Genomic DNA, 53,631 nt, shown 5'->3' with positions numbered 1-53,631 from the left:
GCTGCGCACGCGGGCGAACAGCATGACGTCGTCTATGGGTTTCGTGAGGAAGTCGGCGGCGCCCGCCTCCAGGCCCTGGATGCGGTCGGCGCGGCCATCGAGGGCCGTGACCAGCACCACCGGGATATGGCGGGTGGCGGCGTCTTCCTTGAGCTTGCGGCAGACGGTGAAGCCGTCCATGCCGGGCATCATCACGTCCAGCAGGATGATGTCGGGCAGTTCCTCGGCCGCCTTCGCCAGGGCCGTCGGGCCGTCATAGGCGTAGGAGACCTGATAATACTCGGCCGAAAGCTTGGCCTCGAGCAGGCGCACATTGGCCTCGATGTCGTCGACGACGAGGATTCGCGCGCTCACGGCCTGTTACCTCTCCAGCAGTCGGCGGATGGTGTCGAGGAAGTGCGACACCGAGATAGGCTTCGAGATATAGGCCTCGCAGCCGCCCTCGCGAATACGCTCCTCGTCGCCCTTCATCGCAAATGCCGTAACAGCGACCACGGGTATATGTGACAGATCGTCGTCCTCTTTCAGCCACTTGGTCACTTCCAGGCCCGAGATCTCGGGCAGCTGGATGTCCATGAGGATCAAGTTAGGGCGATGTTCACGGGCGATCGACAGCGCCTGCAGCCCTTCACGGGTCTGCAGGGTCTCGTAGCCCTGGGCCTCGAGCAGATCATGAAAGAGCTTCATGTTCAGCTCGTTATCCTCGACGATGAGGACCTTCTTCGTCATCCTGACCCCGACCATACGGTCCGTGGCGACACGTGAGGGATTCGCGCCGCTTCTTCATCCTCAGATCGCACGAATATCCTTAAGCCCGCGCTAATCGCGTTTCCAACGACCGATCGCACACAAATGGACGCCCGCTCTCTAGACCTCAAGACCTGCACGCTGGATGCGCACCGTCCGCTCGTCATCGTGGACGTCGACGAAGTGCTGGCCCAGTTCATGGCCGGCTTCGGCGCTTTCATCGGCCGGCACGGCTTCGAGCTGCGCGTCGACCGCTTCGCCCTGTTCCAGAACATCTACCGTCCGGGCGAGGCCGAGCACCTGGACCTGATCGCCGGCCGGGCCCTGTTCAACGACTTCTTCCGCGATGGCGGCGACGACCTCCTGCCCGCCGAAGGCGCGGCCGACGCCCTGGCCGACCTGTCGCTGGACGCCAACGTGGTGATCCTGACCAACGCGCCGGAGCACGGCCGCCAGACTCGCGCCCGCTGGCTGAAGACTCACGGCTTCGACTATCCGCTGATCATCAATTCCGGCCCCAAGGGCCCGTCGGCGGCCGACCTGGCCGGACGGGTCGAGAAGCCCGCCGTGTTCATCGACGACCTGCTGCCGCAACTCGAATCGGTGGCCGAGTACGCCCCTGGCGTAAGTCGCTTCCAGATGGTGGCCGACCAGCGCCTGCGCCCCCTGGCTCCCAGCGCGCCCGACCGGCACAAGCGCATCGACCTGTGGCCCGACCTCAAGGTCGCCCTCCGCGAGGCGCTGGCGCTCGACGGGCGATGAAGGCCCCCAGATGAAAGCCCTCTGCCGCGACTGCCTCTGGACCGGCGAGCGCAAGGCGCCGCGCTGCCCGTCGTGCGGCTCGCCGCGCACGGTCTTCCACGAGGAACTGGGGGCGCTTTCGATGGCGCACCTGGACTGCGACGCCTTCTACGCCTCGGTCGAGAAGCGCGACGATCCGACCTTGCGCGACAAGCCGGTAATCGTCGGCGGCGGCAAGCGCGGCGTGGTCACCACGGCCTGCTACATCGCCCGGATGAGCGGCGCGCGCTCGGCCATGCCGATGTTCAAGGCATTGCAGCTGTGTCCCGACGCCGTCGTCGTGAAGCCCAACTTCGCCAAGTACAAGCACGAGAGCGCCCTCATCATGGCCCGCCTCTCGAACCTGACGCCGCTTGTGCAGCCGCTGTCGCTGGACGAGGCCTGGATCGACCTGGCCGGCACCGAGCGCCTGCACGGCGCGCCGCCGGCGGTGATGCTGGCCAAGGTGCAGAGAGAGATCGAGGCCGAGCAGAACCTGACCGTCTCGATCGGCCTGGCCCCCAACAAGTTCCTGGCCAAGATCGCCTCGGAACTGGACAAGCCGCGCGGCTTCTCGGCCATCGGCGCGGCTGAGGCTGTGGCGTTCCTGGCGACCAAGCCGGTGTCGATCCTGCCGGGCGTGGGGCCCGCGACGGTCTCGACCCTGGCGGGCCTTGGCCTGCGCACCGTCGGCGACATCGCCAATGCCGACCTCAAGACCCTGGCCCAGGCGCTGGGAACCGGCGGACTGCGCCTGCATCGGCTGGCCCACGGCCAGGACGCCCGCGCCGTGGATCCCGACAGCGTGCGCAAGACCATCAGCGCCGAGACCACCTTCAACGACGACCTCTTCCGCCGCGAGGACCTGGAAGACCAGCTGTGGCCCCTGTGCGAGAAGGTGGCCCGGCAGGTGCGCCGCGAAGAGGTGGCCGGCCGGGTGGCGACGCTGAAGCTGCGCACCCCCGACTTCAAGATCCACACCCGCCGCCGCACCCTGCCCGTCCCCACCCAGACGGCCCAGACCCTGTTCCAGGTGGCGCGCGAACTGCTGGCCGCCGAGCCGCCGGGTCGCTCCTACCGTCTGATCGGCGCGGGCCTGACCGAGTTCGTCCCCGCCGCCGGCGCGGCCGACGACTTCTTCGCCGGCGACGAGCGCCGGGCGCTGAAGAGCGAGACGGCCATCGACGCCCTGCGCGGCAAGTACGGCCTGGGCGCCGTCGTCACCGGCCGGGCGCTGAAGAGCAAGTAAGATCAAATAGCCATTCTTCCCCGCGAAGGCGGGGACCCAAGCTGACATCCAGAATGGGGCGCGGCGGCGGATTACCCGCAGGCTCGGCTTGGATCCCCGCCTTCGCGGGGAGGCTCGGTGTAAGGGGCGCTCAGGTTGGTGAGTGTCTTTCCACTGGAACGTCGACCAGCGCCTCCCCCGCCGTCGTCCGCACCGCCGCCGTCAGGCGATCCAGCAGGCGCGCCGACAATCGCGAGCGCTGCCAGTAAAGCGTGACCGCGATGGCATGGCCCGGCGGCAGTTCGACCAGTCGTCCGGAGGCCAGATGCGGCGCGGCCAGCGTGCGCGGCGTCATCGCCCAGCCGAGGCCCGCCAGGTTCATGTCGAGCATCCCCTGCGTCGCCGGCGTCCAGTGCACGGGCCCCTCCGGGCGCGCGCCCAGCGCCTCCTGGGCCCAGCGGGCCTGCAGGCCGTCGCGGCGGTCGAAGCGCAGCAGCGGCGCATGGCGCAGGCGCTCGGCGTCGAAGCCGTCCGGAAAGACCCTGGCCATGAAGGCCGGGCTGGCCGTGGCCAGGTACTCGATCGCGCCCAGCGGATAGGTCTTGCAGCCGACCACCGGCGCCGGATCGGCGGTGACGGCGGCCAGCACCTCGCCGTCGCGCAGCCGCTCGGCGGTGTGGGCCTCGTCGTCCATGACGATGTCGAGCATGGCCCCGGTCTCCTCGGCGAAGCGCGCCGCGGCGAGCGGGAACCAGGTGCTGACGCTGTCGGCGTTGACAGCGATGCGGACCACGGCCGGCCCCTCGGCCAGGTCGGCCAGGCGCGGCAGATCGGCGACCAGGTCGCCCTCCAGCAGCCGCACCTGCTCCACATGGGCGCACAGGCGCGCGCCGATGGCGGTGGGGCGGCAGGGCTGGCCACGGGTCAGCAGCACCGCGCCCAGGCGCTCCTCCAGGGCCTTGACCCGCTGGGAGACGGCCGAAGGGGTGACGCCCAGCACGGCGGCCGCCTTGTCGAAGGCGCCCTCGCGGGCGACCGCCGCCACGGCCGCCAAGGAGGCATAGTCCAACATTAGCCAGCCTAACTTCGATTTAGCATCCTTAGTTAGACTACATAGGCCGCTCCCGTCATCAAGACGGCCATGAGCACCGCCCTCCTCCCCGCCCTCGCAAAAGGCTTCGCTCTCTCCGCCGGCCTGATCGTCGCCATCGGCGCGCAGAACATGTTCGTCCTGCGCCAGGGGCTGAAGCGCGAGCACGTGGCGCCGATCGTGCTGTTCTGCGCCCTGGCCGACGCCACCCTGATCATCGCCGGGGTCAACGGCCTGGGCGCGGTGCTGACGCTGGTTCCGGGACTGTCGGTGGCGCTGAGCCTGGGCGGCGCGGCCTTCCTGGCCTGGTACGGCGTCGGCGCGCTGCGGCGAGCCGCCAATCCCGAGGCGCTGGCCCTGGCCGATCAGCCAAGCATCACCCTGGGCGCAGCCCTAGCCGGTACGGCCGCCTTCACCTTCCTGAACCCGCACGTCTATATCGATACGGTGATGCTGATGGGCGCGGTCGGCGCCAGCCTGCCCGCCGCCGAGCGGCCTCTGTTCATGGCCGGCGCGGCTCTGGCCAGCGTCTGCTGGTTCTCGGCCCTGGGCTTCGGGGCCCGCTTCCTCGTCCCGCTGTTTTCCCGCCCCGCCGCCTGGCGCGTGCTCGACCTCGTCATCGGCGCGGTGATGCTGCTGCTGGCGGCCAGCCTGCTGGTCGGGGCCCTGGGGCGTTGACGAAAATCCCAGAGAACTCTGCTTGACAGAGTATCTCCATACAATCACTCTGCACCACAGAGAACTTTGAGCTCCATGGAGGACGTGATGGTGCTGAGCAAGACCGAGGCCGCCGCCGCGCTGGCCGACATACAGGAAACCACCCGCCGGGGCGCCACCCTGCGCGGCTACCGCATCGGCGGGCCGATCATGATGCTGTGGAGCGTGATCTGGATGCTGGGCTATCTCAGCATGGGCCTCTTGCCTTCGCACCAGTGGGGCTGGGTCTGGCTGGTGCTCGACACGATCGGCGCCGTCGGCTCCATCGTGCTGGCTCGGCCCGCGGACAGGGCGACCAAGGCTTCGGTCGGCAGGAGCGGCGGCCAATCGCTCAAGATGATCGGCGGCATGGCCGTGGCCATCGTCTTCGTGATGTCGACCTTCTATGTGCTGCGCCCTACCGATCCCAACGCCTACCTGGCCTTTCCAGGCCTGATGGTAGGGGCGATCTACGCCGCGGCCGGCGTGTTCGTGGCCGGGCGCTATCTGGGGATCGGCGCGGTGATGTTCGCCCTGACCCTGGTCGGGTTCTACGCCTTCCCCGAAACCCTCGCCTTCTGGATGGCCAGCGCCAGCGTGGCGATGTTCGTCAGCGGCGTCTGGCTGGCGAGGGCTTGAGCATGGCGCAGGCCGACGACCTGATCCACCAACCCCTGCGCCTGAAGATCATGGCCGCCCTCTATGCCGAGCGCGAGGGCGAGCCGCCGGAGTTCTCGCGCCTGAAGGCGATCACCCAGGCCACCGACGGCAACCTGGGCAGCCACCTCACCGCCCTGGAGAAGGCCGGCTATGTCGAGATCCTGAAGGATCACGTGGGCAAGCGCCCCCGCACCCGCGCGGCCGTTACGGCGACCGGCGCCAAGGCCTTCCGCGGCCACGTCGCCTATCTGCGGGAACTGGTCGAGGGCATCGACTGACGAAGGCCCGGTGGGCGGGATTACGATCCCGCCCCAGCCCGTTCGGCCCGCGCCTTGCGCACCATCTCCATGCTCCTGGCCACGCGCTCGGCCTTGCAGACCTCGTTGCTCTGGCCCTTGGCCTCCAGGTCCACGCACTGGTGGGCGGCGACCATCGGCGGGACCATGTCGATCGGCTCGGACGAAGCGTCGCCCCGGTTCACGACGTCGCGCAGCTTGGCCAGGTAACTCAGCACGCCCCTCTGGTCGGCGACCGCCTCGGGCTCCTGCGCGCCGTCCTTGGGCGGAGCCGGCAGCGCTGCGACAAGCTTATCGATCTCCAGCCTGGCCAGATCGGCCTTGGCGGCGTCGAACTCGCCAAGCTCGCGACGGGCGTTGGCGGCACGGCCCAGCTTGCCCATCCAGCCGGTGTCGCCAGGCTTGGCCGGCTCGGCCTCGACCGCTTGCGCGAACTCACGCTGATAGCGGGCCTTGCGGACGGGATCCCCGTCCACCTGCCAACTGGCCTGCAGGACCAGCCAAAGCGTATCGTCGCCGCCCTTCAGCGAGCGTTCCAGCCAGGCGGCGCGATAGTAGGAGGAATCCTCGGCCAAGGCCTTGTAGGCGTCGGAGGCCAGCAGCGCCGAAAGCTGCTTGAGCTCGGGCTTGGTGAAGTCGCGATACATGACCAGGCGGTTGCCCGGGCACTCCGGCAGCGGCATCGGAAACTCCCAACTGCCATAGGGCTTGCCGTCGGGCCGCGCGCCCCAGGTGCTGTAGGAGGCCGTTCCGGTGTGGGTGAAGCTCTCGCCGCCGACGGCGCACTTCATCTTGATCGGATAAGGCGTGCCCGCCTGAGCGGTGCCGGCCAGACCCGTCGCCACAGCCGCCGTCGCGGCCAGGATCAACCAAGGCTTCATGTGTCCCCTCCCCTGCAAGGAAGAGGAGACTGGCATTCAAATTGACGTGCGTAAATAGGAAGTCCGCGCGCCCGGACCGACTACATCAGCGAGCCCTTGCCGCTGGTGACTTCGGTGTAGCGGTGCACCCGCACGGCCAGCACCAGGCCAAAGCCGATCATCACCGTCATCATCACGGTGCCGCCGTAGGACAGCATCGGCATGGGCACGCCCACCACCGGCGCCAGGCCCATGACCATGGCCCCGTTGATCAGCACGTAAAGGGCGAAGGTCGCCGTCACGCCCGAGGCCGCCAGGCGGCCGAAGTGGCTATGGCTGATCGAGGCGATGCGCAGGGCCATGAAGATGACGATGCCGTACAGCGACAGCACCCACAGGCAGCCGACGAAGCCGAACTCCTCGGCCAGGGTGGCGAAGATGAAGTCGGTCTGCTTTTCCGGCAGGAAGTTGAGCTGGCTCTGCGAGCCGAGGCCAAAGCCCTTGCCCAAGAGCCCGCCCGAGCCCAGCGCGATCTTCGACTGGTAGATGTGATAGCCCGAGCCGGACTGGTCGGCTTCTGGGTTGAGGAAGGTCAGCACCCGCTTGCGCTGGTAGTCGTGCAGCACGAACAGCACGAAGGGCGGGATGGCCACCAGGGCGCCGATGACGCCGGTGGCGATCACCCGCCACGACAGGCCGGCCAGCACGACGATGGCCAGGCCCGTCATGGCGATCAGCATGGCGGTGCCCAGGTCGGGCTGGTGGGCCACCAGCAGCACCGGCGCGCCGATCATCGCCGCCGGGACCAGCAACCGCCAGGAGAACCGGGCGCTGTCGGCCGACAGGCCGTGATAGTAGCGGGCCAGGGCCAGCACCACGCCGATCTTCATGATCTCGGACGGCTGGAAGCGGAAGCCGCCGATCGACAGCCAGCGCTGGGCGCCCAGCGACACGTCGCCGACCACCTCCACAGCCACCAGCAACAGGAGGCCCACCCCGTAGACGGGATAGGCCAGGGTGAACCAGACCCGCAGATCGACCATCGCCAGGATGATCATCATGATGAAGTAGAGGCCGAAACGCAGCAGGTGCTTGTCGGCCCAGGGCTCCCACGAGGCGCCCGCGATCGAGAACAGCATCAGCGCCCCGGAGCCCGCGATCAGGCACAGGAGCAGGCAGAAGGTCCAGTCGATCTCCATGAACTTGATGATCGGCCGGTCGCGTTCGCCGGGCCGGGAGAGGCCGCCGCTGAGGGTCATATGTGGCCTCCTGGCGTTCCGGCGGGCGGGGTCGTCACCTCGGGCGGCGGCGGAGCGCCCTCCTCCGGCTCGTCCGGCGCGGCGCCTTCGACGACGCCGTCGGCGGTCTCTACCGGGGCCTCGGGCAGAGGCATGGGCTTTTCGATGCGGGCGCGGATCTCCGGATCCTTCAGCAGGGCCACGCGCATCACCTCGCGGGCGCGCGGGGCGCCGGCGGTGGCGCCGCCCAGGCCGCCGTGCTCGACCAGCACCGCCACGGCGTAGCGCGGGTCGTCATACGGCGCGAAGGCCACGAACAGGTTGTGGTCCTTGAGCTTCCATTGCACCGAGGCGCTGTTGCGGCTCTTGGCCTTGTCGTAGCTGCGGACCTGAGCCGTACCGGTCTTGCCGGCCATCTGCACGTCACCCAGGCCCAGCTGGCTCTGGCGATAGGCCGTGCCGCGCACGTCATTGGCCACGGCCGCCATGCCGCCGCGCACGTAGTCGAGGTGCTCCTTGGAGAACGGCATGTCGGGCACGTCCGCGCCGCTGGGTTGCTCGACGCCGCCGACCGACTTGATCAGGCGCGGGTTCAGGGCCTTGCGGCCGTTGGCCAGGCGCGCAGTCATCACCGCCAGCTGCAGCGCGTTGACGCTCAGCGCGCCCTGGCCGATGCCGTAGCTGGGGGTCTCGCCCGGAAACCAGATCTGGTTGGCCGGATTGCGCTTGAAGGCCCGCTTCTTCCATTCGCGGTCGGGGACGATGCCCTTCTTCTGGCCGGGAATGCCGATGTCGAAGATCTCGCCGAAGCCGACGCCGCGCGCGGCCGTGGCGATGGCGTCGGGGCCGATCTTCAGCGCCGTCTGGTAGAAGTAGATGTCGCACGAGTTCTTGATGGCGTCGTGCATGTTCTGGGGGCCGTGGCCGCCCTTCTGCCAGCAGCGCCAGGTGCGGCCGCCGTAGTACCAGCTGCCCGGGCAGTTGATGCGGATGTTCGGATCGATGCCCGCCGCCAGCGCCGCCAGGCCCACCGTCGGCTTGAAGGTCGAGCCCGGCGGATAGGTGCCGGTCATCGCCTTGTCGAGCAGCGGCTTGCGCTCGTACTCCGACAGCGCCCGGTACTCGGCGCCCGACAGGCCCTTCACAAAGCGGTTGGCGTCGAAGCTGGGAGCCGAGACCATCGCCAGCAAGTCGCCGTTGCGCACGTCCATAACGACGATCGCGCCGCTTTCCTCGCCCATCACTTCGAGGGCGCGGTTCTGGATGTCGGCGTCGAGGGTGAGACGCACCTCCTTGCCGGGCGTGGCCGGAATGTCGCCGGCAGGGTCCAGGCTGACCACGCGCCCCTGCGCGTCGACCTCGGCCTTGATGGCCCCCGCCCTGCCCCGCAGGTCGAGGTCGAAGGCCTTCTCCACGCCCTGGCGACCGATGCGGAAGCCCGGGTTGTGCAGCAGTTCCTGGTCCTGGGTCGGATCCTTCTTGGCTGCCTCAACGTCGCGATCGGAAACCTTGGCGACATAGCCGATGACGTGGGCGAAGGCGCCGCCGAACGGATAGACCCGCACCTCGCCCATGTCGGCGCTGATGTTGGGCAGCTCGGGCGCGCGGATGTTGATCCGGGAGAACTCCTCCCAGGTCATGTCCTCCATCACCACGACCGGCGCCTTGCGCGGGGCGTTGTTGATGTCCTTGAGCAGGCGGGCGCGGCGCGTGCCGTCGATCGGCACCAGGGTCGCCAGGTCGTCGAGGGTGGCCTCGACGTCCATGCCCTTCTCCTTGATCACCATCAGGCGGAAGTTGGGGCGGTTCGAGGCCAGGGCCACGCCGTTGCGGTCGAGGATCAGGCCGCGCGGCGGCGGCACCAGGCGGTAGTTGAACTGGTTGCCGGCCGAAAGCTTCTGGTAGCGCTGGGCTTCGACCAGCTGCAGTTGGGCGAGGCGCCCGGTCAGGGTCAGCAGGCCAGCGCCGGCCAGGCCGCCGAGCAGGAACGCGCGGCGGTGGAAGACCCCCTGCCGCTCGTTGACCTCGAAGAAGAAGATCGACGGTTCGCTCATCGCCTCACCGGAACCGGACGTCGGCGTCTTCGAAGCGATCGATCAGCCGGTGCGCGAACGGGAACAGCAGCGCCGTGGCCAGGAACTGCCAGAACACCGCCACCAGGCTGGGCATGGCCAGGCTGTCCATCATCGTGAACAGGAAGCCGGCGGTCATGGAAAGCGCGCAGGCGCCGGCGTACCAGGCCCACAGCATCGGCCGGCTCTGACCGGTCAGCATGTTGCGCCCCGCCAGCACGCAGGCGTAGGCGACCAGCAGCGACAGGCCCCACAGGCCGGTCGGACCGCCCCAGAAGGTGTCGAGGAACAGGCCCAGGATCAGCAGGGCGAACGGGGCCAGGATCGAGGGCCGGATCACCGCCCAGGCGAAGGCGGGGACCATGGCGAAGATGGGCTCGGGCAGTTGCAGCCCCCACATGCGGATCGGGGCTGCGAACAGGATCGTCGCCAGGATCACGAACAGCATGGGGACGCCCAGCCAGCGCCCCGGATTGAGGGGCCGGGCGCCGGTCATTGCGGCGTCCTGGCCGGCGTGGTCGCCGGGCTGGTGGTCGAGGGCCTCGTCGTCACGGGCGGACGCGTGGCGGCCGGCGCGGGAGCGGACGTGGTCGGCCGGGCTGCGGCCGGAGCGGCCGTGGCGGGGGCGGCGCCCGTCGTCGGCGGAGCGGCGGGCGGCGGGGTAGCCGGACGGGCCGGACCCAGGATCGACTGCTCGGGGTTCTCGGTGATCACCGGCGGCAGCACCTTGGCGGCCAGGGCCTGCTGGTCGGCCAGTTGGGCGAAGTCCTTGAACAGCAGGATGCGGATGTAGTCGATCGAGGTGCTGTCGGCGAACAGCACCACGCGCCAGCGGCCGTCCAGGCCCTTGACGGCCGCGCCCACCGGCAGGCCGCGCGGCACCACGCCGCCGTCGCCCGAGGTCACGACCCGATCGCCGGCCTGGATCGGCTCGGAACCACGCAGGTAGTCGAGCTTGGGATTGGGGCCGCCGTCGCCGGTCAGGATGGCGCGCGAGTTGGTGCGGTCGATCATCACCGGCGTGCGCGAGGCGATGTCCGTCAGCAGCAGCACGCGGCTGGCGCCGGGCGCGACGCCGACGATGCGGCCGACAAGACCACGCTCGTTCATCACCGGATTGCCGACGACCACGCCCTTTTCCTTGCCGGCGTCGGCCAGGCGGGTGTTGGCGAAGGGGCCGCGGCTGTCGGCCACGACGCGGGCGGCGACCATCGGGATCGGCGGATCGGTCTTCAGGCCCAGCAGCGACTTGTAGCGCTCGTTCTCGTCGACGAGGGCCAGGTACTTGTCGCGGTAGGTCCGCATCTCCTTGAGCTCGGCCTTCAGGCGCGCGTTCTCGGAGCCGGCGAAGAAGTAGTTGCGCACCGCGTCGACGCCGACCCCGGTCCAGCGGCCAGGCGCGGCGATGACGCCGCTGACCGGCTTGGACACCGTGTCGACCGTCTGGCGGGTGACGCCGTACGCCTGCTGCTGCAGCGTCTCGCGCCGGTCGGCCAGGAGGAAGGCCACCGCGATCACGACCGCGACGATGAGCGCCACGGCCGCGGTCCAGGTGAGCGGCACTTTCAGGTCGCCGAGCGGACCTTCGCGAAAGGGCACGAACTATTCTCCTGGCGCCCCCCGGACGCCGATACGGATTGTACTGAAGCTTAGGCCAGGGTCGATTCCAGGACGCCCTTCATCCACTTGGGATGCTCGAGCACCTTGCCGCAGCCCAGCGCGACGCACGACAGCGGATCGTCGGCCACGGTCACCGGCAGGCCGGTGTGGTCGCGGATCTCGGCGTCCAGGCCGCGCAGCAGCGCGCCGCCGCCGGTCAGCATGATGCCCTTGTCGGCGATGTCGCTGGCCAGTTCCGGCGGGGTGGCTTCCAGGGCCACCTTCACGGCTTCGACGATCTGCCCGACCGGTTCGGCCAGGGCGTCGGCGGCCTGCTTTTCCGAGATGCGGACTTCGCGCGGCACGCCCTGCATCAGGTCGCGGCCCTTGACGTCGATCGACAGGCCTTCGCCGTCGGCCGGAGCGCGGGCGGTGCCGATTTCCTTCTTGATGCGCTCGGCGGTCGTTTCGCCGATCAGCAGGTTATGGTGGCGACGCATGTAGCTGATGATCGCCTCGTCCATCTTGTCGCCGCCGACGCGGACGCTGCGCGAATAGACGATGCCCGACAGCGACAGCACGGCCACCTCGGTGGTGCCGCCGCCGATGTCGACGACCATAGAGCCGGTCGGCTCGTGGATCGGCAGGCCCGCGCCGATGGCGGCGGCCATCGGCTCGTCGATCAGGCCAACGCGGCGAGCGCCGGCGTTCAGACAGCTGTCGTTGATGGCGCGGCGTTCCACGGCGGTGGCGCCCGACGGCACGCACACGATCACCTTCGGGTTCACGAAGCCCTTGCGGTTGTGAACCTTGCGGATGAAGTACTTGATCATCTCTTCGGCGACTTCGAAGTCGGCGATGACGCCGTCGCGCATCGGGCGGATGGCTTCCATGTGGCCCGGGGTGCGGCCCAGCATCTGCTTGGCCTCGATGCCCACGGCGTGGACGACCTTGCGGCCGCCGACGTTGCGCAGCGCCACGACGGACGGCTCGTTCAGCACGATGCCCTTGCCCTTCTGATAGATCAGGGTGTTGGCGGTGCCCAGGTCGATGGCGATGTCGTTCGAGATGACGCCGAAGAGGGAAGAGAACATCGAAAACCCTGACTGAGGGGTAGAAGGGGCGAGACGTCAAAAACCACGGGGTAGCCCGCGGTGCAGGAGCCCTTTCCGCCGAATGACCGGAGGAGCAGGCGAGAAAAAGGCTCCTACTGCAAATCAGGAAGAGGACAACATGATTCCCCGCGTACGCGGATCATCGTCCCTTCCCGCCTTGCGCCTTCTTGTGGCGACGGGAGCGCCGCCGCCGGGCCGCGCCGTCGTCCAACCACCGGAAGAGTGAGGGAGACGCCGCCCGTTTGCACCGCGAAAGCGTTGATTTCAAGGTCTATTCGCCAAGCCTTCTCACCTGTTTCAAACTCGTGTGCGAGGCGGCAGGGGGAACGCACAAAAGTGTCTATTTCTAGCCGAGCGCGGCCATGACCACTCCGACGGCCGTGACAGCGCCGGCGAGGATCTGAAACAGCGTCAACCGTTCGGCGAAGAGACGCCGCCCGGCCAGTGCCGCCATCGGCATCTCGACGACGCCCACCGCCCTCACCGGCCCCACCGGCGACAGCGCCATGGCGGTGAACCACAGGCCCGAGGCGGCCGCGCCACAGAAGCCCGCGCCCAGCGACTTGCGCCAGGCGGCCAGCACGGCGACCACCGCGTCCGGATTGCGCACCAGGAGGATCGAGGTCAGCACGACCGACTGGATGGCCTGGACGACCATGACCGTGACGAAGGCCGAATAGGCCAGGTGCGAGGGATCGAAGGTCAGCGAGGCCTGGCGGAAGCAGTTGGCGCTGAGCGCGAACATCGCGCCCGAGCCCAGGCCCGCCAACACCGCGCCGCGCTTGAGGGTGACCGCGCCCCGCGGCCACGAGAGGGCCGCCAGGCCGGCGGTGGCGACCAGGCCCCCGCCCCACTGCATGGCGGTGATCCGATCACCGAACAGCAGCGCGCCCCAAACGAGGGCGAACGGCAGGCCGCTCTGCTGCATGGCCGTGCCCAGCGCGAAGGAAGAACGCTGCATGGCCACCAGCAGCGCCGCGGTGGCCGCCATCTGCAGGCCCGCGCCCGCGAAGGCGCCGAGCCAGAAGCGGCCGGTCAGGTTGGCCTGCGGGTCCTTGGTGACCAGGAACGCGATCCCGGCGAAGACGATCGCGAACGGCAGGCCGAACAGAAACCGTACGAGGGTGGCGCCCCAGGGGCCCGCCCCGCCCATCACCGAGCGCTGCGCCGCGTTGCGGGCGACCTGCAGGGCCGCGGCGGCGATGGTGATGGGGATCCAGATCATGCCGCTCTCTTGGCCGCCACCAGCACGCCCGAGGCCCAGTCCATGCCGACGATCGCGAAGCGCGGATCGCCAGCCAGGCGCAGCACCAGGTCGTCGACCCGGGCCTGATGGCCCTCGGGCCAGTTCGGCTGGGGCGACATGTCGTCGACCACGTAGACGCCACCCACCTGCAGTAGGCGCAGGGCGTCTTCCAGGCCCTCGTACTTGCCCGGCATGGCGTCGGCGAAGATCAGGTCGAAGCCGCCGTCGTTCTGGCCGGCCAGATAGGCCGCGCCGTCCTCGGTGATGAAGTCGACGCGCGGATCCTCGCCCAGCACTTCGCGGGCCACGGCCTGGACCTTGGGGTCGTTGTCGACGGTGGCCAGGCGCGCGTCCTCATCCATGCCGTCCAGCAGCCAGGCGGTGGCCGAGCCGGTGCCCGTACCCATCTCCAGCAGCGCCTTGCGGCCGACGGCGAGCGTGCGGAGCATTTCGCCGATGCGGGCTTCCGACGACATGTCGAAACCGGCCTCGATGGTGCGCCTGGCGATCTCGTGCCAGCGGGGCGGCGAGGCAACGCTGTTTTCCAAGGTCGAACCCATCGATCGGCTCCTTATGCCGCCCTTACGCCGGCGGCGGGTTTACGAATGGCGCCCTGACGCGGGGCGGCGTCAGAACAGCGGGGTTGGCGCACATAAGCTGCGTTTCCTAACAAGGCGTTCACCATGTCTCTCCATCCGCTCCGTCAAGCCGCTCAGTTTCTGCTGGGCGTCCCGACCGACGGGATCGATCCGACGCTCGACCGTATGCTGGAACTGGCCCAGGCCACGCCGCTGTGCTTCGTGGCGGTGACCGGACCGGACGCCCCCGAGGCCATGGGACAGCTGTGGCGGCGCGGTTACCAGCGCGTGGAAATCGCCCGCCGGGCCACCTGCGCGGCCGCCGACGAACGCAGCGACGTGCTGCTGGTCGTGGGCTGCCCCACGGCCGACGACGTGCGTGCGACCGCGGCCTCGACCATCGGCCTTCTGCGCCCGGGCGGGGTGATGGTGATCGACGTCGGCGCCGTCATCGACGCCGAGCAGCGCCAGTCGCTGTGCGAGGGCCTGGCCCGGCTGGGTCTCGATGTGCAGCCGCAGGCGCATTTGGCCGCCGAAATCCTGGCCACGCGTCGCTGGGGCTGGCGCAAGGCGGCTTGAGACCGCCTCCCCGACCACCGCTCCGTCCGCAACGCATCGCCCGGTTCGCCCGGGCGATGTCGTTTCAGGACCGGATCAGAAGCCGCTGGCGATGGCCGCCGGCGCGCTCTTTTCCTTGCGCGCGAAAAGGTTGTTGAGGGCGTTCACATACGCCTTGGCCGAGGCGGTCAGGGTGTCGGTGTCGGCGGCCGCGCCGGTGGCGATGCGGCCGTCCTCTTCCAGACGCACCGAGACCTGAGCCTGGGCGTCGGTGCCTTCGGTGACCGCGTGCACCTGGAACAGGCGCAGGGCGGCGCTGTGCGGCACGATCTTGTGGATGGCGTTGAACACCGCGTCCACCGGACCATCGCCCGAGGCCTCGGCGCTCTTGGCCTGGCCGTCGACGTCCAGGGTCAGCTCGGCCGACTGGCCTTCCGTGCCGGCCACCACCCGCAGGTGCGAGACGCGGATCTTTTCCGAGCCGCGCGCCAGGGCGTCGTCGACCAGGGCGATGATGTCGTCGTCGTAGACGTGCTTCTTGCGGTCGGCCAGGTCCTTGAAGCGGCCGAAGGCCTCCTTCAGGGCGTTCTGGCCCAGCTCGTAGCCCAGGTCCTTCAGCTTGGCGCGGAAGGCGTGGCTGCCCGAGTGCTTGCCCATGACCAGGCTGGACGGCGCCTGGCCGACCGACTCCGGGGTCATGATCTCGTAGGTCTCGCGGTTCTTGAGCATGCCGTCCTGGTGGATGCCGCTCTCGTGCGCGAAGGCGTTCTTGCCGACGATGGCCTTGTTGTACTGCACCGGGAAGCCGGTGATGGCCGATACATAGCGGCTGGCGCGGGTGATGTGGGTGGTGTCGATGCCGGTCTGGAAGGGCAGCTTGTCGCCGCGCACCTTCAGGGCCATCACCACCTCTTCCAGCGCGGCGTTGCCGGCGCGCTCGCCCAGGCCATTGATGGCGCACTCGATCTGGCGGGCGCCGCCCTGCACGCCGGCCAGGCTGTTGGCCACGGCCAGGCCCAGGTCGTTGTGGCAGTGGGTCGAGAAGATCACCTTGTCGGCGCCCTCGACGTTCTTAGTCATCCAATCAAACAGGTCGGCGTATTCCGACGGATAGGTGTAGCCGACCGTGTCGGGCAGGTTGATCGTCGTGGCGCCGGCCTTGATGGCGGTCTCGATGGCGCGGCGCAGGAACTGGCGGTCGCTGCGGGTGGCGTCCTCGGCCGACCACTCGACGTCGTCGCGCAGATTGCGGGCGTGGGTCACCGAGCGGGCGATGACGTCGATGACGGCGTCCGGCTCCATCTGCAGCTTGTGCTTCATGTGCAGGTCGGAGGTGGCGATCACCACGTGGATGCGGCCGCGCTGGGTGGGCTTCAGGGCCTCGGCGCAGCGGTCGATATCGACCTGGTGGGCGCGGCACAGGCCGGCGATCGTGCTGTTCTTGACGATCTTGGCGATCTCGTTGACCGACTGGAAGTCGCCGTTCGAGGCGATCGGGAAGCCTGCCTCGATGATGTCGACCCCCATCTCCTCGAGGATCTTGGCCAGCTCCAGCTTTTCTTCCAGCGACATCGAGGCGCCGGGCGACTGCTCGCCGTCGCGCATGGTGGTGTCGAAGATGACGACGTTGTCGCGGCCCGACCCGATCTTGGAGTCAGCGGCGACGGGCGAAATGGGGGCGGTCATGGGGGTGTCTTTCGCGAGGTCCGGAGGGCTGAAGGGCGGTTGTCCCCTGAGCGACCGGCCGCGACGATACGTACGCGCGGCTAGACGGACGCCCAGGGGCGGCTAAGCCCCAGCGCAAGGAGAAGAAGGTTGTCGCGTTCGCGGCACATGCGGTTGTATTACCCAACCACGCCAAATCCAGCAAGCCGTTTGCTCACAACGCGGTCAATTCGCCGCGAGAAGGGCAATAAATGCCCCAAAGCCGATTATTGGTCGGCTTGTTCTTCCTTGGCCTTCAGCCAATTGCGGGCGACCCAACCCGCACCGATCCAGATCGCGGCCGCCACGACCAGCAGGACGATGTGCTGCACGCCCCCGCCCCGCATCGCCTGGACGATGGTGTTGCCGGCGAAGGCGGTCAGGGCGATCTTCGGGATGATGCCGATGGCCGTGCCGGCGATGAAGTCGCGCACCTTCATGGGCGTGACGCCGGCGGCCATGTTGACGACGATGAACGGCGCGGACGGCACTAGGCGCACGATCAGGCTGGCCATGAAGCCGTTCTTGCCGATCAGTTTCATGAACTTGTGCACGCCGTCGCTGGGCAGGCTGGCCAGCATTTTGCCGCCGAACGCCCGGCCGACCCAGAAACCGACCATCGACGACACCAGGGTGCCGATCCAGCTGTAGGCGAATCCGGTCCATGGGCCAAAGGCGACCACCGCCGCGGCGATCAGCACGAACTGCGGAACGCCCACGAAGGCCAGGGCCGCGAAGGCGCCGACCGCCACCGGCAAGGCCCAGGGACCGTGCGCGGCGCTCAGCCAGTGCTCGACCGTGGTCTCGCCGTCGAGGCCCAGAAGCTGGGCGCCGAACAGGAAGACGATCCCCACCCCGCCGAACAGCACGAAGGAGACGGCCACCGCGCGCCAGGCGCGGGCGTCCATGTTGGTGAAGAAATCGATGAGACGGCGGATGATCACGGCCCCTGCCTCGCGCATGGCTATCGCCGGGTCAAGCGCCCCGATGGCGTCAAAAGCGTGACCGTTGCGCATTCGGCGCCAAAGTTCGCCGTTCAGGCGGGCGCCGGCGGCCGGTTTCACCCGCCACGTTATTTACGTTGCGATAACGTCGTAGAGCGACGCTAGTTATCCACAGGCCTGCAGGGGGACGCGGGCGCTTGGTGAGGAAACGTACGTGAAGACCTTGGCCGTCATCTCGCGCAAGGGGGGCGCGGGCAAAACCACTCTATCCGTCAACCTGTCGATCGCCGCCCATCTGGCCGGTTGCCGCACGATCCTGGCCGACATCGATCCGCAGCGCTCGGCGTCGGACGTGCTGCGCGGCCGCGAGGCCGACGGCCCGGCCCTGCTGGAAAGCAGCGCGGGCAAGCTGTTCCAGGCCCGCTACCACGCCGAGCACGAGCGCGTGGACCTGATGCTGATCGACACGCCCGCCTCGCCCGAGGCCGACGTCGTCACCGCCATCAACACCGCCGACCTGTGCCTGCTGGTCTGCCGGCCGACCTTTCTCGACATCGCCGCCGTCGCCCGCTCGGCCGAGGCCGTGCGACGCCTGGGCAAGAGCGGCCTGATCGTCATCAATCAGGCGCCGGCCAGGCGCGGCGGGCAGGAACCGGCCAGCGTGGTGAAGGCGGCCGAGGCCTTGCGCTTCTGCGGCCTGCCGCTGGCCACGGTGGGCCTGCGCGCCCGCGCGGCCTTCCAGCAGTCGATCGCCCAAGGCCGCTCGGTGCTGGAATGGGAACCCGCCGGCCCGGCGGCGCAGGAGATCGGCCGCCTGTGGGGACAGGTCGCCGGCCTGCTGGCCCTGCCCGTCGCCGCCCCGGCCGCCCGCGCCAGCTGAACCTTGTCCGCCCCGCCCGACGGCGGGCATGGTCGCGGCTCTTTAGTGTTCCGGAGTCGCGCATGAACATCCTCGCCGTATCGGGCAGCCTGCGGGCCGGCTCGTTCAACACCGCCCTCCTCCGCGCCGCGCAGGAGCTGGCGCCCGACGGCGTGTCGATCACCCTGTTTTCGCTGCGCGACCTGCCGTTCTTCGACCAGGACCTGGAGGCCGAGGGCGACCCCGCCGCCGCCGTCGCCTGGAAAGAGGCCGTGCGCGCCGCCGACGGCCTGCTGATCGCCTGCCCGGAATACAACGGCGGCATCACCGGCGTGCTGAAGAACGCCGTCGACTGGGCCTCGCGCGGCAAGCCCGCGCCGCTGGCCGGCAAGCTGTGCTGCCTGGTCGGCGCCTCGCCCGGGATCACCGGGACCGTCCGCGCCCAGGACGCCCTGCGCCTGTCGCTGCGCCGCGCCGGCGCCCGCACCGAACCGCAGGGCGACGTGCTGGTCGGCCAGGCCCACACCAAGATCGAGGACGGCGTCCTGACCGACGAGCGCACGATCGAGGCCCTGCGCCGGCATCTGAAGGAGTTCGTGGAGATCGTGCGGTCGTAAGCTAAATCCTCCCCCCGAAGGGGGAGGTGGCCCAGAGGGCCGGAGGGGTAAGCGGCTGCTGACGCGCCGCTGTCACTTCCCCCTCAGTCGCGGAGTTTATCCTCGGGCCAGCCTTTGGCTGGACCCGGGGGCGACAGCTCCCCCTTCAGGGGGAGCATTCCCCCGAATTACTTCACCTGCGACGGGTCGTAATTCGCCCCGAAGTCCAGCACGAACAACGGGCCCAGCACCACGGTCTGCTTGGCCGAGCCCAGGTGCAGCGACACCGCCGCCCCGCCCTTGTCGGCGTCCATCGCAGCCCGGCCGCTGACGCTGTAGATCTTCCACTCGGCGCCTTCGACCTTCACGGCCCCGCCCTCTACGACGCCGCCCCACGGCTCGGCCGACTGCTGGACGCGGACATTGGTCACGACGGCGGCCGGCGCGCCGCCGTCCACCGGCTCGGCCTTGGCCCAGAAGGCCACAGTGATGACATCGCCCTTGGCGATCTTGCCGTTCACCGCCTGGCTGCCCGAGATCCTCCAAGCCGCCGCCGGATCGGGCGTAGCTACAGCCACCCGCACCCCGCCGCCGCCGACCACGGCCTTGTCCCTGACGTAGGCGTTGGTCTGGCCGGGGCCGTAGACGTTCCAGGCCGTCGACGGCTTGTTGATGGCGTACTTCATGATTCCCTCGTCGGCCGCCGTGGCGACCGACGCGGACAACGACAGGGCCAGCGCCGCGACGGCGGCTCCCAGAATCGTCCTGCTCATTTGGCTTCCCCTTCCGAAAGGCATGATCTTGCTCGCCCGCGCGATGCGGACGAACGGCCGTCTCCTTCCCTGGAGGATCGTCGAAAATGCTCCGACCACGTCCCCCGACGCGGGGTTCCGTCGTGCGCGCGACGGAACCTTGTTCTTTAATGGTAGCGGTAGCGCGGGCGACACAACCTGACAAGAAGCCGCGCTTTAAGCCCCCTCCCGCGTTGCGCCGCGAGGGGGTCGGGCGTAAAGACCGCCGCAATCCTGAAACCGGTCCTTTCCAGGGGAGTCCAAGACCATGTCGCTCGAGTCCGCCGCCCTGCGGCGCATCGCACCGTCGGCCACCATCGCCATCAGCGCCAAGGCGCGCGCGCTGAAAGCCGCCGGTCGTGACGTGATCGCCCTCTCGGCCGGCGAACCGGACTTCGACACCCCGGACAATATCAAGGACGCGGCCATCGCCGCCATCAAGGCCGGCAAGACCAAGTACACCGACCCGGACGGCATGCCCGAGCTGAAGGCCGCCATCTGCGCCAAGTTCAAGCGCGAGAACGGCCTGGAGTACAAGCCGAGCCAGGTGCACGTCGCCCCGGGCGGCAAGCCGGTGATCTACAACGCCTTCGTCGCCACCCTGAACCCGGGCGACGAGGTCATCATCCCCGCGCCGTACTGGGTGTCGTACCCCGACATGACCCTGCTGGCCGGCGGCACGCCGGTGTCGGTGGAGACCACCGCCGAGAGCGGCTTCAAGATCACGCCGCAAGCCCTGGAAGCGGCGATCACGCCCAAGTCCAAGTGGCTGATCATCAACAGCCCGTCAAACCCCTCGGGCGGCGCCTATACCCGCGCCGAGCTGCAGGCGATCGCCGACGTGCTGCTCAAGCACCCGCACGTCTGGGTGCTGACCGACGACATGTACGAGCACTTGGTGTTCGACGACTTCGAGTTCACCACCATCGCCCAGGTCGAGCCCAAGCTCTATGACCGCACCCTGACGATGAACGGCGTCTCGAAGGGCTATTCGATGACCGGCTGGCGCATCGGCTACGCCGCGGGTCCCGAAGCGCTGATCAAGGCCATGGGCAAGATGATCAGCCAGACGACCTCGAACCCCTGCTCGATCAGCCAATGGGCGGCCCTGGAGGCACTCAACGGCCCGCAGGACTTCATCAAGCCGAACGCCAAGCTGTTCCAGGAACGCCGCGACCTCGTGGTGTCGATGCTGAACCAGGCCACCGGCCTGCACTGCCCGACTCCGGAAGGCGCCTTCTACGTCTATCCCTCGTGCGCCGGCCTGATCGGCAAGACCGCTCCGTCGGGCAAGGTCATCGAGAGCGACGAGGACTTCGCCGTCGAACTGCTGGAGACCGAGGGCGTGGCCGTGGTGCACGGCGCGGCCTTCGGCCTGTCGCCGTTCTTCCGCATCAGCTACGCGACCAGCAACGAAGTGCTGGAAGACGCCTGCGGCCGTATTCAGCGCTTCTGCGCCAACGTGAAGTAAGGCGTTGGATTGAGCGCCAGATTGTGGATCTAGCGGTCTGAACAAAGGGGATCGGCTTTCGCCGGTCCCCTTTTTCATTGGCGCTGCAACCTGCGCCGATCTTCCCCGCGAAGGCGGGGACCCAAGCTGACTTTCAGGGTTCGGCGCCGCTACAGGTCATAGTCAAACTCGGCTTGGATCCCCGCCTTCGCGGGGATGCTCGGAGAGAAAAGAAAGGTCAGTGCTTCTCGCGCCAGCGGGCCTTGGCGTCTTCCTGGGTCAGGCTGAGGTGCACCACCTCCTCGTCGACGTACTCCACCCACGACAGCGGGATCATGTGGTGCTTGAGGCCGGAGCCCAGGTCTAGCTTGGCCAGCTCGATCTCGGTGCCGACCACGTGGTCGACCCGGCCGACATGCTTGCCGTCGGAACCGACCACCTCGAGATGTTCGCGGATCAGAGATGCATCCATCATCGGACATGTCCTCCCGTCGGCGCCGTCTCCACGGCGGCGCCATGGCCATTGAAACGGCTGTGGGCGACCATTGGTTTCCCGATTGCCGAGCCCATGCGTTCGCCTTACGTTCGCCGGCAAGACCGCAAGGCCAGACGGTTCAAGGAGACGCGCCATGCTCACCCTCTTCCACGCCCCGCGATCGCGATCGACGCGCTTCCTCTGGCTGCTGGAGGAGCTGGGCGCGCCCTACCGCATCGAGAAGGTCGACATCTTCCGCAGCATGAGCGGCACGGGCGCGCGCGACCCGCGCAATCCCCACCCGCATGGCCAGGTGCCCGCCCTGCTCGACGACGGCGTGCTGATCACTGAAAGCGCCGCCATCGCCCTCTACCTGACCGACAAGTTCCCCACCGCCGGCCTTGGCCCAATGATCAGCGATCCGCACCGCGGCCCCTACCTGTCGTGGCTGGCCTATTACGCCGGGGTGCTGGAACCGGCGGTGACCAATCTGTGGAAGCAGCGGCAGGACGACCAGGACAAGGCCCAGTACGCGGCCCTCGACGAGCGCCTGCGCACTACGCTGGAAAAGCAGCCCTGGCTGCTGGGCGAGCAGTTCTCGGCGGCCGACATCCTGTTCGTCAGCCTGCTGCAGTTCGCACGCCAGATGCTGCCGGCCCATGCCGTCTATGACGACTGGCTGGCCCGCGCCAACGCCCGCCCCGCCCTCGCCCGCGCCCTGGCCAAGGACGATCTGTCTTGAGAAAAGCCGCCCTCGCCGCTGTCCTCTTCCTTAGCGCCTCCACGCCGGCCCTGGCCGGCCGCATCGACGCCGTGCTCAGCGACGACGCCCTGACGATCACCGAGGACGGCAAGACCGTGCTGGTCTACCGCACCAAGCCGCTGGATCCGGCCAAGGAGCCCGGCCGCTCCAACTACGTCCATCCGCTGTACGCGCCGGACGGTACGGTGCTGACCGAGGACCGGCCCGCCGATCACCTGCACCAGCGGGGCGCCTTCTGGAGCTGGCACCAGGTGCTGGTCGACGGCAAGAGCATCGGCGACGGCTGGTTCATGCAGGGCCTCTCGTTCAACATCCACGACCGCAGCTTCGAGGCCGACGCCGCCGGGCGCGGCAAGGTGACGGTCAAGGCCGACTGGCTGGTCAGTTCGGGGCCGGAGGTGGTCTATGCCGCCACCGAGACGACCTCGGTGATCGTCCACCCGCTGAAGGGCGGCGCGCGGCGGATCGAGTTCGACACCACCATCACCGCCCGTACCGACAGCCTGGCCCTGGGCGGCAGCAACGACGTCAAGGGCTATGGCGGCTTCTCGATCCGCCTGATCCGCCCCGACGCCCTGGTGTTCGGCTCGGACGGCAAGCAGGTCAAAGCCCAGAACGAACCGGTCGAGGCCGGCAAGGCCATGGGCTTCGCCTGGCCCGCGGCGCCGGGCGTCCCGGCCTGGACCGTGGGACTGAGCTGCAAGGCCAACGGCAAGCCGGTCACCCGCTGGATCCTGCGCAACGAACTGTCGATGCAGAACTGCGTCTTCCCCGGCCGCGCGCCCTATGTGATCAAGAAGGGTGAAAGCCTGCGCCTGCAGGAAACCCTGATCATCCGCCCGGCCAGCAAGCGCACGCCCGCCCCGGCCGCCAAGCCCAAGACTTAAAGACCCGACCATGGCCGAGATCCTCAACCTCAACCACGCCCGCAAGGCCAAGGCCAAGAGCGACGCCAAGCAGACCGCCGCCGAGAACCGCGCCCGCTTTGGCCGCACCAAGGCGGAGAAGACGCTCGACGCGGCGCGAGCCGAAAAGCTGCAGAACGCCCTCGACGGCGCAAAGCGCGAGGACTGATTGCCCCGCTCTCCCTGGCCGTTCCAGGCCCTGGCGTTCCGCTTCGCGCCGGTGCTGGTCGCCGTCATCGCCTGGAACGCGATCTGGGATTGGGCGACGCCGGTCGATCCGGCCTGGACACCGTCGCCCCGCGAGCGGACGGTCCTGACCATAGGCGTGTTCAAGACCGCCACCGATACGCCTCGTGCCGACGGCTACGCGTTCGAGACGGTCGACGGACGCCGCCTGCGCCTGCGCTGCCGGCCGGCAGGCGCAGGCGCTGACGACTGCCTGAACGGCGGCGGTAAGGTCGGCGACCATTCGGGCCGCTACGCCACTGTGCGCTACTACGAGCGGGTCGAAAGCGGAGGCGCCGCGCCAAGGCTTGTGCTGCTGGGCGCCAAGTCAGGCCCGGACTGGTTGCTGCGCACCGACGACCAGAAAGCCAAGCTGACCGCGCTGGGCGAAACCGAACGGCGGCGCAAGGCGCACTTGCGGACGGCGATCTCGGCCGCAGCGACCCTCCTGGCCGGCTTCATCGGCCTTGTGCTCTTCCGCCGCTTCCGCCGCTGAGCGCCAGGCTCAGCGCGGAACGAGATAGCGCGCGCCCTTGGGCAGGCTGTCGCAGCTACCGACCACCCGCGTGGTCGGCGCTTCGCCCATCCGCTTCCAAGCGGCGATCAGGCGCTCGATCGCCCACACCCAGCCGAACGTAGTTTCCTTATGGGTCTTGTGGAACTCTTCCATGGCCGCATCTCCTGTTCCCGGCGACACAGGGAGGATCGGCCCGATCGAGGCCCGCGACAAACGTGGTTCGTTGAGCTATGGATAAGCCAGACTTATGGCTGACATTCTTGCTTCATACTCGCTGGGCGCCATCCGCGTCTTCGAGGCCGCCGCCCGGCTGAAGAGCTTCACGCGCGCCGCCGACGAGCTGGGCGTCACCCAGGCCGCCGTCAGCTGGCAGGTGAAGAGCCTGGAGCAGCGGCTGGGCCAGCCGCTGTTCGTGCGCAAGGTGCGCGAGGTCGACCTGACCCCGGCGGGCGAACGGCTGGCCCGCGCAGCCACCGAGTCCATGGGCCTGCTGCGCGCGGCGCTGTCGGACCTCGTGGAGGCCGACCAGGGCGTGCTGGCGATCACCACCATGCAGAGCCTGGCCAACCACTGGCTGGCCGCGCGCCTGGGCGCCTTCCAGCTGGCCCACCCGATGATCGCCGTGCGCCTGGAGGGCAGCCACGTCCTGCGCGACCTTGGGCGCGGCGAGGCGGACGTGGGGCTGCGCGCCGGCGATGGCCGCTGGCCCGGCCTGGCCGCCCACTTCCTGATGCCCTTCGTCCAGACCGCCCTGTGCTCGCCCGAGTTCCTGGCGCGGCATGGACCATTCGAGCGCCCGGCGGACCTGCTGGCCGCGCCGCGCATCGGCGCCTCTCGCGAATGGGAAGTGTGGTTCCGCGCCGCCGGCGTCGCGCCGCCACAGGGTCCCGAGGCCCCGCGCCTGGAAGCCGACGCCCAGTCGATCGAGGTGGCCTCGGCCCTGGCCGGCCAGGGTCTGGCCGTGGGCTCGCCGATCTTCTTCGCCGCCGAGATCGCGTCGGGACGGCTGATTCAGCCGTTCGACATCGCGCCGCACTACGGCGGCGGCTACTGGCTGGTCTATCCGGAGGATCGGCGACGCGTGCGCAAGATCGCCGCCTTCCGCGACTGGATCCTCCAGGCCGTGGCCGCCGATCCGTCCATCGACCGCCATGCGACGGCCGACTAGCGGACCGGCCAGCGGGCTCAGCCGGCCGAGGCCGCCTGGACCGTACGCGGCGTGCGCTTGAGCACCAGCCGCAGATCCAGGCGATCGTGGGTGAGGATCAGCGACCCGTCCTTGGCTATGCGGTAGTCGAAGACGAGCTGCGACTCCGTCAGGGCCACCTGGTCCTCGTTCGCCTCGTAGCCTTCCGGGTCATCGGGCGTGAAGGCCCCGCGCTTGAGGCGGCTGACGACCAGCTCGTCCTCTTTGAAGCGCAGTTGGTCGCCGCGCCTGACGTCGATCTGGCCCTCGCCGTCGACCCGCGCCACCGTCCAGGCGCCCAGCAGGTTCACCGGCCCCTCGGCCCTGGCCTCGCCGGCATAGCCCGCCAGGAAGGCCGCGCGGGTCAGCATCTCGGCCACCAGCTTGCGCTCGGGCTCCAGCCGCGGATCGGCCTGGGCCTTCAGGCGGCCGTCGAAGCCGCGCAGCACCTGGTAGGCGCCCTCCTCGTCGCCGTCCTTGTGATGCAGGGTCGCGGCGCGGTGCAGGGACTGAAACTCGTCCAGCAGCAGATGACCGAGCCGCAGTCCGTCGGACGCGTTTTCGGTGGGGGCGGCCACGGCCAGGATCTGGCGGGCCTGAGTCCCGTCGGCGGCGGCGACATAGCGCAGGTCGACGTCCAGCAGGCGCTCGCCCTTCGTCACGACCGGCTCGGGCAGGAAGGCCGCGCCCTGAGCCTTGGCCAGGGCCACGAACAACCCGCCGCCCTCGGTGCTGAGGAAGGCGGTCGGCACGGTCATCGACACCGCCCCGTCCGGCCCCGACTTCAGGTCGTCGCCCGGCACGCCGTAGACGCCGCTGATCCGATAGCCCGGCCGCGCCTTGACCGTGAGGGTCAGGTCGTAGGCCAGTTCGGAGACCATGGTGTCCAGCTTGGCGGCGAACACGGTCTCGACATCGGCTTTGTCGCGCAGGAAGTAGAGATTGCCGCCGCGCACGCTGGAGACCTTGGTCGCCAGGGGCGCGTCGAACTGCGTACCCACCCCGATGGTCGTCAGCCCCACGCCACGGTGCGAGGCCTCCCTGGCCATGCCCATGAAGCTCTGCGCATCGGTGCGGCCGACATTGGGTTGCTCGTCGGTGAACAGCATCACCCGGGTGACGCCCTTGAAGCTGTCGCGGGTGGCGAAAGCCGTCTCGTAGCCGACCTTCAGGCCCGCCTCCATGTTGGTGGAGCCCGCGCTCTCGATGGCGTCGATGGCCAGGCGGATGGCGGCGCGCTTGTCGCCGATCACCGTCGGCTCCAGGTGGCGATACGAGCGGTCGCCGTACAGCACGATGCTCAGCTGATCGCCGGGACGCAGCTGGTCCAGGATCTGGTGCAGGCTTTCGCGCACCCGCATCAAGGGCGCCCCCTGCATCGAGCCGGACTTGTCGACCACCGCCACCAGGTTCAGCGGCGCGCGTTTCCAGGTCTTGGCGTCGACTCCGCTGTCGAAGCCCAGCCCCACCAGGATTTTGTCGGCCGGCGACAGCGGCAGCTCGGCGCGCATGGCCTCGCCCGTGATGCACAGCACGCGCACGCAGGCTTCCTGGCCGGGAATCTTGAGGTCGTAGCCGCCCATGAGGCCCTCGGGCGTCAGGGTGTCGGGCAGCGGCATGCGGTTGGCCGCCGCCTCGCCGCGGAAGTGGTTGATGTCCTGAGCGCCGCCTTGGCGCACCCGCATGCCGCTGACGATGATCTCCTGGATGTCGATCTCGTCTTCAGGCGGCGGCGGGGTCTGGGCCCAGGCCGGTGCGGAGACAAGCGCCAGCGCCAGGATGGAGGCGGCGGACCAAAGGCGACGCGACATCGAAACCTCCCGTTTTAATTGCAGGAAGGCTAACGCCGCGCGCTCGGCGAGAACAAGTAAAATTGCTAAGGTTCAGGCGGCCCGCTGGTAGTGCTCGCGCAGGTCCTGCGGAATGACCTGGTATGTGGCGGGAGGCGTGATCCCGAGGACCCGCCGCGCCTCGTCCAGCGGCATGGCGAACAGGGCCGGATAGTCGACCTCGGGCAGCCAGGCTGCCTTGCGCCCGGCTCGCCAGGCTTCTCGCACCGCCTTGCCATAGGGCTGGCCGTCCTTGAGGCGGCGGAACTCCTGCGCGCCGGCGAAGGCGATCAAGGCAAAGCCCAGGCTGCGGGTCTGGGCGTAGGAGAAGGCCACCACGCAGACCTCGCCCAGCGCATCGGTGCCGTAGCCGGTCAGCACGTGCCAGACGTCGTGCACGTCGCGCAGGCGGCGGGCGTACCACAGCAGCGGATGGGCCGCGTCCATGTCGGCGTCGGCGACCTTGCGGCTCTCCTCGGCCAGGCCCTCGGCGGTCAGGCCGCGCGGGGCGATGAAGTCGCGATAGGCCGCGCCCACCGTGCCGGGCTGAAACTGCGCCAGCCAGGCCTCGTCCGACAGCCAGTCGGCGAACTCCTCGCGGCGATAGGCGATCGCCCCGCCCTGCGGGGTCTTCAGCAGGCGGGCGTAACCGTTCGGGATCGCGCGGCCGGAAAGCGCCCGCATCACCTCGAACACCTGGGCCGTGTCTTCCTTGTCGGCGATCAACCGACGGACGGCGCGAAACGCCCGCAAAGGCTGCAGGCGGAAGCTCGCATCGCGGGCGCCCAGCGGAGGACGCGCGGAAGTAGCGTCAAGGACTTGCGCGGCTGTGCTCATCAGGCATGCTCCCGGCGTGGCGTCACTAAAGATGACACGCCGTCATTTTTAATCAAGAGCCGAACCGACGTTCCGCCGGAGAGTTGCGCCGATGGGCAGTTTGAAAAAGCGATCGGTAAACCTGGCGGGCCACGCCACTTCGCTGGCCCTCGAGCCCGAGTTCTGGGCCGCGCTCGAGCGCATCGCCAAGCAGGACGCCGTCAGCATCGCCGCTCTGATCCAGCGCATCGACGTGGGCCGGGGCGAGCGCCCTCTGGCCTCGGCCTGCCGGGTATACGCCCTGCAGCGGGCGGGAAGCTGACCACAAGGAACCTCCCCCTGCGGGGAGGCGATCGCGTGGCGATCGGTGGGGGGCGTGCATGCCGAACCTGCCGGCGCCGGGGAGGCTGAAAACTTCCCCGCACCGGCCTTCGGCCGCCTCCCCCACGAGGGGAGGTTCCTTTAATGCCTCCCCTACCCCGGCCGCGGAACCGGCGACGGCAGCGGCTCGGGGTTGGGAGTCGGCATGGTCGGCGGCGCCAGGTCGGGCAGCCTCAGATCAGCGATGTCGGGCCGCACGACCAGCAGGCCCGAACGCCAGACGGCGTAGACCAGCAGGGCGACAAGAACCAGGACCGCCAGCAGCGCGGCGCCGCTCCAGGCCCCTTCGTGATGATGTCCATGATGGCGAGCCATGCCCGCCTCCTCTCTCCAGGCCCTAGACGGCTCAGCCAGGAGCCTTGGGCGCTTCGGGAACCTTCGGCGCTTCGGGCATCTTGGGTGCGTCCGGCAGCTTGGGCGCGGTCGCGGTGATGTCGACATCCACCGACTTCTTCTGGGTGAAGCCGCCGGAGAACATCAGGAAGCCCAGCACCGCGACGACGACCACCAGGGCGCCGACGATGAAGGCCAGGCCGCTGTTGCCCCCGCCTGACTTGCTCTCTTCCGCCATGTTCCTGCTCCTGTCTCGTCCCTGCCGATCAACGGGAGGGCCGCGGCCAGGGTTCCGCAAAGCCGCCTCCGGGGCTTAAGCCTGGGGAAGTTTGTGCTACATATGTTCCCATGTCTTCCGGCTTCGACTCGACCGACCCGTTCGGCGACCTCCCCGCTCCGCGCATCTCCGACCTCGCCCGCCCCCAGGCTCCCGGCGGCGGCAGTCCCGCGCCCGACTATCTGAGCGGGCTCAACACCGAGCAGCACGAAGCCGTCGTCACCACAGAGGGCCCGGTCCTGGTGCTGGCCGGGGCCGGCACCGGCAAGACCCGGGTGCTGACCACGCGCCTGGCCCACATCCTCGCCACCGGCCGCGCCCGGCCGTGGGAGATCCTGGCCGTCACCTTCACCAACAAGGCCGCGCGCGAGATGCGCGAGCGGATCACCCACATCATCGGTCCGGAAGCCGAGGGCCTGCGGTGGCTGGGAACCTTCCACTCGGTGGCCGCCCAGATCCTGCGCCGCCACGCCGAGCTGGTGGGGCTGAAGTCGAACTACACGATCATCGACACCGACGATAACGAGCGGCTGCTCAAGCAGCTGATCGAGGCCGAGAACATCGACGCCAAGCGCTGGACGCCGCGCATCCTGTCGGGCCTGATCGACGCCTGGAAGAACCGCGGCTGGACCCCCGACCGCGTGCCGCCCAGCGAGGCCGGCGAATTCGCCAACGGCAAGGGCATCAGCCTCTATCGCCAATACCAGGAGCGGCTGCGCATCCTGAACGCCTGCGACTTCGGCGACCTGCTGCTGCACAACATCACGATCTTCACCGGCAATCCGGACGTGCTGGCCGACTTCCAGCGGCGGTTCCAGTACGTGATGGTCGACGAGTACCAGGACACCAACGTCGCCCAGTACCTGTGGCTGCGCCTGCTGGCCCAGGGCCGCCAGAACGTCTGCTGCGTGGGCGACGACGACCAGTCGATCTACGGCTGGCGCGGGGCCGAGGTGGACAACATCCTACGCTTCGAGCGCGACTTCCCCGGCGCCAAGGTCGTGCGGCTGGAGCGCAACTACCGCTCGACCGAGCACATTCTCGCGGCCGCCTCGACCCTGATCACCGCCAACAAGGGGCGCCTGGGCAAGACCCTGTGGACCGAGGAAACCGGCGGCGAGAAGGTCAAGGTCTCGGGCGTCTGGGACGGCGAGGCCGAAAGCCGGATGGTCGCCGACGAGATCGAGAAGGCCAAGAAGGCCGGCCGCCGCTACAACCAGATGGCCATTCTGGTGCGCGCCAGCTTCCAGATGCGCGCCTTCGAAGAGCGCTTCGTGATGCTGCAGATCCCCTACAAGGTGGTCGGCGGCCCGCGCTTCTTCGAGCGGGCGGAAATCCGCGACGCCCACGCCTATCTGCGCCTGATCCAGTCGCCGGACGACGACCTGGCCTTCGAGCGCATCGTCAACACGCCCAAGCGCGGCATCGGCGACACCTCGGTGCAGAAGCTGCTGCAGATCGCCCGCATCGAGGGGATCTCCACGGTCGAGGCGGCCCGGGTGATCATCGGCAGCGACGACCTGCCGGCCCGCACCCGCACGGCGCTGTCCAACTTCATCCGCGACCTCGACCGCTGGCGCGCCCAGATCGGGAACATGCACCACCAGCGGGTGCTGGAGATGGTGCTGGAGGAAAGCGGCTACACCGACGCCCTGCGCCTGGACAAAGGCCCGCAGAGCCAGACGCGCCTCGAGAACCTCAAGGAACTGGTCCAGTCGATGGGCCAGTTCGACAGCCTGGAGGCCTATCTGGAGCACGTGTCGCTGGTCATGGACCTCGACCGCGAGGCCACCGGCGACGCCGTCTGGATCATGACCCTGCACTCGGCCAAGGGGCTGGAGTTCCCGCTGGTCTTCCTGCCCGGCTGGGAGGAAGGCGTGTTCCCCAGCCAGCGCAGCATGGACGACAAGGGCGAGAAGGGCCTCGAGGAAGAGCGGCGCCTGGCCTATGTGGGCATCACCCGTGCCCGCGAGGAGGCCCGCATCAGCTTCGTGGCCAACCGGCAGGTCTATGGGCGCTGGACCAGCCAGTTGCCGTCCCGCTTCGTCGACGAACTGCCGCTGGAGCACGTCGATGCGGGATCGGAAACCGGCTATTACGGCGGCGGCCCGGGCATGCAGCAGACGGTGTCGTCGCGCTGGGACGATCCGGGCGTCAGCGCCTTCCAGAGCGGCAGCTACGACAGCCCCGGCTGGAAGCGCGCGCAGGACCGGGTGCAGGCGCGCGGCTTCGCCGAGAAGGGCGGTAATGCGGCCTGGCGCGGCGGCGGCTCGGCCGCCCGGGCCAAGCCGATCGAGGGCGAAGGCCGGCTGGTGGCCGTCTCGGCCCCCACCAACAGCGCCTACAGCCGCGGCGACCGGGTGTTCCACGTCAAGTTCGGCTACGGCCAGGTGGCCTCGATCGAAGGCAACAAGCTGACCGTCAACTTCGACAAGGCCGGCGAGAAGAAGGTCATCGACAGCTTCGTCGAGAAGGCCTGATGGCGCAGGGGCCCAAGCGGGGGATCAATCCCGACAGCCCCCTCGCCCGGCTGATCGCCGGACCCATGCGGCCGGGTCGCCTGGTCTGGATCGGCCTGCGTCCGGCCCGCCGCGCGGCCCTGGTGTCCGTCGAACGCGCGCAGGTCACGGTCGAGACCGGTCTGGTCGGCGACCACTATGCCGGCCGTCCCGGCGGCCCGCGCCAGGTGACCCTGATCCAGGCCGAGGACCTCGCCGCCATCGCCGGCTTCCTGGGCCGCGACGAGCCCGCCTCCCCCTTCGACCTGCGCCGCAACCTGGTGGTCGCGGGGATCAACCTCCTGGGCCTGTCGGACAAGCGCTTCCGGATCGGCGGCGCGCTGCTGGAAGCCACCGGCGGCTGCCATCCGTGCAGCCGCATGAACCAGATCCTCGGCGAAGGCGGCTACAACGCCGTCCGCGGCCGGGGCGGCCTCACCGCCCGGGTGATCGAGGGCGGCGAAATCGCGGTGGGAGATGCGGTGACTGCCGAGGTCATTTCCGGCTGAAGGTCCGCCCGGCCATGTAGATCGACTTACCGGAGTCGCCCCACGGCACGCAAAGCACCGTCTCGGTGCGGCCGTCGTCATAGCTGAGCTCGATGCTGACGCCGTTCAGGCGATAGCTGCCGCGGTGCGAGGCGCCGTCGTCGCGGCGGCCCTGCGCGCCGGCGAAGACCCCCTCGCCCCCGCCTCCGGCCGAACTCGTCGTGCCCTTGCCGGTCGACAGGCTGCTGGAACTGGCGACGAAGCCGTTCATGGCGGCCATCGAGCCCGAGCCGCCCTGGGCGAAACCCAGTCGCTCGAAGCGCCCCGCTCCTGTGAACACGTAGGTCGTCGACTGATGCACGCCGCCAGTCATCAGGCTGCCGGTGAACGACTGGGCGTTGTAAGCCCCCTCCAGGGTCTGGCCAGGGGACCAGCTGCCGGTGAGAAATCCGCGCTTGGACCGCCACTCGCCGGGCGCGCCGAAATCGTCCTGCTCCTGCACCTCGTAGCCGGCGCCCGTCTTGCGCCAACGCCCCCACAGTTGCGGCTCCAATTGCCTGGACCGCGCCACGTCAAGGCGGTCGGGCGTGACGCCCTCGCCGCTGTAGAAGGTGCCATCCTTGAGCAGCAGCAGCACGCTCTCACTGAGACCGCCCCCAATGATGACCCGGTTCTCGTAGAGCAGGCCGTGGATGGCGACCGGTTTTACGCCCTGCCCTGGGACGGCGAGAACCTTGTCGCCGACGCCGATCCTCGCCAGGCCAGGCTTGTCGGAGATGGTGGCGGGCTTGAGCCCGGCCGGATCGACGATCCGCACCTTTCTCATGAAGGCCAGGCTGCCGGGCAGTTCGGTGAACTCGCCCTCGATCGTGATCAGCTGGCCTTCGAGGGCCGCCAGCCTGTCGGTCGCCATGCCGGTGCTGACCCACATGCGCGAGCGAAACACGCCGTCGTCGCTGACCAGGAAATAGCTGTCCTTGGCCCGGTGCACCTTGCCCTGGATGTAGATCGGGGCCTGCGCCATGCGCCGCGCCTGGTCGTAGTTCTTGTCGGGCCCCCACCACGAGCGGACCAGGGCCGTCAGCTGGGCCGGCGTGTAGTATACCGCGCCCGCTTGGGCCGGGCCTGCAACCAGCGCCCCGCCCGAACCAGCGGCGGCGGCGGATGTGGACGTTCCGTGGGCCGCCAGAGCCTTGTCGAGGCCGCCGTAGAGCGAGGCGAACGACTTGCGCACGTCGTATGGCGGATAGTCGAGCCAGCCGGCGATCTTCGGGCAGTTTTGGGCGGCCGGGCCCATGGCCTTGAACTTCTCGGCGCCCGAGACGGCGGCGGCGGCCATTTTCTCGCGCACGACGGCCAGTCGTTGCGGCCCCAACGCCTTCTCGATCTGCGGTAGCAGCGCGTTCTGGCGCCAGGCGCGCCACCGACCGCGCGCGCCGCCTGTCGCGCTTGGCGCCGCAGCCTCGCAGTGGCCGATCAGGGCGTCGGCCAGCATATCCAGGCCGACGATCTCGACCGCAGCGGCCAGCCCCGGATCGTCCGGCTGGCGGGCCTGAACGCCGAAGGGAACCATCGCCAGGACGAGCGCCCAGACCACACCGCTCCGACCGTTCATGATCCCTCTCGCCAAGCCGCCGAAGACGACCATGACGGCGAAAGCCGACAGTCGCGCGACGCCCATCCTGACGCCAGCTTCACCACGGCGACACTGGGAAGAACCCTAGCGAGGCTCAGGCCTCGACAGGTTCGGGCTTGGGCTTGGGCATTGGCGGCGAGACGGCCTTCTTCTTGCGCCGCTTGGGCAGACCAGACGGATTGCCCCAGAAGGTGACCACCGCCAGCGTGCCCAGCAGCGTCAGGGCCAGGCCCGACACCGTCATGACCAGGCGATAGGCCAGCCCGCCGACCTTGGCCGCGTGCAGCGGGAAGTCGGCGTTGGTGATCCGCGAGCCCAGCGGCATGGCCTGGGCGTCGCGCGAGGCGACCATCTTGCCGGTGGCCGGGTCGAACCAGGCCATGGTCCGGCCGTTGGGCAGCCACTCGGGCTGCTGGCGAAGGCGGATCGAGATCAGGCCGCCGGTCTTGGCCGGCAGGCCGATGGTGCGCACCTCGGCGCCGGGGAAGCGGGCCTGGGCCTGGCCGATCACCCTGCCCCAGTCGAGGTCGGCGGCCAGCTTGCCGCCCTTGATCTTCGGCGGGGCCGAGGCCTTTTCCATCGTCGCCGGCGAGGAGAACGGCGCGCGCAGGGCTTGCGAGAACCATTTCAGGTTCATGGTCGCGCCCGTCGCCAGCGACAGGATCAGCAGCGGCGCCACCAGCACCCCGAGGTCGCGGTGATGGTGGACGATGGCTGCCCGCTTCATCATCCGCGGCCAGGCGCGCAGGTGGAACATCCGCCGGGTCGGCCACCACAGGATAAGGCCCGTGATCACGAAGCCGAGGCCTGCGAGACCCGCGATCCCGCCGACGATCTCGCCCGTGTCACCTGCGAACAGGTGATGGTGGAAATCGAACAGCCACACTTCCGGCCGCGCCCAGTTGGAGGTCCAGGCCTGGACGATGGCGCCGTCCTGGTCGGCATAGGCGCCCTTCTGCGTCTCGCCGGGATAGGACAGCTTGTGCAGACCCTTGCGCTCGGTCGCCAGCACGATCGAGCGAGGACGGTCCTCCGCTGCGAAGATCCGCGTCGCCGCCGCCGCCAGGGTGGCCGTGTCCTGCCGCTGGGCGTCGGCGGCGTGGGGCACGGTGGCGCGCAGGAACGCGTCCTCGTGCACCAGCAGCGCGCCGGTGAAGCCCAGCAGGGCCAGCAGAAGCCCGATCAGCCCCCCGGCCCAGCGATGCAGCAGGCGCAGGGTCTTCATCAGAAGCGCGCCGTCCAGCCCAGCGTCGCGGTGCGGCCGCGGCCGGCGTAGAACTTGTCCTTGGCCGGGGCGACGGTGTCGGAGTTGTAGGTGATGTACTGCTTGTTCAAGAGGTTCAGCACGCCCAGCGAAAGTTCTCCCACCGGCAGCTGATAGCTCACGAAGCCGTCGGTCAGGGTATAGCCGTCGAAGTCGTCCTTCACGAGCGCGTTGCTCATGTTGCGCTGCAGATAAGCCCGCACCTGCAGGCGCAGGGTCCATTTGCCGGTGGCGTAGTCGGCCGCCAGGTTGATGCGGTCGGGCGAGATGTTGGCGCCGTCGAGATCGGTGTCCAGGCTGCCGTCGCCGTTGGCGTCGGTCTGGCCGCGCAGGCGGGCGTAGCCGGCCGACAGGTCCAGGCCCTCGATCGAGGTCCTGGTCTTCACGTTGACCTCAAGCCCCTCGATGGCGACCTTCTGGCGCTGTACGTCGAAGATGCCGCCCGAGTTCTTGACCAGCAGTTGGCCCAGCTTCGACGACGACCAGAAGTAGGCGACGCTGGCGTCGATCGGCCCGCGCTTCCACTCGCCGCCGATCTCGCGGTTGTTCGACACGATCGGCTCGATGCTGAGATAGGTGTCGACATCGACGTTGGCGACATTGATCGACCGCAGAATTCGGCCGACGTCCGGCACGGTGTAGCCTTCCGCGTAGCTGGCGTAGAGGCGCAGGCCCGAGGCCGGCTCGAACACCACCCCGCCGTTGGCCAGGGTGGCCTTGAAGTCGGGATTGCCGCCGGCGACCTTGCGCGAGCCGTACGAGGCCAGGGTCTCGAAGTCGTCGACCTTCAGCTCGACGTTCTCGAAGCGCACGCCGCCGGCCAGGCGCAGGCGGCCGTCCAGCAGCGCGTAGTTGCCCTGGATGAACGGCGCGACGCTCTGGAACTTGGTCGGCGGCACCCAGGCGCGGCCGGTGGTGATCAGCATCTGCTCGGTGCGGTCGTTCATGGCGTCAAGGCCGACCGTGGCGGTCAGGTTCTCGATGCCCGGCACCTGGCGCTCGTAGTTCATCCGCGCGCCCAGCTTGCGCGAGCGGTTCGACGACTGGTCGAACAGCGTGCCCGAAGGCGCGATCCGCACGTCCTGGAAGGTGGCGCTGATGTCGCCGCCGAAGGTGTCGCGCGAGCGGTTGTAGAAGACCTGGGCGGTGAAATCGCCGCCGAAGAGGTCGCTGTCGCTCAGTTGCGCCGACACGGTCTCGACCCGGTTGGCGGCCGGCACGCCGGGCACGTCGCCATGGATCGAGGTGGTCGGCAGGCGCCTGGCGCGGTTGCCGTCGGTGACCGCGGGGGCCGTGCCGGTGATCGTCACGTAGTCGCCGTCGCCCTTTAGCTCGAAGCGGTTGGCGACCACGTCGAGGCGGACGGTGTCGTTCAGCTGCCAGCCCAGGCGGCCGAAGAACGACAGGGCCTTGGAGTCCTGGACGTCGCCCTGGGTGTTGTCCATGCCGATGCGGCGGCCGTTCGCGTCGTAGTAGGCGCCGCGCTTTTCCCAGGCCACGCCGGCGGTGGCGTCGAACGCGCCCTGGCGCCAGGCGACCAGGCCGCCGAGCTTGGCGCCGATGCTGTCGCCCATGTCGTGGCCGATGGTGGTCTGGGTCAGCACCTTGCCCGAGACGCCGTCCTTGCGGGGCGGGCCGACCGTCACCTGGTTGACCACGCCGCCGGTGGCGCCGATGCCCTGCAGGGCGTTGGAGCCGTAGATCAGCTCGACGCGGTCGATGAAGAACGGATCGATGGTGTAGCCGTCGCGCGAGCCGTCACGGATCGGGGTCGACTGCGGGATCCCGTTGATGGCGAACAGCGGCGAGCGCCCGCGCAGGCTCTCGCCCGAGCCCGACAGCTTCTCGCGGGTCGGCGAGAACGAGGGCGACAGGTTCGAGATGGCGTCGACCGCCGAGCCGCTGACGGCCAGTTGCTGGCTGAGGTTGCGGCTGTCGATCACGTCCACCGTCAGCGGCAGGGCCGTGACCGGCAGCTTGGTGCGGGCGGCGGTGACGACCACGCGTTCGACGTCGTCGGCCTGCCCCTGGGCATGGGCGGCGGCGCCGGTCGAGAGCGCCGCCAGGCTGAGCGTCGAGAACAGGGCGCGCCGGGCGGCGGCGCGCGAAAAACGGAGTCGCATGAACCATCCCCTAGAAAGAAACGGGGCTATTGGCGCAACTGCGACTGAGTTTCAATCCTGAAATGCTGTCCGACAGGCGATCAGCCGCCCTGCGCCATGGCGGCCATGTCCATGTACATCAGCTCCCAGACGTGGCCGTCGGGATCCTGGAAGCTGGCGCCGTACATCGGGCCCATGTCCATGATCGGCTTCCAGGCCTTGCCGCCGTTCGCCAGGGCCTTGGCCAGCAGGTCGTCGACCTCCTCGCGGCTTGCCGCCGACAGGCAGGTCAGCACCTCGGTGGCGGCGTGGGCGTCGCCGATCTCGCCGTTGATGAACTGGCGGAACTTGTCGTGGGTCAGCAGCATCACGAAGATCGTGTCGGAGACCACGACACAGGCGGCGGTCTCGTCGCTGAACTGCGGATTGATCGAGAAGCCCAGGGCCTCGAAGAAGGCCTTGGAGCGGTCGAGGTCGGCGACCGGCAGGTTGACGAAGATCATGCGCATGGCGGCGGTTCCCTAATGATGTTGTCGGGCCAAGGACGCTGGCCGGGCCCTGATCCCGACATCCTGCCCGAATTTTTTGTCAGGCCTTCACACGGGCTGGGTTGCCCACCGCCGTGGTGCCGGCGGGAACGTCGCGGGTGACCACCGCCCCGGCCCCGATCACCGCGCCGTCGCCGATGGTGACGCCCGGGACGATGATCGCCCCGCCGCCGATCCAGACGTCCTTGCCGATGACCACCGGCCGGCCGAACTCCAGTCCGGTCTTGCGAGTATCCAGATCGCGAGGGTGATCAGCGGCGAAGATCTTCACGTGCGGGCCGATCATCGTGCGGTCGCCGATGGTCACCGCCACCACGTCGAGGATCACGCAGCCGAAGTTCATGAACACCCCGTCGCCCAGGGTGATGTTGTAGCCGTAGTCGCAGTGGAACGGCGCGCGGATGTTGACCCCTACGCCGACGCCGCCGAACAGCTCGGTCAGCAGAGCGTGGCGCTGGACGATCGTCTGGCCCGGCGCGTTGAAGCGCTCCATCCAGGCCAGGGTCTGCTCCTGGTCGGCGACGATCTCGGCGTCCATCGGATTGTAGAGTTCGCCGGCCAGCATGCGCTGTTTCTGGGTGCGGTCGTCGGTCAAGGCGCTCTCCGGAATACGATACCGTTTCAAGGGGATGGACCGGCGGCGGACTGCAAACAATGAAAAACGCCGGGCTCAGCTCTCGTCCAGCCGCCGGGCCAGGGCCGCCACGAACAGTCGCACCTTGGCCGGCGCCTGGCGTGCGGTGGGATAGACGGCCCAGATCGACCAGCCCGGCAGGACGGCGTCTTCCAGCGGCAGCTCGACGAGGCGGCCGTCGGCCACCTCGTCGCGCACGTCCCAGGCCGACAGCGGCGTGATGCCGGCCCCGCCCAGGCAGGCCTGATGCAGCCCTTCGACGCCGCTGGCGGTGAACCGACCCGCGACCTTCTGCTGGACCTGCCGTCCGCCGGACACGAAGGCCCAGTGGGTCGCGCCGCTCATGGTCAGGCAGTCGTGTCCGGAAAGGTCGGCGAGCCTGGCGGGTCGCCCCCGCCGCTCCAGATAGTCCGGCGAGGCGTAGAGGGCGCGCGGATTGTCGGCGAGGCGCCGGGCGATCAGCGAATTGTCGCGCAGCGGCGCGATGCGAACGGCCAGGTCGATGCCGCCGGCGACGATGTCGACGACGCTGTCGGTCAGCAGCAGGTCGACCGACACCTCGGGATTGGCTTGCATGAAGGCCGCCACGGCCGGAGCCACCACCTTGCGGCCGAAGGCGGCCGAGGCGGTGATCCGCAGCAGGCCCGAGGCCCCGGCGTCCGACGGCCGGATCGCCGCGCGGGCGGCGGCCTCGCCCTCCAGCATGGCCTGGGCGTGCGGCAGGAAGGCCTCGCCCTCGCTGGTCAGAGACAGGGCCCGGGTCGTGCGGTGAACCAGGCGCGCGCCGACCTCCTGCTCCAGCGCCGCCATCCGCCGCGAGGCGGCCATTGGCGTGATCCCCAGCCGTCGCGCCGCGCCCGCCAGGCTGCCGGCCCGGGCCGCTTCCACGAAGACGCCGACGTCGGCGAGGTCCATTCTATCGAATTCCGTTATGCCAGCTTACCGCAAGGCCATACTATAAACAGTGGCGGGATGCTCTATATAGCTCGGCGACTGACACGGAACGCCGCCTCCTCCCCAAACCTTGGGCGGCCTGGAGCCGATCATGAGCACCGCCGCCCTTTCATCCGACACCGCGCCCGCCCTGGGCCGGGGACTGACCTTCGCCATGGCCGCCGCCGCGGGCCTGGCCGTGGCCAACATCTATTACAACCAGCCGATGCTGGGCCTGATCGAGCACGACCTGCCCGGCCCGCTGACGGCCTTCGTGCCGACCGCCACCCAGTTGGGCTATGCCGCCGGCCTGTTCCTGCTGACGCCGCTGGGCGACCGCATGGAGCGCAAGAGCCTGATCGTCGGCCAGTTCCTGGTGCTGGCCATCGCCCTGGTCGCCGCGGCCCTGGCGCCGAGCACCGCCCTCCTGCTGGCGGCCTCGCTTCTGGTCGGAGCCGGCGCCACGGTGGCCCAGCAGATCGTGCCCTTCGCCGCCCACCTGTCGGCGCCCGAAAAGCGCGGCGCCACGGTCGGCACGGTGATGTCGGGCCTGCTGTGCGGCATCCTGCTGTCGCGCACCCTGGCCGGGTTCGTCGCCACCCACGGCGGCTGGCGGGCGATGTTCTGGCTGGGCGCCCCGATCGCCCTGGCCGCCGCGGCGCTGATGGCTCTCGCCCTGCCGCGCAGCAAGCCCGACACCGACCTCTCCTATGCCGAGCTGCTGTCCTCGCTGGGCAAGCTGTGGCGCGAGTTCCCGGAGCTGCGCCTGGCCGCCCTGACCCAGGCCAGTCTGTTCGCCGCCTTCACCGCCTTCTGGACCATCCTGGCCCTGCAACTGCAGCAGCGCTTCTCGCTGGGCGCGGATGTGGCCGGCCTGTTCGGGATCGTCGGCGTGGTTGGCGTGCTGGCCGCCCCGGTGGCCGGGCGCATCGCCGACAAGCGCGGCCCGCACCTGACCATCGCGCTGGGCGCCGTGCTGACCCTGGCCTCGTGGATCCTGTTCGGAACCTGGATCTCGATCGTCGGCATGCTGGTCGGCGTGGTGCTGCTGGACTTCGCTGTGCAGGGCTCGCTGGTCTCGAACCAGCACCTGGTCTACGCCCTGCGGCCTGAGGCCCGGGCGCGCCTCAACACCCTGTTCATGGGCGGCATGTTCCTCGGCGGCGCGGCCGGCTCGGCCGCCGCGGCGGCGGCCTGGAACCTGGGCGGCTGGAGCAGCGTGGCCCTGATGGGCGCAGGCCTGGCGGCGATCGCCACCGTGTTGCAGGTGGCTAGCCTGAAGCGGCGGCGCTGAGGCCGCCTCCCCTTCCTCAATCCACCGAGTGCTCGACCGCCAGCGCCAGGTCGAGCGCCCGGGCGGCTTCCTCGCCGGTGACCACCGGACGCGGGGCCTCGCCGCGCACGGCCTTGAGGAAGCCGGCGACGCTCTGGCCCAAGGGGTCCTTGCCGGCCGGGGTCTCGGTGAAGTCTTCGATCAGCGGGAACGGCGTGGTGTTGCGGAAGGTGCGGGCCAGGAAGTCGATCTCGACCTCGCCCGAGGGATAGACGACCTTCATCGTCCGCTCACGAGCCTGCGCCACGCGGGAGCTGTCGAACACGGCGGTGAAGCCGTTGGCGAACGTGGCTTCCACCTTCACCCAGTCCAGGCCGTAGCCGCGATCGGCCTCGCCCTCGCCTTCCACGGCCACCGGATCGGCGGCGCACAGCGCCAGGGCGAGATCGATGTCGTGGATCATCAGGTCCAGCACCACCGAGACGTCGAGGTTGCGGTCCGAGGGCGTGCCGCGACGCACCGCCTCCAGGCGCGTGGGCTGCTCGGGAATGTCCAGCAGGCCCATGGCCTGGAACACCACCCGCTCCTGGTGGCCGCAGGCCAGCGGCACGCCGGCCTTGGCGGCGGCGGCGATCAGGGCGTCGGCGTCTTCGGGCCCCACCGCCAGCGGCTTTTCGGAATAGACCGGCTTGCCCGCCTTCAGCGCCGCCAGTGCGGCCTTGGCGTGGTGCACGGCGGGCGTGGCGACGGTGACCACGTCGACCGTGGCCAGGAAGGCGTCCATGTCGTCATAGGCCGTCGCACCCAGCGGACCCGCCAGGGCCTCGGCGCGGGCGAGGTCGATGTCGAACACCGCCACGAGCTCGACGCCCGGCAGCTCGACATACTTCTTGGCGTGGTAGCCGCCGAACACACCGGCGCCGACGACACCAGCCTTGAGAACTTGGACTTGCGCTTCTTGGGTCATGGCCCGTCTCTAGCCGCTTCGAGTTGCCGCGAAAAGCTTTGGCGACTGGCCTGCGCCAGGGCTAAACATTCGTTTGAACGAGAACATAAAGGGAGGTCGCCATGACCACGTCGCGTGAGATCCGCCTCAAGAGCCGCCCCGTCGGCGTGCCGGCCGCCGACAACTTCGAGCTGGCCAGCGTCGAGCTGCCGCCGCCGGGCGACGGCGAGATCCAGGTCAGGAACCTCTGGATGTCAGTCGACCCCTACATGCGCGGCCGCATGACTGACCGGAAGAGCTATGTGCCGCCGTTCGAACTGGGCAAGGCGTTGCAGGGCGGCGCGGTCGGCGAGGTCACCGCCTCCAACGACCCCGACTTCAAGGTCGGCGACATCGTCAGCTCGATGTTCGGCTGGCGCGAGGCCTACAACGCCAATCCCAAGGCCCTGGCCGCCGCCGGGCCGATGGGCGGGATCATGAAGCTGTCCACCCACGGCATGCCGCCCCAGGCCTTCCTGGGCGTGGCCGGCATGCCCGGCATGACCGCCTATGCCGGCCTGCTGCGCGTGGCCGCCCTGAAGGAAGGCGACATCGTCTTCGTCTCGGCCGCCGCCGGGGCGGTCGGTTCTGTCGTCTGCCAGATCGCCAAGATCAAGGGCCACACCGTCATCGGCTCGGCCGGCGGGCCCGAGAAGGTCGCCTTCCTCAAGGAGATCGGCGTCGACCACGTGATCGACTACAAGGCCACGCCCGACGTGACCGCCGAACTGGCCAAGGTCGCGCCCAAGGGCATCGACGTCTATTTCGAGAATGTCGGGGGCGTGCACCTGGAGGCGGCGCTGAACTCGGCCCGGCCGTTCGGCCGCTTCGCCCTGTGCGGGATGATCTCGCAATACAACGAGACCGGCCGTCCGACCGGCCCGGCCAATATCATCCAGGCGGTGGGCAAGAGTCTTCGCCTTGAAGGCTTCATCGTCTCCAACCACTACGACCTGTTCCCGGCCTTCGTTCGCGACATGGCAGACTGGATCAACTCCGGAAAGCTGACCTGGAAGGAAACCGTGGTCGAAGGCGTCGATCGCGCGCCCGAGGCCTTCATCAAGCTGTTCTCGGGCGAGAACCTCGGGAAGATGCTGGTGAAGCTGTAGGACAGGATCCTCCCCCTCTGGGGGAGGTGGCCCGGAGGGCCGGAGGGGGGCCGTTTTCAGCTGCCGCTGAGGCTGGAGCTCATCAGCCCCTCCCCTCTCCGTCCGCTTCGCGGACACCTCTCCCACAGGGAGAGGGTCTCTAATTACCGCGCCCGCATCTCCGTCAGTTCCCAGCCCTCGCCGACGGCGACCTTGCGGAACTTGAAGGTCACGCGGGCGCCCGGCTCCAAGGGCGCTTCGGCCAGCACGTCGCCATAGGCCTGGAAGACGGTGCGCCCCGCCGGCAGCGGCGCTGCGCTCGCGCCGTCGTGATCGAGCGTGAGGACCTGCCCGTCGACAATAGAGATCACGCCCTGAGTCTCATGCTGCGGCGCGGTAGAGATCGGCGGCGGGGGCTGAACGGCAGGCGATTTCGAACCTTCGCCCTTGTCGCCCGGACCGCAGCCCGCCAAAGCGAAAACCGCGAGAAATGCAAAAACAGCCTTGAACTTCATCGCCTTAGCCAATCTCCAACGACCTTCTGGCGGCCAAGTCGTGCGCATTTGCACAGGTTTTTCGCCGCACCTGCGAAATCGATCACATTTTCGATAGCGATTTCGTGATCAAAGTTTTACCCTAGGTGCGTCGGCGGTTTTCGTCCGCCGGACTTCGTTCAACGCCAGACCCTTGCTGAACGCGACCGATCCCTAGCGGACCGGAGGCGTCCCGTGAAGGCGTTCGGCGCGAAATCGAAGCTCTGCATTTCGTCCGACCACGGTCGGATCACCGAGACGGACCCGATGACCGAACGCGGCGCCTTCTTCGACCTGGCCACCTCCACCCCGGTGGCCTTCGAAACCGTGATCGCCCCGCGCGATCGGGTCGAGATCCCGACCGAAGCTCCCCTGGCCATGCCGGTGCAGCCGCTGGGCTTCTGGCAGGGCGCGGCGCGCGCCGTGCGCAGCCCGGGTTCGGAAACGGTCATGCGCCGCTGGGTGATCTTCATCGCCACGGCGATCATGGGCGCGGCCGGCTGGAAGGCCACGTTCGACACCGTGGCCCTCGGCGGCGTCACCCGCCTGGAAGCGGTCTGCCTGACCCTGCTGGCCCCGCTGTTCCTGGCCCTGGCCCTGTGGTTCGTCACCGCCGTCGCCGGCTTCGTGGTGCTGCTGCGCACGCCGAAGGACCCGCTGGGCATCGACAGCTCCAAGCCCATGCCCAAGCCGCGCGCCCGCACGGCGATCCTGATGCCGGTCTACAACGAGGACGCCCAGGCGGTGTTCGCCCGCCTGCGGGCCATGGACGCCTCGATCGCCGAGACCGGCGCCAGCCGCGCCTTCGACATCTTCATCATCTCCGACACCCGCGACGCCGCCGTGGCGCTGGCCGAGCAGGCCTGCTTCGCCCGCTTCCGCCGCGAGGCCTCGAGCCACGTCTTCTATCGCCGCCGCGCCGACAATACGGGCCGCAAGGCCGGCAACGTCGCCGACTGGGTCGCCCGCTGGGGCGGCGACTACGAGCACATGCTGGTGCTGGACGCCGACAGCCTGATGACCGGCGACGCCATGGTGCGCCTGGCCGACGCCATGGAGCGTCACCCAGGTGTTGGTCTGATCCAGACCATGCCGACCATCATCAACGGCCAGACGATCTTCGCCCGCACCCTGCAGTTCGCCACCAAGCTCTATGGCCGCGTGGCCTGGACGGGCCTGGCCTGGTGGTCGGGTTCGGAAAGCTCGTTCTGGGGCCACAACGCCATCATCCGCACCAAGGCCTTCGCCCAGACCTGCGGCCTGCCCTCGCTGAACGGCCCCAAGCCCTTCGGCGGCGAGGTGATGAGCCACGACGCCCTGGAAAGCGCCCTGCTGCGCCGCGGCGGCTGGGCCGTGCACCTGGCCCCCTACCTAGAAGGCTCGTACGAAGAGAGCCCCTCCAACCTGCTCGACTTCGCCACCCGCGATCGCCGCTGGTGCCGGGGCAACGTCCAGCACGTGCCGTTGATCGGCCTGCCGGGCCTGCACTGGATGAGCCGCCTGCACCTCGTCATCGGCGTGCTCAGCTACGCCCTGTCGCCGATCTGGTTCGTCGCCCTGTCGGCCGGCGTCATCTCGCGGGCCCTGATGCCCGAGGTTAAGAAGGCCGCCTTCACGATGGCCGACCTGCAGGCCGCCGCCCACGCCCTGATCGACTGGCGCGAGATCCAGGCCACCGCCTGGGCGATGATCATCACCTTCGTGCTGCTGTTCGGCCCCAAGATCCTGGGCGCCACCCTGATCTTCATGCGCAAGCACGAGCTGAAGGGCTTCGGCGGCCGTCGCCGCGTGATGGCCGGCCTGGGCGTCGAGATGCTGCTCTCGGCCCTGGTCGCCCCGATGCTGATGTTCACCCAGACCCGCGCCGTGGTCGAAATCCTGGCCGGTCGCGTCGGCGGCTGGAGCGCCCAGCGCCGCGACGCCGACAAGGTAGCCTTCAAGGAAGCCTGCGCCGCCATGGGCTGGATCAGCGCCACGGGCATCGTCCTGGCCAGCCTGTTCTGGTTCACGCCGGACCTGCTGACCGCCACCGCCCCGATCCTGGCCGGCCTGATCCTGGCCGTGCCGCTGACCATGCTGGGCGCCAGCAAGGCCGCCGGCCTGGCCCTGAAGGCGAACGGCCTGTTCATGACCCCCGACGAGCGCCAGCCGCCGGCCATCGTCCGCGCCGCCCTCGGTCCGGTGTGCGAGCCGCCGGTCCGCTGGAACGTCGGCAAGGCCAAGACCCCCGCCCTGGCGACCGCCGAGCAGACCGCGGCCTGAACGCCCGCCCCCTGAACGCCCGACCATCGAAGCTGAAGAAACCTCGCCCCTCACCGGGCGAGGTTTTTTATTGGCCGTCGATACGCGCGGCGCAGAAACACCTACTCAAGCTTCGCAACGGCTGGCGGCTCGCCCTTTGGGGGAGTAGAAGCGCGCTTCGTTTGGATTTGACGGAGCCTCCGCCGTGTCGCGGCTTTTCAGCGCCTATGTGATCGTCGACTGGAGCGCGGCGGCCAAACCGACCACCGGGGCCGACTCCGTCTGGATCGGCGTGCTCAAGCGCGACGTGCGCTTTCGCCTGACCTTCGAAAGCTACAACCCCGCCACGCGCAACGAGGCCGAGGCCAAGCTCGCCGTCATCCTCGACGACCTGAAGAAGCGCGGCGAGCGCGCTCTGGTCGGCTTCGACTTCCCGCTGGGCTTCCCGCGCGGCTTCTCCCAGGCCCTGAACCTGCCGGGGCAGACGCCCTGGCGCGCGGTCTGGGACCAGCTGAACAAGATGGTCAAGGACAAGGCCGACAACACCAACAACCGCTTCGGCGTCGGCTCGGAAATCAATCGCCGCCTGACCGGCGGTCCGTTCCCGTTCTGGGGCTGCCCGCCCAAGGACGCCCTGACGACCCTGCAGCCCAAGCGCACGCGCGAGCATGGCCCGGATGACCTGCCCGAGTTCCGCCACGCTGACGTGGCGGCGAAAGGCGCGCACTCGATCTGGAAGCTCTATTACAACGGCTCGGTCGGCGGCCAGGCGATCATGGGCATCCCGGCCGTGCGCCGCCTGAAGGACGCCCGTGGCGAGGCCGTGCGGATCTGGCCGTTCGAGACCGGCTTCAAGGCCCTGACCGAGGCCGACCTCGACGGCGTCGAGGCCGTGGTCGCCGAGGTCTATCCGTCGCTGATCAAGGCCGCTCCCGGCCCCGGTGAGATCAAGGACCTGGCCCAGGTGCGCGGCCTTGCCGAACACTTCGCCAAGCTCGACGAGGCCGGCAAGCTGGCCGCCCTGTTCGGGCCCAGCAAGGACGCGCCGGCCGAGCTGGTCGAGGACGTGCAGACCCAGGAAGGCTGGATCCTGGGGGCTTCGATCTGACCCCCTCTCCCCTTGCGGGAGAGGGTGGCCTCCGAAGGAGGTCGGGTGAGGGGTCGCACCTCCAGAAACGCCGCGAAAGCCGATCGGCATTCGCGGCGTTTTGCGTCTGAGCGCCCCCTCATCCGTCGGCTATCGCCGACACCTTCTCCCGCAAGGGGAGAAGGATCAGCCCCGCTTGTCCAGCATCCGATACCGGCCCAGCAGCATCGCCGCCGCCGCGAAGCTGGTGACGATCACCGACCAGACGATGCCGTTGAGGCCCATCTTCATCGGCAGGGCCAGCCACCAGGCCAGCGGCCCCATGATCAGGGCGTAGGCGACCATGTGGGTGCCGGCGGGGATCCAGACCTCGCCGCGGGCCCGCAAGGCCTGGGCGCAGACCACCTGCACGGCGTCGGGCGCCAGGAACAGGCAGGTCAGCACCAAGGCGGGCGCGATCAGGGCGATGGCGGCCGGGTCGGCGGTATAGGCGCCGGCCACCAGATGGCGCAGCGGATAGAGCAGCACGGCCACGACCAGGGCGAAAACGGCTGTGACGCCGAACGAGATCCAGCCGGCGCGGCTCATCCCCGCCGGGTCGCGCGCGCCGTGGGCTCTCGCCACCTGCACGGCGGTGGCCGTGGCCAGGCCCAGCGGGACCATGAAGATCACGCCGGCCACGTTCAGCACGACGGCCCAGGCGGCGACGTTGAGGCCGCCCAGCCAGCCGGCCACCAGGCTCATGCCGGCGAAGGCCGAGACCTCGAACAGGTTGGAGCTGCCGGCGCCATAGCCGACCCGGCGCTGCTGCTTCTCGGCGGCGCGGTCTCGCGGCGGCTTGTCGAACACGCCCATGGCCCGGGCGTCCTTCAGCCGCCAGATCACCACCGCCAGCATGATGGTGAAGGCCGTGCGGGCCACGAAGGTGGCCCAGGCCGCCCCCACCGCGCCGAGCGCCGGCAGGCCCATGACGCCGGGCACCAGCAGCAGATTGACCGCCAGGTTGATGATGTTGGCGATCCACATGTTGACCGTCACCAGGCCCGGACGCCCCAGGCCCTCGAGCCAGAAGCTCAAGGCCACGCTGAGGGCATAAGGTGTCAGCGACAGCGAGAACACGATCAGCGGCGCGGCCGCGCCGTCGGCCAGGGCCTTCTCGATGCCCACGTGGTGCAGCAGCGGCGGCGCGGCCACCGCCAGCAGGGCCGAACCGGCCACGCCCAGCCAGAAGGCGTAGACCACGCCCCGGCGCAGCACTGCCCCGACCTCGTGCGGCCTCCCGGCGCCGATGGCGCGCGAGCCCATCACCTGGGTCCCGACCAGCAGGCCCACCGTCACGGTGACGAAAACCGAGGTCGGCGCCCAGGCCATGGCGTGGAAGCCCAACTGCTGGGCCGAGAAGTGACCCACGACGATGGCGTCGGTCAGGCCCATGACCATGATGCCCAGGCGCGACAGCACCACCGGCCCGGCCAGGCGCAGCAGTTCGATCAGGTCTGTGACGATGACGCCGCGCGGCTTCCCGGAAGCCGGCGCGGCCGCGGGACGCGACATGGGTGGGCCTTTCGAAACGGGGCCGGAAGGTGGCCGATGCCCATCGATTGGGCAAGGGGCGCCCAGAGATCCTCCCTTCAGGGAGAGGGTCTCATTCAGCGTACAGCCGCAGCGCCTGCAGGCACATCTCCAGCCCGGTCAGGTCGTGCAGGGGATCGGGCGTGACGATGACGAACAGCCGCCGCGCCTCGGCCCACAGCATCACGCTCTCGGGCAAGCCCAGGTCCTCGACCACGCAGCCGTTCTCGTCGCGCCAGATCCCGTCCTCGCCGCGCTCGGCGCCGACCAGGATATCGACCCGGTCAGCATACTCGGCCAGGCTTTCGTCCTCGACGTTGAGATAGGCGAAGACCGGCTTGCCCAGCCCCGCCAGAACCCCGGCTTCGAAGGCTGCGCTCGTGTCGCAGGACGCCCCGCGCCACGGGGTCAGATTGACGATCGCCGCATCGACCCGACGCAATTGAGCCATGCGGTCCATGTAGAGTTCACGGGCCTGGATTTCGGAGCTGAAATCGTCACCCGGCGCGGCCTGGCCGCCCGAGAACGGGGTGAAGCCCGCATCCAGGCACAGGGCCTTACGGCGCAGGTCTTGAGCTTCGGCGTCAGGGAGCCAGGCTTCGGGGCCGGCCAGCCAGAGGGAACGGACAGGTCGCATCCGGCCTTAGAGCGGGCGACCGGCTCGCCCTGTCAACCGTCTTGGAGCCAGAACCCGCCCCCGATGACTACCCTTTCCCGCCGCTCCGCCCTGGCCCTGGGCGCCGCCGCCCTGACCGCGCCGGGGCTCGCCAACGCCGCTTCCGCCCAAACCTACCTCGCCTACGAGCGCCGCCTGCGCGAGCAGATGGCCGTGCGCCGGGGCGACTACGACGCCGATTTCGAGCGTGAACTGCTCGACCAGGGCGACGCTTTCCGGGAGGCCCGGGGCCTGTCGCCCCTGCGCTTCGATCCAGGCCTCGCCCAGGCCGCCCGCGCCCACGCCGCCGATATCGCCCTCAGCCGGATCTACGACCACATGACCCGTGAGGGCTTCGGCCCCGCCGCCCGCGTGGGCCTCCTGGCTCGCGACCTCGTCGGCGCCCCGGCCGAGAACATCGCCATGCGCCGCAACGCCGCCGGCCAGGTGCGCCCCGACCAGATCATGGGCCAGTGGAAGACGAGCCCCGGCCACCGCGCCAACCTGCTGGCGCCGGGCTTTACCCACGTGGCCTACGCCGCCCTGCGCGAGGGCCCGCAGGTGATCGCCGTGGGCGTCTATGCCGAGGTTTCGGCGCGCCTGGCCGCCCCCGCCCCGCTTCGCGCGCAAAGCGTCGAGGCCATCGCCGCCGCCCTCTCGCGCGCCAGTCCGCGCATCGACCAGTTCTCGCTGTCCGAACCCGGCGGCGACGTGCTGACCCAGACCTATGTCGAGCGCCCGCAGCCGGTCAGCATCCCGCCCGGCGCCTGGCAGCTGCGCCCTCACCTGTCGAGCGGGTCGCACAAGCACCAGGTGGCCTGGGGCCCGGTGTTCGTGCTGGGCTAGGCGGCGGGGAAGCTTAGCTTCCCTCGGCTTTCCTCGGGAAAATCCCGCTGACGCGCGCCACGATGTCGAACACCTCGGGCTCGTTCATGAAGGCCATCAGCCTGGCCCAGCCGTCCGGCGCGTCTTCCCAGAAGCCAGTAGGTCCACGTCCCTCGACCGCGAGGTCGCCGAAACGCCAGTAAAGGTCAGTCACCACGGCGCCTTGCGCCCGAAGACGTTCGAGATAGGGGGCGATGTCCAGCTTGGCCATCGCCACGCCGCAAAGCAGGTCCGCGATCAACCCGCCCGGACCGAAGCCGCCTTCGTCAGACGCCGCCAAGGCAAGCGCCTGATCGAACCAGGCGTCGAGGAAGCTTACGATCGCCCCGCGGCGAACATCGCTCCAGTACTCCCATTCGGCATGCCGCAAGCGTCCGACCACGATCTGCGGATCAAGTGTCCAGCGCGGACCGACCGCCGACAACTCCAGCAGCCGGGGCAGAAGATAGAAATAGTCGCCCAGAGCGCCAACGGTCAGGAAGACGCCGCTGGCGTAGCCGTGCAGGTCCTCAGCCGTCAGCTTCCGCAACGGCTTGCTCAGCAGCACATCGACATTGCGCTTGTCGACGCAGCAGGGACAGCCATCGATATGGCGCGGCCTCGCCACGGCAAAAGCCGCGTAGAGGTCTTCCAGAGCCTTTTCGAAATCCGTCGAAGCCATGCGCCAACTTGGCCGCAGCTCGCATGCCCGCACAACGAAAAACGGCGGGCCCTTGCGAGCCCGCCGTCGTCCGTTCAGCCGTGAGGCCGACGCTTAGTTCTTGGTGACGTCCACCAGCTTGTTCTTGGCGATCCACGGCATCATGCCGCGCAGGCGCGCGCCGACTTCCTCGATCTGGTGCTCGGAAGCGCGACGGCGGGTGGCCTTGAAGGACGGCTGGCCGACGGCGTTTTCCAGCATGAAGTCGCGGACGAACTTGCCCGACTGGATGTCTTCCAGCACGCGCTTCATCTCGGCCTTGGTCTCGGCGGTCACGACGCGCGGGCCGGTGACGTACTCGCCGTACTCGGCGGTGTTCGAAATGGAGTAGTTCATGTTGGCGATGCCGCCTTCGTAGATCAGGTCCACGATCAGCTTCAGCTCGTGCAGGCACTCGAAATAGGCCATTTCCGGCGCGTAGCCGGCTTCAACCAGCACTTCGAAGCCGGCGCGGATCAGCTCGACCGTGCCGCCGCAGAGGACGGCCTGCTCGCCGAACAGGTCGGTTTCGCATTCCTCGCGGAAGTTGGTCTCGATGATGCCCGAGCGGCCGCCGCCGATGGCCGAGGCGTAGGCCAGGCCGAGGTCGAGAGCGTTGCCGGTGGCGTTGTGGTGCACCGCGATCAGGCAGGGCACGCCGCCGCCCTTCTGGTATTCGCCGCGGACGGTGTGGCCCGGGCCCTTCGGGGCGACCATCAGCACGTCGATGGTGTCCTTCGGCTCGATCAGGCCGAAGTGGACGTTCAGGCCGTGGGCGAACAGCAGGGCCGCGCCGTCACGGATGTTGGGGGCGATGTCGTTCTTGTAGATCGCGGCCTGATGCTCGTCCGGCGCCAGGATCATGATCAGGTCGGCCCAGGCGGCGGCGTCGGCCACCGACATGACCTTCAGGCCTTCGGCCTCGGCCTTCTTCGCCGAGGGCGAGCCCGGGCGCAGGGCGACGGCAACGTTCGGCACGCCGCTGTCACGAAGGTTGAGGGCGTGGGCGTGGCCCTGGCTGCCATAGCCTACGATGGCGATCTTCCGGTCCAGGATGCGGGCGAGGTCGGCGTCGCGGTCGTAGTAGACGCGCATGATTTCTTCTCCAGGACTGGTCAATCTGCCCGCCTCACGCAATCTGAAAGCGGGAAAGGCGGGCGTTTGAGCGTTTTTTTGCCGCTTCGTCAAGGCAGGGCGCGCCCTGACGACGTTCGGCGACGCTTAATTACCGCGACTGAGGCGAAAAAGCCCTCCCAAAGACGAAAGAGCCGCCCTGCGGCCGCGCCTTGCCCCCGCTCGTTCGCAGGGAAAGATGTGCAAAAACAACCTTAGATTTATAAATACCTTGAATTGACTCAAGGTTGAGCAAACCGCACCCTCAACCAGCCTTACAACCTGAAGGCGAACATTGGGAGGGCATCGAAATGAGTGAGATCATCGACATCGAGATCGTCGTCGACACCGCGAACCTGCTGGCGAGCATCAACAATCCCAGCCAGAACCCGAACGCGCCGACCCCGATCGGTCACAACTACGCCTACATGGTCGCGCCGAACGAATTCGTCCGCAGCGGCCAAGCCTCGGGCGACCTGTCGATCTCGGCCGACGTGGGCGACACCGTGCGCTGGCGCATGGTTTCGCAGTCGGGCAACACCAGCTACTCGGCCAACCTGCAGAACATCGTGATCTTCTCGGGCACGCAGGTGACGTCGACCACCGGCGGCAAGCTGCTGAACGTCGAGACCCCGGTGCCCGGCACCACGCCCGGCAACATCACCCTGCCCCCGACCTTCTCGGCGACGCCGCAGCTCGACTTCTACCTGACGGCCGACATCGTCCAGGCCGGCACGGGGAACTACAACGTCTCGTTCGCGGTGCTGCAGTACCACTCCGGATCGCTGCAGGTCCTGGGCTACTTCGTCTGGGATCCGACGATCACCGCGTCGTAAGGCCGGCCCCGAAAGCGAGAAAGCCGCGCTCCTGAAAGGAAGCGCGGCTTTCGACGTTCAGGCCGATTACCAGAAGAGGTCGTAGTAGACGCTGAGCACCTGACCCGACCAGACGTCCACCAGGACGGCGTCGCTGCCGACCCGCACCCACTCGCAGCCGATCGGCGGCATTGGCAGGCCATAGCGGAACCAGTCGAGGTAGTAGGTGCTGCCGTACCAGCCGCCCGGCAGATAGTCGCCGAAGCTCCAGCGGTTCACGTACCAGCCGCGCGGATAGCGGTAAGCCGGGGCGCGGTAACGCTGGGGCGCGCGATAGCTGGGCCGCCAGCGGCGCTGGTCGTACTGGGGCCGGCCGTTGTCGCGATCGCGCCAGCGCTGGTCGCCGGGGCGCGGACCGGGGCGATCCCGGTCACGGTCGCCGCCCTGCCAGCCGCCGCCGGGGCGGCCGCGATCGGGACCACGGTCGCCGCGATCGCCTTGCCAGCCGCCGTTGGGGCGGTCGGGACGCTCGCCGCCCGGTCGGCCGGGCCCCCGATCGCCGCCCTGCCAGCCGCCGCTCGGGCGGTCGGGACGGTCGCCACGATCCGGACGATCGCCACGGTCGGGCCGGGAAGCGCCCGGATTGCGGTCCTGGCCGCCTTGCCAGCCGCCGGTGGGGCGATCGGGGCGCTCGCCCCTGCCCTGCCAGCCGCTGCGGTCGGGTTGCTGGGCCTGGGGCGCCTGCGGGGCCGGGCGAGCCTCGGGCGGCCGCTGGGCTTGCGGAGCGGACTGGCCGCCGCGATCGCCGCCGCCACGCCAGCCGCCGCCGTCCTGGCGATCGCCACGTTCGACGCGCTCGGGGCGCGAACCACGATCCGGCCGACCCCCACGGTCACCGCGTTCGCCACGTTCGTTCTGCTGCATCGCCAGGACCGTTGCGGCGGAGCCGGCCTGGGCCGCCGCGCCGCCCGTCAGCGACAGGATCATCGCGACGGTGATCAGACGTTTCATCTCTTGCTCCAAGGGGCCTTGCGCCGGCCCGTGGCTCATCCCTTGATCAGAGTGTCGCGCTTGGCGCATGAACCGCAATTGAACGAAAACCCGCAGGAGAAGGCCATGGCCGCCCGACCGCAGGACATTCTGGGCTTCTGGACGCAGGCCGGCCCCAAGCAGTGGTTCGACAAGAACCGGGCGTTCGATGAGGCCATCCGCCTGAAGTACGAGCCTACCCATCACGCCGCCGCACGTGGCGACTATGATTCCTGGGTCGAGACTCCGGAGGGGTCGCTGGCGCTGGTCATCGTGCTCGACCAGTTCCCCCGCAACCTCTACCGCCGTAGCGGCCACGCCTTCGCCACCGACGGCAAGGCCCGCGCCGTGGCCCGCGCCGCCATCGCCCAGGGGCACGACACCGCCGTCGCCCCGGAGCTGCGCTATTTCTTCTATCTGCCGTTCGAGCACTCCGAATCCCTGGCCGACCAGGAACTGTGCATCGAGCTGTGCGCCGGCATGCAGGCCGACACCGGCGACGAAGACGCCATCAAGTGGGCGATCATCCACCGCGACATCATCGCCCGTTTCGGCCGTTTTCCGCATCGGAACATCGCTTTGGGCCGCGAAACCACCCCGGCCGAGCAGGCCTTCCTCGATGAAGGCGGGTTCGCGGGCTAGGCGAGCTTGGCTTGCGTGCAATCGATACTGTAGTGTCCGCGCGGATTTGAAAGGGGCCTGGAGGGCGCTGTCTATGTCGATGAAGAAACTCATGCTCGCGGCGGGCGCGATGGTTTG

At 69.0% G+C, this 53,631-nt stretch carries 58 protein-coding genes (2 of these 58 cut by a window edge); 25 read left to right on the top strand and 33 right to left on the bottom strand.

What is annotated here, in order from left to right; all coding sequences use genetic code 11:
• Both P7A99_RS13285 and P7A99_RS13280 read right to left on the bottom strand, forming a co-directional pair.
• On the bottom strand, positions 1 to 354 hold the start of the coding sequence (locus P7A99_RS13285) for a PleD family two-component system response regulator (protein ID WP_277794310.1). Its footprint begins 1,011 nt before the window's first position; the window shows 354 of its 1,365 coding nt (coding positions 1-354); it begins with the start codon at positions 352 to 354; its stop codon lies beyond the left edge, outside the window.
• A 6-nt stretch (positions 355 to 360) separates the two neighbouring features.
• Positions 361 to 729 (bottom strand): response regulator, encoded by a 369-nt coding sequence (locus P7A99_RS13280; protein ID WP_101711412.1) that lies wholly within the window; start codon positions 727 to 729, stop codon positions 361 to 363.
• A 123-nt stretch (positions 730 to 852) separates the two neighbouring features.
• Here P7A99_RS13280 and P7A99_RS13275 point away from each other — a divergent pair, with 123 nt between their 5' ends.
• Both P7A99_RS13275 and P7A99_RS13270 read left to right on the top strand, forming a co-directional pair.
• Positions 853 to 1,509: a hypothetical protein gene (locus P7A99_RS13275; protein WP_277794309.1), complete on the top strand. Its 657-nt coding sequence runs from the start codon at positions 853 to 855 to the stop codon at positions 1,507 to 1,509.
• Between the two features lie 10 nt (positions 1,510 to 1,519).
• Positions 1,520 to 2,776 (top strand): DNA polymerase IV, encoded by a 1,257-nt coding sequence (locus P7A99_RS13270; RefSeq protein ID WP_277794308.1) that lies wholly within the window; start codon positions 1,520 to 1,522, stop codon positions 2,774 to 2,776.
• 130 nt (positions 2,777 to 2,906) lie between these two features.
• Here P7A99_RS13270 and P7A99_RS13265 read toward each other — a convergent pair whose 3' ends face one another.
• Entirely contained in the window at positions 2,907 to 3,827 is a 921-nt protein-coding gene (locus P7A99_RS13265) for a LysR family transcriptional regulator ArgP (protein WP_277794307.1), read from the bottom strand.
• A 69-nt stretch (positions 3,828 to 3,896) separates the two neighbouring features.
• Between P7A99_RS13265 and P7A99_RS13260 the strand changes: the two genes are divergently transcribed.
• The 3 genes from P7A99_RS13260 (at position 3,897) to P7A99_RS13250 (ending at position 5,479) form a co-directional block, all read left to right on the top strand.
• Positions 3,897 to 4,523, top strand: a complete 627-nt coding sequence (locus tag P7A99_RS13260; RefSeq protein ID WP_277794306.1) for a LysE/ArgO family amino acid transporter — start codon at positions 3,897 to 3,899, stop codon at positions 4,521 to 4,523.
• 87 nt (positions 4,524 to 4,610) lie between these two features.
• The gene (locus tag P7A99_RS13255; RefSeq protein WP_277794305.1) at positions 4,611 to 5,180 is read left to right on the top strand and encodes a hypothetical protein; all 570 of its coding nucleotides are present in this window, start codon (positions 4,611 to 4,613) and stop codon (positions 5,178 to 5,180) included.
• Positions 5,181 to 5,182: 2 nt separating this feature from the next.
• A complete protein-coding gene (locus P7A99_RS13250; RefSeq protein WP_277794304.1) occupies positions 5,183 to 5,479 on the top strand; it encodes a winged helix-turn-helix domain-containing protein in 297 nt (98 codons plus the stop codon).
• 20 nt (positions 5,480 to 5,499) lie between these two features.
• Here P7A99_RS13250 and P7A99_RS13245 read toward each other — a convergent pair whose 3' ends face one another.
• The 8 genes from P7A99_RS13245 to P7A99_RS13210 form a co-directional block, all read right to left on the bottom strand.
• A complete protein-coding gene (locus P7A99_RS13245; protein ID WP_277794303.1) occupies positions 5,500 to 6,378 on the bottom strand; it encodes a hypothetical protein in 879 nt (292 codons plus the stop codon).
• Positions 6,379 to 6,458: 80 nt separating this feature from the next.
• A complete protein-coding gene (gene rodA / locus P7A99_RS13240) occupies positions 6,459 to 7,616 on the bottom strand; it encodes a rod shape-determining protein RodA (RefSeq protein ID WP_277794302.1) in 1,158 nt (385 codons plus the stop codon).
• Positions 7,613 to 9,649 carry a penicillin-binding protein 2 gene (gene mrdA / locus P7A99_RS13235; RefSeq protein WP_277794301.1) on the bottom strand — a complete coding sequence of 679 codons (2,037 nt, stop codon included), beginning with the start codon at positions 9,647 to 9,649 and terminating at the stop codon, positions 7,613 to 7,615. The genes rodA and mrdA overlap by 4 nt, the downstream gene beginning before the upstream one ends.
• 4 nt (positions 9,650 to 9,653) lie before the next feature.
• The gene (locus tag P7A99_RS13230; protein ID WP_277794300.1) at positions 9,654 to 10,163 is read right to left on the bottom strand and encodes a hypothetical protein; all 510 of its coding nucleotides are present in this window, start codon (positions 10,161 to 10,163) and stop codon (positions 9,654 to 9,656) included.
• On the bottom strand, positions 10,160 to 11,266 hold the full coding sequence (gene mreC, locus P7A99_RS13225; protein ID WP_277794299.1) for a rod shape-determining protein MreC: 1,107 nt from the start codon (positions 11,264 to 11,266) through the stop codon (positions 10,160 to 10,162). Before mreC ends, P7A99_RS13230 begins: the two co-directional genes overlap by 4 nt.
• Before the next feature lie 50 nt (positions 11,267 to 11,316).
• The gene (locus P7A99_RS13220; protein WP_010919417.1) at positions 11,317 to 12,360 is read right to left on the bottom strand and encodes a rod shape-determining protein; all 1,044 of its coding nucleotides are present in this window, start codon (positions 12,358 to 12,360) and stop codon (positions 11,317 to 11,319) included.
• Positions 12,361 to 12,727: 367 nt separating this feature from the next.
• The gene (locus tag P7A99_RS13215; protein WP_277794298.1) at positions 12,728 to 13,606 is read right to left on the bottom strand and encodes a DMT family transporter; all 879 of its coding nucleotides are present in this window, start codon (positions 13,604 to 13,606) and stop codon (positions 12,728 to 12,730) included.
• The gene (locus P7A99_RS13210) at positions 13,603 to 14,187 is read right to left on the bottom strand and encodes an O-methyltransferase (RefSeq protein ID WP_058348482.1); all 585 of its coding nucleotides are present in this window, start codon (positions 14,185 to 14,187) and stop codon (positions 13,603 to 13,605) included. Before P7A99_RS13210 ends, P7A99_RS13215 begins: the two co-directional genes overlap by 4 nt.
• Positions 14,188 to 14,310: 123 nt before the next feature.
• Between P7A99_RS13210 and P7A99_RS13205 the strand changes: the two genes are divergently transcribed.
• Positions 14,311 to 14,784: a hypothetical protein gene (locus P7A99_RS13205; RefSeq protein ID WP_277794297.1), complete on the top strand. Its 474-nt coding sequence runs from the start codon at positions 14,311 to 14,313 to the stop codon at positions 14,782 to 14,784.
• A gap of 75 nt (positions 14,785 to 14,859) precedes the next feature.
• On the opposite strand, the gene P7A99_RS13200 is transcribed toward P7A99_RS13205, so the two are convergent.
• Together P7A99_RS13200 and P7A99_RS13195 are read right to left on the bottom strand one after the other, a co-directional pair.
• Positions 14,860 to 16,449, bottom strand: a complete 1,590-nt coding sequence (locus P7A99_RS13200) for a 2-isopropylmalate synthase (RefSeq protein ID WP_277794296.1) — start codon at positions 16,447 to 16,449, stop codon at positions 14,860 to 14,862.
• A 245-nt stretch (positions 16,450 to 16,694) separates the two neighbouring features.
• Positions 16,695 to 17,408: a TVP38/TMEM64 family protein gene (locus P7A99_RS13195; protein WP_277794365.1), complete on the bottom strand. Its 714-nt coding sequence runs from the start codon at positions 17,406 to 17,408 to the stop codon at positions 16,695 to 16,697.
• A 217-nt stretch (positions 17,409 to 17,625) separates the two neighbouring features.
• Here P7A99_RS13195 and P7A99_RS13190 point away from each other — a divergent pair, with 217 nt between their 5' ends.
• Together P7A99_RS13190 and P7A99_RS13185 are read left to right on the top strand one after the other, a co-directional pair.
• Positions 17,626 to 18,291, top strand: coding sequence for a ParA family protein (locus P7A99_RS13190; protein WP_277794295.1), 666 nt, complete (start codon positions 17,626 to 17,628; stop codon positions 18,289 to 18,291).
• Between the two features lie 62 nt (positions 18,292 to 18,353).
• Positions 18,354 to 18,887 carry an NADPH-dependent FMN reductase gene (locus P7A99_RS13185; RefSeq protein WP_277794294.1) on the top strand — a complete coding sequence of 178 codons (534 nt, stop codon included), beginning with the start codon at positions 18,354 to 18,356 and terminating at the stop codon, positions 18,885 to 18,887.
• Between the two features lie 167 nt (positions 18,888 to 19,054).
• Here P7A99_RS13185 and P7A99_RS13180 read toward each other — a convergent pair whose 3' ends face one another.
• On the bottom strand, positions 19,055 to 19,639 hold the full coding sequence (locus P7A99_RS13180; protein WP_277794293.1) for a hypothetical protein: 585 nt from the start codon (positions 19,637 to 19,639) through the stop codon (positions 19,055 to 19,057).
• Positions 19,640 to 19,925: 286 nt separating this feature from the next.
• On the opposite strand from P7A99_RS13180, the gene P7A99_RS13175 reads away from it, so the two are divergent.
• Positions 19,926 to 21,128, top strand: coding sequence for a pyridoxal phosphate-dependent aminotransferase (locus tag P7A99_RS13175; RefSeq protein ID WP_277794292.1), 1,203 nt, complete (start codon positions 19,926 to 19,928; stop codon positions 21,126 to 21,128).
• 217 nt (positions 21,129 to 21,345) lie between these two features.
• On the opposite strand, the gene P7A99_RS13170 is transcribed toward P7A99_RS13175, so the two are convergent.
• Positions 21,346 to 21,582 (bottom strand): DUF2171 domain-containing protein, encoded by a 237-nt coding sequence (locus P7A99_RS13170; RefSeq protein ID WP_277794291.1) that lies wholly within the window; start codon positions 21,580 to 21,582, stop codon positions 21,346 to 21,348.
• 154 nt (positions 21,583 to 21,736) lie between these two features.
• Here P7A99_RS13170 and P7A99_RS13165 point away from each other — a divergent pair, with 154 nt between their 5' ends.
• From P7A99_RS13165 to P7A99_RS13150, 4 genes are read left to right on the top strand one after another with little or no spacing between them, the layout of a single operon-like run.
• A complete protein-coding gene (locus P7A99_RS13165; protein ID WP_277794290.1) occupies positions 21,737 to 22,324 on the top strand; it encodes a glutathione S-transferase family protein in 588 nt (195 codons plus the stop codon).
• Entirely contained in the window at positions 22,321 to 23,232 is a 912-nt protein-coding gene (locus P7A99_RS13160) for a DUF6807 family protein (RefSeq protein WP_277794289.1), read from the top strand. Before P7A99_RS13165 ends, P7A99_RS13160 begins: the two co-directional genes overlap by 4 nt.
• A gap of 10 nt (positions 23,233 to 23,242) precedes the next feature.
• Positions 23,243 to 23,419 carry a DUF4169 family protein gene (locus P7A99_RS13155; protein ID WP_277794288.1) on the top strand — a complete coding sequence of 59 codons (177 nt, stop codon included), beginning with the start codon at positions 23,243 to 23,245 and terminating at the stop codon, positions 23,417 to 23,419.
• Positions 23,420 to 23,971 carry a hypothetical protein gene (locus P7A99_RS13150; protein WP_277794287.1) on the top strand — a complete coding sequence of 184 codons (552 nt, stop codon included), beginning with the start codon at positions 23,420 to 23,422 and terminating at the stop codon, positions 23,969 to 23,971.
• A 9-nt stretch (positions 23,972 to 23,980) separates the two neighbouring features.
• On the opposite strand, the gene P7A99_RS13145 is transcribed toward P7A99_RS13150, so the two are convergent.
• Positions 23,981 to 24,145 carry a hypothetical protein gene (locus P7A99_RS13145; RefSeq protein WP_277794286.1) on the bottom strand — a complete coding sequence of 55 codons (165 nt, stop codon included), beginning with the start codon at positions 24,143 to 24,145 and terminating at the stop codon, positions 23,981 to 23,983.
• 94 nt (positions 24,146 to 24,239) lie between these two features.
• Here P7A99_RS13145 and P7A99_RS13140 point away from each other — a divergent pair, with 94 nt between their 5' ends.
• Positions 24,240 to 25,160 carry a LysR substrate-binding domain-containing protein gene (locus P7A99_RS13140; RefSeq protein WP_277794285.1) on the top strand — a complete coding sequence of 307 codons (921 nt, stop codon included), beginning with the start codon at positions 24,240 to 24,242 and terminating at the stop codon, positions 25,158 to 25,160.
• A 17-nt stretch (positions 25,161 to 25,177) separates the two neighbouring features.
• Here P7A99_RS13140 and P7A99_RS13135 read toward each other — a convergent pair whose 3' ends face one another.
• Together P7A99_RS13135 and P7A99_RS13130 are read right to left on the bottom strand one after the other, a co-directional pair.
• Positions 25,178 to 26,989 (bottom strand): vWA domain-containing protein, encoded by a 1,812-nt coding sequence (locus P7A99_RS13135; protein WP_277794284.1) that lies wholly within the window; start codon positions 26,987 to 26,989, stop codon positions 25,178 to 25,180.
• Positions 26,990 to 27,061: 72 nt separating this feature from the next.
• Entirely contained in the window at positions 27,062 to 27,844 is a 783-nt protein-coding gene (locus P7A99_RS13130) for a Coq4 family protein (RefSeq protein ID WP_277794283.1), read from the bottom strand.
• Positions 27,845 to 27,935: 91 nt separating this feature from the next.
• Between P7A99_RS13130 and P7A99_RS13125 the strand changes: the two genes are divergently transcribed.
• Positions 27,936 to 28,145 (top strand): ribbon-helix-helix domain-containing protein, encoded by a 210-nt coding sequence (locus P7A99_RS13125; protein ID WP_277794282.1) that lies wholly within the window; start codon positions 27,936 to 27,938, stop codon positions 28,143 to 28,145.
• 152 nt (positions 28,146 to 28,297) lie between these two features.
• On the opposite strand, the gene P7A99_RS13120 is transcribed toward P7A99_RS13125, so the two are convergent.
• Both P7A99_RS13120 and P7A99_RS13115 read right to left on the bottom strand, forming a co-directional pair.
• On the bottom strand, positions 28,298 to 28,519 hold the full coding sequence (locus tag P7A99_RS13120) for a hypothetical protein (protein WP_277794281.1): 222 nt from the start codon (positions 28,517 to 28,519) through the stop codon (positions 28,298 to 28,300).
• A gap of 31 nt (positions 28,520 to 28,550) precedes the next feature.
• Complete coding sequence (locus tag P7A99_RS13115; protein ID WP_277794280.1) at positions 28,551 to 28,775, bottom strand: hypothetical protein; 225 nt, start codon at positions 28,773 to 28,775, stop codon at positions 28,551 to 28,553.
• Between the two features lie 110 nt (positions 28,776 to 28,885).
• Between P7A99_RS13115 and P7A99_RS13110 the strand changes: the two genes are divergently transcribed.
• Together P7A99_RS13110 and P7A99_RS13105 are read left to right on the top strand one after the other, a co-directional pair.
• Complete coding sequence (locus P7A99_RS13110; protein WP_277794279.1) at positions 28,886 to 31,294, top strand: DUF3553 domain-containing protein; 2,409 nt, start codon at positions 28,886 to 28,888, stop codon at positions 31,292 to 31,294.
• The gene (locus tag P7A99_RS13105; RefSeq protein ID WP_277794278.1) at positions 31,294 to 31,821 is read left to right on the top strand and encodes an MOSC domain-containing protein; all 528 of its coding nucleotides are present in this window, start codon (positions 31,294 to 31,296) and stop codon (positions 31,819 to 31,821) included. The genes P7A99_RS13110 and P7A99_RS13105 overlap by 1 nt, the downstream gene beginning before the upstream one ends.
• On the opposite strand, the gene P7A99_RS13100 is transcribed toward P7A99_RS13105, so the two are convergent.
• The 6 genes from P7A99_RS13100 to P7A99_RS13075 form a co-directional block, all read right to left on the bottom strand.
• Positions 31,808 to 33,415: a hypothetical protein gene (locus tag P7A99_RS13100; protein WP_277794277.1), complete on the bottom strand. Its 1,608-nt coding sequence runs from the start codon at positions 33,413 to 33,415 to the stop codon at positions 31,808 to 31,810. The genes P7A99_RS13105 and P7A99_RS13100 overlap by 14 nt on opposite strands.
• Positions 33,416 to 33,530: 115 nt before the next feature.
• Complete coding sequence (locus tag P7A99_RS13095) at positions 33,531 to 34,661, bottom strand: PepSY-associated TM helix domain-containing protein (protein WP_277794276.1); 1,131 nt, start codon at positions 34,659 to 34,661, stop codon at positions 33,531 to 33,533.
• Entirely contained in the window at positions 34,661 to 36,823 is a 2,163-nt protein-coding gene (locus P7A99_RS13090; protein ID WP_277794275.1) for a TonB-dependent receptor, read from the bottom strand. The genes P7A99_RS13095 and P7A99_RS13090 overlap by 1 nt, the downstream gene beginning before the upstream one ends.
• An 80-nt stretch (positions 36,824 to 36,903) precedes the next feature.
• Entirely contained in the window at positions 36,904 to 37,311 is a 408-nt protein-coding gene (locus P7A99_RS13085) for a VOC family protein (protein WP_277794274.1), read from the bottom strand.
• Between the two features lie 79 nt (positions 37,312 to 37,390).
• The gene (locus P7A99_RS13080) at positions 37,391 to 37,945 is read right to left on the bottom strand and encodes a sugar O-acetyltransferase (RefSeq protein WP_277794273.1); all 555 of its coding nucleotides are present in this window, start codon (positions 37,943 to 37,945) and stop codon (positions 37,391 to 37,393) included.
• 75 nt (positions 37,946 to 38,020) lie between these two features.
• Complete coding sequence (locus tag P7A99_RS13075; RefSeq protein ID WP_277794272.1) at positions 38,021 to 38,899, bottom strand: LysR family transcriptional regulator; 879 nt, start codon at positions 38,897 to 38,899, stop codon at positions 38,021 to 38,023.
• A 130-nt stretch (positions 38,900 to 39,029) separates the two neighbouring features.
• Between P7A99_RS13075 and P7A99_RS13070 the strand changes: the two genes are divergently transcribed.
• Positions 39,030 to 40,211 carry an MFS transporter gene (locus P7A99_RS13070; protein ID WP_277794271.1) on the top strand — a complete coding sequence of 394 codons (1,182 nt, stop codon included), beginning with the start codon at positions 39,030 to 39,032 and terminating at the stop codon, positions 40,209 to 40,211.
• Between the two features lie 16 nt (positions 40,212 to 40,227).
• On the opposite strand, the gene P7A99_RS13065 is transcribed toward P7A99_RS13070, so the two are convergent.
• Positions 40,228 to 41,157 carry a Gfo/Idh/MocA family protein gene (locus P7A99_RS13065; RefSeq protein WP_277794270.1) on the bottom strand — a complete coding sequence of 310 codons (930 nt, stop codon included), beginning with the start codon at positions 41,155 to 41,157 and terminating at the stop codon, positions 40,228 to 40,230.
• A 101-nt stretch (positions 41,158 to 41,258) separates the two neighbouring features.
• Between P7A99_RS13065 and P7A99_RS13060 the strand changes: the two genes are divergently transcribed.
• Entirely contained in the window at positions 41,259 to 42,284 is a 1,026-nt protein-coding gene (locus P7A99_RS13060) for an NADP-dependent oxidoreductase (protein ID WP_277794269.1), read from the top strand.
• A 143-nt stretch (positions 42,285 to 42,427) separates the two neighbouring features.
• Here the strand turns inward: P7A99_RS13060 and P7A99_RS13055 are convergent, their stop codons facing one another.
• Entirely contained in the window at positions 42,428 to 42,778 is a 351-nt protein-coding gene (locus P7A99_RS13055; RefSeq protein WP_277794268.1) for a copper-binding protein, read from the bottom strand.
• Positions 42,779 to 43,063: 285 nt separating this feature from the next.
• Here P7A99_RS13055 and mdoH point away from each other — a divergent pair, with 285 nt between their 5' ends.
• On the top strand, positions 43,064 to 45,058 hold the full coding sequence (mdoH, locus tag P7A99_RS13050) for a glucans biosynthesis glucosyltransferase MdoH (RefSeq protein ID WP_277794267.1): 1,995 nt from the start codon (positions 43,064 to 43,066) through the stop codon (positions 45,056 to 45,058).
• A 184-nt stretch (positions 45,059 to 45,242) separates the two neighbouring features.
• Entirely contained in the window at positions 45,243 to 46,145 is a 903-nt protein-coding gene (locus tag P7A99_RS13045) for a cobalamin biosynthesis protein CbiG (protein ID WP_277794266.1), read from the top strand.
• Between the two features lie 165 nt (positions 46,146 to 46,310).
• Here P7A99_RS13045 and P7A99_RS13040 read toward each other — a convergent pair whose 3' ends face one another.
• The gene (locus P7A99_RS13040; protein WP_277794265.1) at positions 46,311 to 47,678 is read right to left on the bottom strand and encodes an MATE family efflux transporter; all 1,368 of its coding nucleotides are present in this window, start codon (positions 47,676 to 47,678) and stop codon (positions 46,311 to 46,313) included.
• A 91-nt stretch (positions 47,679 to 47,769) separates the two neighbouring features.
• On the bottom strand, positions 47,770 to 48,333 hold the full coding sequence (locus P7A99_RS13035) for a nucleoside 2-deoxyribosyltransferase (RefSeq protein WP_277794264.1): 564 nt from the start codon (positions 48,331 to 48,333) through the stop codon (positions 47,770 to 47,772).
• Positions 48,334 to 48,396: 63 nt separating this feature from the next.
• On the opposite strand from P7A99_RS13035, the gene P7A99_RS13030 reads away from it, so the two are divergent.
• The gene (locus tag P7A99_RS13030; RefSeq protein ID WP_277794263.1) at positions 48,397 to 49,197 is read left to right on the top strand and encodes a CAP domain-containing protein; all 801 of its coding nucleotides are present in this window, start codon (positions 48,397 to 48,399) and stop codon (positions 49,195 to 49,197) included.
• Between the two features lie 13 nt (positions 49,198 to 49,210).
• Here the strand turns inward: P7A99_RS13030 and P7A99_RS13025 are convergent, their stop codons facing one another.
• Positions 49,211 to 49,897: a hypothetical protein gene (locus P7A99_RS13025; protein ID WP_277794262.1), complete on the bottom strand. Its 687-nt coding sequence runs from the start codon at positions 49,895 to 49,897 to the stop codon at positions 49,211 to 49,213.
• Between the two features lie 93 nt (positions 49,898 to 49,990).
• Positions 49,991 to 51,010, bottom strand: coding sequence for a ketol-acid reductoisomerase (ilvC, locus tag P7A99_RS13020; RefSeq protein WP_101713690.1), 1,020 nt, complete (start codon positions 51,008 to 51,010; stop codon positions 49,991 to 49,993).
• A gap of 329 nt (positions 51,011 to 51,339) precedes the next feature.
• Here ilvC and P7A99_RS13015 point away from each other — a divergent pair, with 329 nt between their 5' ends.
• Positions 51,340 to 51,864, top strand: coding sequence for an inclusion body family protein (locus P7A99_RS13015; protein ID WP_277794261.1), 525 nt, complete (start codon positions 51,340 to 51,342; stop codon positions 51,862 to 51,864).
• A gap of 66 nt (positions 51,865 to 51,930) precedes the next feature.
• Here the strand turns inward: P7A99_RS13015 and P7A99_RS13010 are convergent, their stop codons facing one another.
• Positions 51,931 to 52,854, bottom strand: coding sequence for an RcnB family protein (locus P7A99_RS13010; RefSeq protein WP_277794260.1), 924 nt, complete (start codon positions 52,852 to 52,854; stop codon positions 51,931 to 51,933).
• Between the two features lie 105 nt (positions 52,855 to 52,959).
• Here P7A99_RS13010 and P7A99_RS13005 point away from each other — a divergent pair, with 105 nt between their 5' ends.
• Positions 52,960 to 53,514 (top strand): DUF924 family protein, encoded by a 555-nt coding sequence (locus P7A99_RS13005; protein WP_277794259.1) that lies wholly within the window; start codon positions 52,960 to 52,962, stop codon positions 53,512 to 53,514.
• Between the two features lie 73 nt (positions 53,515 to 53,587).
• A protein-coding gene (locus P7A99_RS13000) for an SH3 domain-containing protein (protein ID WP_431307672.1) crosses the window boundary here: on the top strand, positions 53,588 to 53,631 show its 5' end (the start). Its footprint extends 907 nt past the window's final position; 44 of the gene's 951 nt are visible here — the first part of the coding sequence; the start codon lies at positions 53,588 to 53,590; its stop codon lies beyond the right edge, outside the window.

The sequence above is a fragment of the Caulobacter endophyticus genome, from assembly GCF_029543245.1.
Taxonomy (GTDB): domain Bacteria; phylum Pseudomonadota; class Alphaproteobacteria; order Caulobacterales; family Caulobacteraceae; genus Caulobacter; species Caulobacter endophyticus_A.
This window is presented reverse-complemented; position numbering and strand designations above follow the sequence as displayed.

Excerpts from the sequence above, each read along its gene's own strand:
- P7A99_RS13280 (WP_101711412.1), bottom strand. The coding sequence starts at position 729 with ATGACGAAGAAGGTCCTCATCGTCGAGGATAACGAGCTGAACATGAAG.
- P7A99_RS13275 (WP_277794309.1), top strand. The coding sequence starts at position 853 with ATGGACGCCCGCTCTCTAGACCTCAAGACCTGCACGCTGGATGCGCAC.
- P7A99_RS13270 (WP_277794308.1), top strand. The coding sequence starts at position 1,520 with ATGAAAGCCCTCTGCCGCGACTGCCTCTGGACCGGCGAGCGCAAGGCG.
- P7A99_RS13265 (WP_277794307.1), bottom strand. The coding sequence starts at position 3,827 with ATGTTGGACTATGCCTCCTTGGCGGCCGTGGCGGCGGTCGCCCGCGAG.
- P7A99_RS13260 (WP_277794306.1), top strand. The coding sequence starts at position 3,897 with ATGAGCACCGCCCTCCTCCCCGCCCTCGCAAAAGGCTTCGCTCTCTCC.
- P7A99_RS13255 (WP_277794305.1), top strand. The coding sequence starts at position 4,611 with ATGGTGCTGAGCAAGACCGAGGCCGCCGCCGCGCTGGCCGACATACAG.
- P7A99_RS13250 (WP_277794304.1), top strand. The coding sequence starts at position 5,183 with ATGGCGCAGGCCGACGACCTGATCCACCAACCCCTGCGCCTGAAGATC.
- P7A99_RS13245 (WP_277794303.1), bottom strand. The coding sequence starts at position 6,378 with ATGAAGCCTTGGTTGATCCTGGCCGCGACGGCGGCTGTGGCGACGGGT.
- rodA (WP_277794302.1), bottom strand. The coding sequence starts at position 7,616 with ATGACCCTCAGCGGCGGCCTCTCCCGGCCCGGCGAACGCGACCGGCCG.
- mrdA (WP_277794301.1), bottom strand. The coding sequence starts at position 9,649 with ATGAGCGAACCGTCGATCTTCTTCTTCGAGGTCAACGAGCGGCAGGGG.
- P7A99_RS13230 (WP_277794300.1), bottom strand. The coding sequence starts at position 10,163 with ATGACCGGCGCCCGGCCCCTCAATCCGGGGCGCTGGCTGGGCGTCCCC.
- P7A99_RS13220 (WP_010919417.1), bottom strand. The coding sequence starts at position 12,360 with ATGTTCTCTTCCCTCTTCGGCGTCATCTCGAACGACATCGCCATCGAC.
- P7A99_RS13215 (WP_277794298.1), bottom strand. The coding sequence starts at position 13,606 with ATGATCTGGATCCCCATCACCATCGCCGCCGCGGCCCTGCAGGTCGCC.
- P7A99_RS13210 (WP_058348482.1), bottom strand. The coding sequence starts at position 14,187 with ATGGGTTCGACCTTGGAAAACAGCGTTGCCTCGCCGCCCCGCTGGCAC.
- P7A99_RS13205 (WP_277794297.1), top strand. The coding sequence starts at position 14,311 with ATGTCTCTCCATCCGCTCCGTCAAGCCGCTCAGTTTCTGCTGGGCGTC.
- P7A99_RS13200 (WP_277794296.1), bottom strand. The coding sequence starts at position 16,449 with ATGACCGCCCCCATTTCGCCCGTCGCCGCTGACTCCAAGATCGGGTCG.
- P7A99_RS13185 (WP_277794294.1), top strand. The coding sequence starts at position 18,354 with ATGAACATCCTCGCCGTATCGGGCAGCCTGCGGGCCGGCTCGTTCAAC.
- P7A99_RS13180 (WP_277794293.1), bottom strand. The coding sequence starts at position 19,639 with ATGAGCAGGACGATTCTGGGAGCCGCCGTCGCGGCGCTGGCCCTGTCG.
- P7A99_RS13175 (WP_277794292.1), top strand. The coding sequence starts at position 19,926 with ATGTCGCTCGAGTCCGCCGCCCTGCGGCGCATCGCACCGTCGGCCACC.
- P7A99_RS13170 (WP_277794291.1), bottom strand. The coding sequence starts at position 21,582 with ATGATGGATGCATCTCTGATCCGCGAACATCTCGAGGTGGTCGGTTCC.
- P7A99_RS13165 (WP_277794290.1), top strand. The coding sequence starts at position 21,737 with ATGCTCACCCTCTTCCACGCCCCGCGATCGCGATCGACGCGCTTCCTC.
- P7A99_RS13155 (WP_277794288.1), top strand. The coding sequence starts at position 23,243 with ATGGCCGAGATCCTCAACCTCAACCACGCCCGCAAGGCCAAGGCCAAG.
- P7A99_RS13145 (WP_277794286.1), bottom strand. The coding sequence starts at position 24,145 with ATGGAAGAGTTCCACAAGACCCATAAGGAAACTACGTTCGGCTGGGTG.
- P7A99_RS13140 (WP_277794285.1), top strand. The coding sequence starts at position 24,240 with ATGGCTGACATTCTTGCTTCATACTCGCTGGGCGCCATCCGCGTCTTC.
- P7A99_RS13135 (WP_277794284.1), bottom strand. The coding sequence starts at position 26,989 with ATGTCGCGTCGCCTTTGGTCCGCCGCCTCCATCCTGGCGCTGGCGCTT.
- P7A99_RS13130 (WP_277794283.1), bottom strand. The coding sequence starts at position 27,844 with ATGAGCACAGCCGCGCAAGTCCTTGACGCTACTTCCGCGCGTCCTCCG.
- P7A99_RS13125 (WP_277794282.1), top strand. The coding sequence starts at position 27,936 with ATGGGCAGTTTGAAAAAGCGATCGGTAAACCTGGCGGGCCACGCCACT.
- P7A99_RS13120 (WP_277794281.1), bottom strand. The coding sequence starts at position 28,519 with ATGGCTCGCCATCATGGACATCATCACGAAGGGGCCTGGAGCGGCGCC.
- P7A99_RS13115 (WP_277794280.1), bottom strand. The coding sequence starts at position 28,775 with ATGGCGGAAGAGAGCAAGTCAGGCGGGGGCAACAGCGGCCTGGCCTTC.
- P7A99_RS13110 (WP_277794279.1), top strand. The coding sequence starts at position 28,886 with ATGTCTTCCGGCTTCGACTCGACCGACCCGTTCGGCGACCTCCCCGCT.
- P7A99_RS13105 (WP_277794278.1), top strand. The coding sequence starts at position 31,294 with ATGGCGCAGGGGCCCAAGCGGGGGATCAATCCCGACAGCCCCCTCGCC.
- P7A99_RS13100 (WP_277794277.1), bottom strand. The coding sequence starts at position 33,415 with ATGAACGGTCGGAGCGGTGTGGTCTGGGCGCTCGTCCTGGCGATGGTT.
- P7A99_RS13095 (WP_277794276.1), bottom strand. The coding sequence starts at position 34,661 with ATGAAGACCCTGCGCCTGCTGCATCGCTGGGCCGGGGGGCTGATCGGG.
- P7A99_RS13090 (WP_277794275.1), bottom strand. The coding sequence starts at position 36,823 with ATGCGACTCCGTTTTTCGCGCGCCGCCGCCCGGCGCGCCCTGTTCTCG.
- P7A99_RS13085 (WP_277794274.1), bottom strand. The coding sequence starts at position 37,311 with ATGCGCATGATCTTCGTCAACCTGCCGGTCGCCGACCTCGACCGCTCC.
- P7A99_RS13075 (WP_277794272.1), bottom strand. The coding sequence starts at position 38,899 with ATGGACCTCGCCGACGTCGGCGTCTTCGTGGAAGCGGCCCGGGCCGGC.
- P7A99_RS13070 (WP_277794271.1), top strand. The coding sequence starts at position 39,030 with ATGAGCACCGCCGCCCTTTCATCCGACACCGCGCCCGCCCTGGGCCGG.
- P7A99_RS13065 (WP_277794270.1), bottom strand. The coding sequence starts at position 41,157 with ATGACCCAAGAAGCGCAAGTCCAAGTTCTCAAGGCTGGTGTCGTCGGC.
- P7A99_RS13060 (WP_277794269.1), top strand. The coding sequence starts at position 41,259 with ATGACCACGTCGCGTGAGATCCGCCTCAAGAGCCGCCCCGTCGGCGTG.
- P7A99_RS13055 (WP_277794268.1), bottom strand. The coding sequence starts at position 42,778 with ATGAAGTTCAAGGCTGTTTTTGCATTTCTCGCGGTTTTCGCTTTGGCG.
- mdoH (WP_277794267.1), top strand. The coding sequence starts at position 43,064 with ATGACCGAACGCGGCGCCTTCTTCGACCTGGCCACCTCCACCCCGGTG.
- P7A99_RS13040 (WP_277794265.1), bottom strand. The coding sequence starts at position 47,678 with ATGTCGCGTCCCGCGGCCGCGCCGGCTTCCGGGAAGCCGCGCGGCGTC.
- P7A99_RS13035 (WP_277794264.1), bottom strand. The coding sequence starts at position 48,333 with ATGCGACCTGTCCGTTCCCTCTGGCTGGCCGGCCCCGAAGCCTGGCTC.
- P7A99_RS13030 (WP_277794263.1), top strand. The coding sequence starts at position 48,397 with ATGACTACCCTTTCCCGCCGCTCCGCCCTGGCCCTGGGCGCCGCCGCC.
- P7A99_RS13025 (WP_277794262.1), bottom strand. The coding sequence starts at position 49,897 with ATGGCTTCGACGGATTTCGAAAAGGCTCTGGAAGACCTCTACGCGGCT.
- ilvC (WP_101713690.1), bottom strand. The coding sequence starts at position 51,010 with ATGCGCGTCTACTACGACCGCGACGCCGACCTCGCCCGCATCCTGGAC.
- P7A99_RS13015 (WP_277794261.1), top strand. The coding sequence starts at position 51,340 with ATGAGTGAGATCATCGACATCGAGATCGTCGTCGACACCGCGAACCTG.
- P7A99_RS13010 (WP_277794260.1), bottom strand. The coding sequence starts at position 52,854 with ATGAAACGTCTGATCACCGTCGCGATGATCCTGTCGCTGACGGGCGGC.
- P7A99_RS13005 (WP_277794259.1), top strand. The coding sequence starts at position 52,960 with ATGGCCGCCCGACCGCAGGACATTCTGGGCTTCTGGACGCAGGCCGGC.